Annotated in this window: 44 protein-coding genes and 2 tRNA genes; 16 read left to right on the forward strand and 30 right to left on the reverse strand. The window is 44.2% G+C overall.

The genetic code is table 11. From position 1 onward, the window contains the following. Positions 1-334 precede the first annotated feature (334 nt). The 3 genes from WMO65_RS23530 to WMO65_RS23540 all read left to right on the forward strand — a co-directional run bounded on the left by WMO65_RS23530 (position 335) and on the right by WMO65_RS23540 (position 5,828). Positions 335-2,434, forward strand: a complete 2,100-nt coding sequence (locus tag WMO65_RS23530; RefSeq protein ID WP_103731562.1) for a glutamine synthetase III family protein — start codon at positions 335-337, stop codon at positions 2,432-2,434. 12 nt (positions 2,435-2,446) lie between these two features. Continuing rightward, positions 2,447-3,862: an amidophosphoribosyltransferase gene (gene purF, locus WMO65_RS23535; RefSeq protein ID WP_033143936.1), complete on the forward strand. Its 1,416-nt coding sequence runs from the start codon at positions 2,447-2,449 to the stop codon at positions 3,860-3,862. A 214-nt stretch (positions 3,863-4,076) separates the two neighbouring features. Then, entirely contained in the window at positions 4,077-5,828 is a 1,752-nt protein-coding gene (locus WMO65_RS23540; protein ID WP_033143937.1) for an ammonium transporter, read from the forward strand. A gap of 70 nt (positions 5,829-5,898) precedes the next feature. Here the strand turns inward: WMO65_RS23540 and WMO65_RS23545 are convergent, their stop codons facing one another. Next, positions 5,899-8,241, reverse strand: coding sequence for an InlB B-repeat-containing protein (locus WMO65_RS23545; protein WP_148392046.1), 2,343 nt, complete (start codon positions 8,239-8,241; stop codon positions 5,899-5,901). Between the two features lie 267 nt (positions 8,242-8,508). On the opposite strand from WMO65_RS23545, the gene WMO65_RS23550 reads away from it, so the two are divergent. Then, positions 8,509-8,582: transfer RNA gene (locus WMO65_RS23550), tRNA-Arg, on the forward strand. 50 nt (positions 8,583-8,632) lie between these two features. On the opposite strand, the gene WMO65_RS23555 is transcribed toward WMO65_RS23550, so the two are convergent. From WMO65_RS23555 to WMO65_RS23625, 15 genes are all read right to left on the reverse strand, one after another. Beyond that, a complete protein-coding gene (locus tag WMO65_RS23555) occupies positions 8,633-10,081 on the reverse strand; it encodes a helix-turn-helix domain-containing protein (protein WP_148392047.1) in 1,449 nt (482 codons plus the stop codon). Between the two features lie 404 nt (positions 10,082-10,485). Next, positions 10,486-10,803: a MarR family winged helix-turn-helix transcriptional regulator gene (locus tag WMO65_RS23560; protein ID WP_148392048.1), complete on the reverse strand. Its 318-nt coding sequence runs from the start codon at positions 10,801-10,803 to the stop codon at positions 10,486-10,488. A 39-nt stretch (positions 10,804-10,842) separates the two neighbouring features. Next, positions 10,843-12,129, reverse strand: a complete 1,287-nt coding sequence (locus WMO65_RS23565; RefSeq protein ID WP_148392049.1) for an ABC transporter substrate-binding protein — start codon at positions 12,127-12,129, stop codon at positions 10,843-10,845. Positions 12,130-12,160: 31 nt separating this feature from the next. Continuing rightward, positions 12,161-12,814, reverse strand: coding sequence for a GDSL-type esterase/lipase family protein (locus WMO65_RS23570; protein WP_148392050.1), 654 nt, complete (start codon positions 12,812-12,814; stop codon positions 12,161-12,163). A 4-nt stretch (positions 12,815-12,818) separates the two neighbouring features. Next, complete coding sequence (locus WMO65_RS23575; RefSeq protein WP_033143197.1) at positions 12,819-13,661, reverse strand: carbohydrate ABC transporter permease; 843 nt, start codon at positions 13,659-13,661, stop codon at positions 12,819-12,821. After that, on the reverse strand, positions 13,648-14,553 hold the full coding sequence (locus tag WMO65_RS23580) for a carbohydrate ABC transporter permease (protein ID WP_033143196.1): 906 nt from the start codon (positions 14,551-14,553) through the stop codon (positions 13,648-13,650). Before WMO65_RS23580 ends, WMO65_RS23575 begins: the two co-directional genes overlap by 14 nt. A 60-nt stretch (positions 14,554-14,613) precedes the next feature. Beyond that, on the reverse strand, positions 14,614-15,936 hold the full coding sequence (locus WMO65_RS23585) for an ABC transporter substrate-binding protein (RefSeq protein WP_033143195.1): 1,323 nt from the start codon (positions 15,934-15,936) through the stop codon (positions 14,614-14,616). A 103-nt stretch (positions 15,937-16,039) separates the two neighbouring features. Continuing rightward, positions 16,040-16,759: a response regulator transcription factor gene (locus WMO65_RS23590; protein ID WP_186971196.1), complete on the reverse strand. Its 720-nt coding sequence runs from the start codon at positions 16,757-16,759 to the stop codon at positions 16,040-16,042. After that, on the reverse strand, positions 16,731-18,500 hold the full coding sequence (locus WMO65_RS23595) for a sensor histidine kinase (RefSeq protein ID WP_148392052.1): 1,770 nt from the start codon (positions 18,498-18,500) through the stop codon (positions 16,731-16,733). Before WMO65_RS23595 ends, WMO65_RS23590 begins: the two co-directional genes overlap by 29 nt. An 80-nt stretch (positions 18,501-18,580) precedes the next feature. Continuing rightward, complete coding sequence (locus WMO65_RS23600) at positions 18,581-23,206, reverse strand: EAL domain-containing protein (RefSeq protein ID WP_148392053.1); 4,626 nt, start codon at positions 23,204-23,206, stop codon at positions 18,581-18,583. Positions 23,207-23,425: 219 nt separating this feature from the next. After that, positions 23,426-24,301, reverse strand: a complete 876-nt coding sequence (locus tag WMO65_RS23605) for a DUF3881 family protein (protein WP_349064695.1) — start codon at positions 24,299-24,301, stop codon at positions 23,426-23,428. A 50-nt stretch (positions 24,302-24,351) separates the two neighbouring features. Then, entirely contained in the window at positions 24,352-25,629 is a 1,278-nt protein-coding gene (gene serS, locus WMO65_RS23610; protein ID WP_033143191.1) for a serine--tRNA ligase, read from the reverse strand. A gap of 94 nt (positions 25,630-25,723) precedes the next feature. After that, positions 25,724-26,251 (reverse strand): DUF4446 family protein, encoded by a 528-nt coding sequence (locus WMO65_RS23615; protein WP_033143190.1) that lies wholly within the window; start codon positions 26,249-26,251, stop codon positions 25,724-25,726. Positions 26,252-26,274: 23 nt separating this feature from the next. Further along, positions 26,275-27,198: a ParB/RepB/Spo0J family partition protein gene (locus tag WMO65_RS23620; RefSeq protein ID WP_148392054.1), complete on the reverse strand. Its 924-nt coding sequence runs from the start codon at positions 27,196-27,198 to the stop codon at positions 26,275-26,277. Beyond that, positions 27,189-27,965, reverse strand: a complete 777-nt coding sequence (locus WMO65_RS23625; RefSeq protein WP_033143188.1) for a ParA family protein — start codon at positions 27,963-27,965, stop codon at positions 27,189-27,191. The genes WMO65_RS23620 and WMO65_RS23625 overlap by 10 nt, the downstream gene beginning before the upstream one ends. A 1,037-nt stretch (positions 27,966-29,002) precedes the next feature. Here WMO65_RS23625 and WMO65_RS23630 point away from each other — a divergent pair. Then, complete coding sequence (locus WMO65_RS23630; RefSeq protein WP_054352636.1) at positions 29,003-29,959, forward strand: alpha/beta fold hydrolase; 957 nt, start codon at positions 29,003-29,005, stop codon at positions 29,957-29,959. Between the two features lie 115 nt (positions 29,960-30,074). Here the strand turns inward: WMO65_RS23630 and WMO65_RS23635 are convergent, their stop codons facing one another. The 4 genes from WMO65_RS23635 to WMO65_RS23650 are packed head-to-tail and all read right to left on the reverse strand — an operon-like array spanning position 30,075 to position 34,977. Further along, a complete protein-coding gene (locus tag WMO65_RS23635) occupies positions 30,075-31,634 on the reverse strand; it encodes a DUF4340 domain-containing protein (RefSeq protein ID WP_148392055.1) in 1,560 nt (519 codons plus the stop codon). After that, positions 31,635-33,134, reverse strand: coding sequence for a GldG family protein (locus WMO65_RS23640; protein ID WP_225305234.1), 1,500 nt, complete (start codon positions 33,132-33,134; stop codon positions 31,635-31,637). Between the two features lie 33 nt (positions 33,135-33,167). Then, entirely contained in the window at positions 33,168-34,031 is an 864-nt protein-coding gene (locus tag WMO65_RS23645; protein ID WP_033143185.1) for an ABC transporter permease subunit, read from the reverse strand. Next, positions 34,015-34,977, reverse strand: a complete 963-nt coding sequence (locus WMO65_RS23650) for an ABC transporter ATP-binding protein (RefSeq protein ID WP_033143184.1) — start codon at positions 34,975-34,977, stop codon at positions 34,015-34,017. The genes WMO65_RS23645 and WMO65_RS23650 overlap by 17 nt, the downstream gene beginning before the upstream one ends. A gap of 259 nt (positions 34,978-35,236) precedes the next feature. Here WMO65_RS23650 and WMO65_RS23655 point away from each other — a divergent pair, with 259 nt between their 5' ends. Both WMO65_RS23655 and WMO65_RS23660 read left to right on the forward strand, forming a co-directional pair. Further along, a complete protein-coding gene (locus tag WMO65_RS23655) occupies positions 35,237-35,593 on the forward strand; it encodes an MGMT family protein (RefSeq protein ID WP_148392056.1) in 357 nt (118 codons plus the stop codon). 96 nt (positions 35,594-35,689) lie between these two features. After that, positions 35,690-35,956: a hypothetical protein gene (locus WMO65_RS23660; RefSeq protein WP_187370560.1), complete on the forward strand. Its 267-nt coding sequence runs from the start codon at positions 35,690-35,692 to the stop codon at positions 35,954-35,956. A 136-nt stretch (positions 35,957-36,092) separates the two neighbouring features. On the opposite strand, the gene WMO65_RS23665 is transcribed toward WMO65_RS23660, so the two are convergent. The 10 genes from WMO65_RS23665 to rpmH form a co-directional block, all read right to left on the reverse strand. Continuing rightward, on the reverse strand, positions 36,093-37,847 hold the full coding sequence (locus WMO65_RS23665) for a cobaltochelatase CobT-related protein (RefSeq protein WP_148392057.1): 1,755 nt from the start codon (positions 37,845-37,847) through the stop codon (positions 36,093-36,095). Positions 37,848-37,874: 27 nt separating this feature from the next. Then, entirely contained in the window at positions 37,875-38,762 is an 888-nt protein-coding gene (locus WMO65_RS23670; protein WP_148392058.1) for an AAA family ATPase, read from the reverse strand. Between the two features lie 10 nt (positions 38,763-38,772). Continuing rightward, a complete protein-coding gene (gene rsmG, locus WMO65_RS23675) occupies positions 38,773-39,522 on the reverse strand; it encodes a 16S rRNA (guanine(527)-N(7))-methyltransferase RsmG (RefSeq protein WP_243128793.1) in 750 nt (249 codons plus the stop codon). Continuing rightward, positions 39,519-41,423: a tRNA uridine-5-carboxymethylaminomethyl(34) synthesis enzyme MnmG gene (gene mnmG / locus WMO65_RS23680; RefSeq protein ID WP_148392059.1), complete on the reverse strand. Its 1,905-nt coding sequence runs from the start codon at positions 41,421-41,423 to the stop codon at positions 39,519-39,521. The genes rsmG and mnmG overlap by 4 nt, the downstream gene beginning before the upstream one ends. Before the next feature lie 111 nt (positions 41,424-41,534). Further along, positions 41,535-42,908: a tRNA uridine-5-carboxymethylaminomethyl(34) synthesis GTPase MnmE gene (gene mnmE / locus WMO65_RS23685; protein ID WP_148392060.1), complete on the reverse strand. Its 1,374-nt coding sequence runs from the start codon at positions 42,906-42,908 to the stop codon at positions 41,535-41,537. Positions 42,909-43,055: 147 nt separating this feature from the next. Then, on the reverse strand, positions 43,056-43,913 hold the full coding sequence (gene jag / locus WMO65_RS23690; protein WP_033143177.1) for an RNA-binding cell elongation regulator Jag/EloR: 858 nt from the start codon (positions 43,911-43,913) through the stop codon (positions 43,056-43,058). A gap of 18 nt (positions 43,914-43,931) precedes the next feature. Further along, complete coding sequence (locus tag WMO65_RS23695; RefSeq protein WP_081960514.1) at positions 43,932-45,203, reverse strand: YidC/Oxa1 family membrane protein insertase; 1,272 nt, start codon at positions 45,201-45,203, stop codon at positions 43,932-43,934. A gap of 105 nt (positions 45,204-45,308) precedes the next feature. Next, positions 45,309-45,518 (reverse strand): membrane protein insertion efficiency factor YidD, encoded by a 210-nt coding sequence (yidD, locus tag WMO65_RS23700; RefSeq protein WP_081960513.1) that lies wholly within the window; start codon positions 45,516-45,518, stop codon positions 45,309-45,311. Further along, complete coding sequence (gene rnpA / locus WMO65_RS23705; protein WP_033143175.1) at positions 45,499-45,861, reverse strand: ribonuclease P protein component; 363 nt, start codon at positions 45,859-45,861, stop codon at positions 45,499-45,501. The genes yidD and rnpA overlap by 20 nt, the downstream gene beginning before the upstream one ends. A 51-nt stretch (positions 45,862-45,912) precedes the next feature. Next, positions 45,913-46,047 (reverse strand): 50S ribosomal protein L34, encoded by a 135-nt coding sequence (gene rpmH, locus WMO65_RS23710; protein WP_033143174.1) that lies wholly within the window; start codon positions 46,045-46,047, stop codon positions 45,913-45,915. A gap of 717 nt (positions 46,048-46,764) precedes the next feature. On the opposite strand from rpmH, the gene dnaA reads away from it, so the two are divergent. The 9 genes from dnaA (at position 46,765) to WMO65_RS23755 (ending at position 56,966) form a co-directional block, all read left to right on the forward strand. Then, a complete protein-coding gene (gene dnaA / locus WMO65_RS23715) occupies positions 46,765-48,120 on the forward strand; it encodes a chromosomal replication initiator protein DnaA (RefSeq protein ID WP_033143172.1) in 1,356 nt (451 codons plus the stop codon). Positions 48,121-48,406: 286 nt separating this feature from the next. After that, positions 48,407-49,519 carry a DNA polymerase III subunit beta gene (gene dnaN, locus WMO65_RS23720; protein WP_033143171.1) on the forward strand — a complete coding sequence of 371 codons (1,113 nt, stop codon included), beginning with the start codon at positions 48,407-48,409 and terminating at the stop codon, positions 49,517-49,519. Between the two features lie 32 nt (positions 49,520-49,551). Beyond that, entirely contained in the window at positions 49,552-49,761 is a 210-nt protein-coding gene (locus tag WMO65_RS23725; protein ID WP_033143170.1) for an RNA-binding S4 domain-containing protein, read from the forward strand. A gap of 37 nt (positions 49,762-49,798) precedes the next feature. Further along, a complete protein-coding gene (recF, locus tag WMO65_RS23730) occupies positions 49,799-50,878 on the forward strand; it encodes a DNA replication/repair protein RecF (protein WP_148392061.1) in 1,080 nt (359 codons plus the stop codon). A gap of 50 nt (positions 50,879-50,928) precedes the next feature. Continuing rightward, positions 50,929-52,857, forward strand: a complete 1,929-nt coding sequence (gene gyrB, locus WMO65_RS23735) for a DNA topoisomerase (ATP-hydrolyzing) subunit B (RefSeq protein ID WP_033143168.1) — start codon at positions 50,929-50,931, stop codon at positions 52,855-52,857. 89 nt (positions 52,858-52,946) lie between these two features. Continuing rightward, positions 52,947-55,451: a DNA gyrase subunit A gene (gyrA, locus tag WMO65_RS23740; protein WP_148392062.1), complete on the forward strand. Its 2,505-nt coding sequence runs from the start codon at positions 52,947-52,949 to the stop codon at positions 55,449-55,451. A 1-nt stretch (position 55,452) separates the two neighbouring features. Continuing rightward, positions 55,453-56,040: an LptM family lipoprotein gene (locus WMO65_RS23745; protein WP_033143166.1), complete on the forward strand. Its 588-nt coding sequence runs from the start codon at positions 55,453-55,455 to the stop codon at positions 56,038-56,040. A gap of 36 nt (positions 56,041-56,076) precedes the next feature. Next, complete coding sequence (locus WMO65_RS23750) at positions 56,077-56,793, forward strand: lysophospholipid acyltransferase family protein (protein ID WP_033143165.1); 717 nt, start codon at positions 56,077-56,079, stop codon at positions 56,791-56,793. Positions 56,794-56,878: 85 nt separating this feature from the next. Further along, positions 56,879-56,966, forward strand: a tRNA-Ser gene (locus WMO65_RS23755). Positions 56,967-57,308: the final 342 nt, after the last annotated feature.

Here is a 57,308-nt window from a genome sequence, read left to right on the forward strand (position 1 = left end):
ACTTTCTGGATTTTTCGGCAGACCTGCCGCAGATTAAATGAAATGCTCTCCAGATAAACCGATTATACCTTCCTCCCCCCACTCTGTCAATCCCATAAAAATCCACAAAAATTTTCCTTCCGCCTTCCAACGCTCAGTTACCCGGGCATGGGCATCTCCCACGCCCGGGTGACGTCCGTTCTGCATATTTTTTTCAAATACCTCTTGACATTTCCCATTTTCCATGCAATACTACTCACCATAAAGCAAAGGCGCTTTGGATTCCCCATCCAAGGCGCCCTTTTTGTTTGCTCATTTATACCCCAAAATAAATCTCGAAAGGAGTGCTGTGAATATGCCAAAAGATATTCCCACACTATATGGAAGCCTGGTTTTCAGCGACAAAGTGATGCGCAACAAACTCCCGAAGGACGTATACAAAGCCCTTCACAAAACCATTCAAAATGGAACCCACCTGGAACTGGACGTAGCCAATTCCGTAGCTGTAGCCATGAAAGAATGGGCCGTAGAAAACGGCGCCACACACTTTACCCACTGGTTCCAGCCCATGACCGGCTATACCGCTGAAAAACACGACAGCTTCATATCACCCAATGGAAGCGGTGAAGTCATCATGGAATTTTCCGGCAAAGAACTGGTAAAAGGAGAACCCGATGCGTCCAGTTTCCCCTCAGGCGGCCTGCGTGCCACATTTGAAGCAAGAGGTTACACAAACTGGGACCCTACATCGCCAGCTTTTATCAAAGATAACACACTTTACATACCAACAGCATTTTGTTCCTTCAGCGGAGAAGCACTGGATAAAAAAACGCCCCTGCTCCGCTCCATGGAAGCGTTGAATAAAGAAGCCGTTAAAATGCTCCATCTCCTTGGCAACAAGGAAATAACCAGTGTCTCCACCACGGTAGGACCGGAACAGGAATACTTCCTTGTCCCTAAAGAGCTTTACGAAAAAAGACGGGATCTCATCTTTACAGGCAGAACACTGTTCGGTGCCCCTGCCCCCAAAGGCCAGGAAATGGAGGACCACTACTTTGGTGCTCTGAAACCGAGAATTGCTGCCTACATGCATGAACTGGATGAGGAACTCTGGAAACTGGGCATTCCGGCCAAGACAAAACACAACGAAGTGGCTCCTGCCCAGCACGAACTGGCCCCTGTTTTCGATACTGCCAACGTGGCGGTTGACCACAACCAGCTCACCATGGAAATCATGAAAAAAACAGCGGAGAAGCATGGCCTTGTCTGCCTTCTCCATGAAAAACCCTTCGACGGCATCAACGGAAGCGGCAAGCACAACAACTGGTCCATGTCAACCAACACAGGTATCAACCTGCTGGACCCGGGCAAAACTCCTGCCGAAAACATTCAATTCCTGGTATTTCTTATGGCTGTGATCAAAGCAGTGGATGACTACGCAGACCTTATGCGTGTATCTGCTGCCAGCGCCGGCAATGACCATCGTCTCGGCGGCAACGAAGCACCTCCTGCCATCGTCTCCATCTTCATCGGCGATGAGCTGGAAAGTGTACTGAAATCTATTGAGGAGGACGCTTACTTCGGAAAGGCCCATCCCGTACAGTTGGAAACCGGTGCACATGTACTGCCTCACTTTACCAAGGACACTACAGACAGAAACCGCACCTCACCTTTTGCCTTCACGGGCAACAAATTTGAATTTCGTATGCTGGGCTCCGCCGCGTCTGTGGCAAATCCCAATATGGTTTTGAACACCGCTGTGGCAGAGGCTCTGTCCCAGTTCTACAATGAACTAAAAGACACTGCGCCGGAGGAAATGGAGCATGCCGTCCATGAACTAATCAAACGCGCAGTCAAAAAGCATAAAAAAGTTATTTTCAACGGTAACGGCTACACAGAAGATTGGGTAAAAGAGGCAGAATCCAGAGGACTTTACAACCTGGTTTCTACACCTGAAGCCCTTCCCCGCTTTATTGCCGATAAAAATCTGGATTTGTTTATCAAACACGGTGTATTTACCAGGGAGGAGATTTTCTCCCGCTATGAGATTCTTCTGGAGACCTATTCCAAAACCGTTGCCATCGAATCCAAAACCATGCAGGAAATGCTCATAAAAGATTTTCTCCCGGCAGTCAACCGCTACGCCGCTGCTGCTGCCAAACAGGTATCCGATAAAAAAGCTCTGCTTGCGGAACTCTCCACTACATCTGAGGAAGCCCTGGTGTCAAACCTGACTGAAATCTCCAACCGTATTGCAGCCGGTGTAACCACCTTAAAAGAGGCAACCGCCAAAGCTGAATCTACAGTGGATATGCAGAAGCAGGCTGACCTGTTCCTCACTGAAGTTCTTCCTGTAATGGAAGAGCTGAAGAACGCTGCAAATGAAGCAGAAATAAAAATTCCTGATGAAATACTTCCATATCCGACCTATGACCATCTGTTATTTTACGTCTAAGGAGACAGCCCCATGGAATTACAGTCAGATATGGAAATAAAAGAAGCCTGCGGTGTATTTGGCATCTTTAATCCAAACGGGGAGGATGCTGCGTCATCCATTTACTACGGCCTCTGCTCTCTGCAGCACCGGGGCCAGGAATCCTGCGGCATCGCCGTTTGTGATACCAAAGGTCCCAAAGGCAACATGAATACTCACAAAGGAATGGGGCTGGTAAGTGAAGTCTTTAAGGATGATATCCTCGAGAAGCTTCACGGTAATCTGGGTATCGGCCACGTCCGTTATTCCACCACAGGGGCTGCCACTCTTTCAAACGCGCAGCCTCTGGTATTGAATTACATTAAGGGAACACTTGCTCTGGCCCATAACGGGAATCTGGTGAACACTCAGGACCTCAGATGTGAACTGGAACAAACCGGAGCAATATTCCATACAACCACGGATTCGGAAGTCATCGCTTACTGCATCGCCAGGGAAAGAGTCCGCACTCACAATGTAGAAGAGGCAATTCTGCATACGGCAAAAAAAATACGCGGAGCCTATGGACTGGTCATTGCCAGCCCCAGAAAGCTGATAGGCGTCCGTGACCCTCTTGGCCTGAAGCCGCTCTGCCTTGGCAAACGTGATTCATCTTATATCATTGCTTCCGAGAGCTGCGCCCTCTCTGCAATCGGCGCAGAATTTATCCGTGATATCCGTCCGGGTGAGATTCTCACCATCACGGCGGATGGCATTACCTCCAACTGCCAGCTATGCCAGGAGACTCATGCACACTGCATTTTTGAGTACATCTATTTTGCGCGGCTGGACAGTACCCTGGACGGCGTCAATATCTATGATGCCCGCATCCGTGCAGGCGCAGCCCTTGCGGCGGCATATCCTGCAGATGCAGACCTTGTGACCGGCGTCCCGGATTCCGGGATTCCGGCAGCTAAAGGCTATTCGGAAGCGTCAGGGATTCCATTTGCATTAGCCTTTTATAAAAACAGCTATGTGGGAAGAACCTTCATCAAACCGACACAAAAAGAGCGTGAATCAAGCGTCCGGCTGAAATTAAATGTTTTAGAACCTGTTGTGCGGGATAAACGTATTATCCTTGTTGACGACTCCATCGTCCGCGGCACAACCATAGCGAACCTCATCCGTATGCTGAAAAAAGCCGGAGCAAAAAGCGTTCATGTTCGTGTCAGCTCTCCACCGTTTCTGTATCCTTGTTACTTTGGAACAGATATTCCATCCAACAAACAGTTAATTGCTTCTTCCCACACAGCTAATGAAATCTGCGCCATGATCGGTGCCGATTCCCTGGGTTATATGAACCCACGGGACCTGCAGTCCATGGTGGGAAAATTGCCTCTGTGCAAAGCCTGCTTTGACAGCCATTATCCCATGGATATCACAGGCCATACAGCAGACAACAAACAATAGATAATCTATACCGGTTTCCTGCTGTTATCAACAGTAATTGCGGAGATGCGCGGTCATTTCCCGTGGCCGTCATTTTCCGATTACATATATCACATTTTTCTTTATGCAAAGGTGCGTATTTTCAGAGTCTCCCATAACTCTTAAATACGCACCTTTTTTGTTTTTATTCTGGGAAGGAAAATGTAAAAACTTGAAAAAGGAAGGAGATATTTTTATGAGTGATTTTTCATCTGTAAACACGATCTGGGTACTTTTAGGCGCCGCACTGGTCTTCTTTATGCAGGCAGGCTTTGCCATGGTGGAGACCGGTTTTACACGGGCCAAAAACGCCGGCAATATTATTATGAAAAACCTGATGGATTTCTGTATCGGTACCCCTGCCTTCTGGCTGGTGGGCTTTGGTATTATGTTCGGCTCCCGCAGCGGCTTTTTCGGTTCCGTGGCAGGCATTGCCTCTGAATCCAATTACGGCACAGCCATGCTTCCGGACGGTGTTCCGTTCTGGGCATTCCTGATCTTTCAGACTGTTTTCTGTGCAACCTCCGCAACCATTGTCTCAGGTGCCATGGCTGAGAGGACCAAATTTTCATCTTACTGCATTTACAGCCTTCTCATCAGCTTGGTGGTATACCCCATCTCCGGTCATTGGATCTGGGGCGGCGGCTGGCTGGCACAGATGGGATTCCATGACTTTGCAGGTTCCTGCGCGGTTCATATGGTAGGCGGAATTGCTGCCCTTGTAGGTGCCAAAATTCTTGGCCCCCGTATTGGCAAATACTCAAAAAGCGGCAAATCAAAAGCTATCCCGGGCCACAATCTGACTGTAGGCGCCTTAGGTGTCTTTATTCTCTGGTTCTGCTGGTTTGGATTCAACGGTGCCTCCACGGTATCTATGGAGGGCGATGCCATTGTCTCTGCCGGAAAAATATTTGTCACAACCAACCTTGCCGCTGCTGTGGCGACCGTTACAGTCATGTGCATTACATGGATCATGTATAAAAAACCGGATGTTTCCATGTCACTGAATGGTACGCTGGCAGGACTTGTAGCCATCACGGCAGGCTGTGACACCGTTTCCCCCACATCCGCTGCTGTCATTGGCATTCTGGCCGGATTCGTGGTTGTATTCGGTATTGAATTTATTGATAAAATCTGTAAAATTGATGACCCTGTGGGCGCTGTCGGCGTTCACGGTATGTGCGGTGCACTGGGAACCCTCTGCGTGGGCCTTTTCTCAGACGGTGCAGGCACGCAAGCCAAAGGACTTTTAGTTGGCGGCGGTTTCCATCAGTTAGGTGTACAGTTCATCGGCTTCCTTGCAACTGCAGCCTGGGTTGTTGTGACTATGATTGTTATTTTCCAGGCAATCAAACACACCGTCGGCCTCCGCGTATCCGCTGATGAGGAGATTGCGGGACTGGATATCAGGGAACACGGACTTACCAGCAGCTACGCTGACTTTGTAACACAGGATTCCATGGGCACAGTTCCAAGCGTCATGGGCACAGCCAAAAAATACACCCCGGCATCAGAAGGCTCCTCTGCCACGCAGGCGCCTGCCGAAGTACCAGGGGAATTTCCAAAAGAAGGAACCACAGTACACAAACTCACAAAAGTGGTCATTATCACAAGACGCAGCAAGCTGGAAGACTTTATGCACGCCATGAATGAAATCGGAGTGACTGGTATTACTATCACCAACGTACTGGGCTGCGGAATCCAGAAAGGCTCCACCACCTATTACAGGGGTGTTGAGATGGATATGAATCTTCTTCCAAAAGTCAAGATAGAGATTGTCGTCAGTCTTGTTCCTGTCCAGAAAGTGATTGATACTGCAAAAACGATTCTTCATACCGGGCAGATTGGAGACGGCAAGGTATTCATATACGATATAGAAAATGTAGTTAAAATCCGTACAGGAGAGGAAGGTTTCCTGGCACTTCAGGACACTTCACCTGAGGAGTAAAATATAACTTTCCACAAAATAGTCCCGCCGGACAGCATCCGGCGGGACTATTGCGTGTACCTGTTATTCATTATCTGCGGTTCATTTTCTTTCTCTTAGCAGAAACCACTACTGCAAACACAGCGCCTGCGGAGAGAACTGCCAGCATCAGATAGCCTGCCATGTTCATGGTATCTCCCGTCTTCGGAACTGTCTTGGTCAGTTTCTTGAATGTTACGGAAATCTTGTGGTTTGCGCTCACATCCTCAAATGTGTACTTGCTGTTTTTCACGGTAACAGCCTTGCCGTCCACAGTAACCTGGGAAATCTGGTATCCCTTGTTTGGAGTGATGGTGAATGTCGCGTCATTGCCTTCCATAACTTTAACGCTGCCGGAAGGAGAAATCTTACCATTGGAACCTGCGGATGCAGTGATCGTATACTGTTCTTTTACGCTGAAAGGAACTGTAATGGTCTTCTTCTCAACAGTCATATCTGTCCAGCCTTTTTCTGTATACTCTTCCAACTGGAACACTACCTGAAGTTCCATTTTTCCTGCTTTATTCAATGTCAACTTCGCGGTATACGGAGATTTTTTCCAGGTACCCTTTGCAGAAGCACCCCATTTCCAGCTCTCAGGAACCCATCTGGTATCCTGTGATTCCGGTTTCTGATTGTCCATGCCGTTTCCGTTTGCTGCAATATTTACAACAGCATTTTTGTCATAGACGCCGTTTACTTCGATGCCCGTCACGCTGGAACCCTCGAATGTGATAATTGTCTTTGCGGATGAGCTGCTGCTCACCTTGCTCTCCATTGCCTCATCGGGGTTATATTTTACTCTTGTCACAAAAGAATATCTTGTGTTTGGTTTTAATCCGCTGAAAACTTCGCTGTCCTGCCATTTTACAGGATTTCCGTTTTCAAGCACTGCATATTCCTGACCGTTTACGGCTCTGAGGGTAATGCTGTTTTCTGTCCTTCCGATGCAGACCGGAGCTTCAGGAGCCGCTGCTGCTGCCTTTTTGGTCGTAACTTTCAGAACATCGCTGACAGGGCTTTCCATCTGTTTGTCTTTGTCAAATTTGACACGTGTAACAAACTTATATTCTTTGCCTGCTGTCAGTCCCTTGAATTCGCCTGTACTGTTCCAACTGATATCGCCGCTGTCCAGATATACGCCGTATTCCAGGTCTGCTGTAGAGGTATCGAGTTTAATCGTTGTGTCTGTCTTCTCCGCAAGCTTCGGAGCTGCTTTCGGCTTATCTGCCGCTGCCTTTAATGTGTGTACCGCTGCTGCTTTACTCCAGTCACTGTCAGAATATGGTTTATCAGCTTTATCGTTACCCTTGATCATAACATAAGCCAGATAATCTGTGTCAGGCTTCAGGTCCTTGAACTCACCGGTATCATTGGTCAGCTCCACTGCTTTTGCCTTGCTGTCCTTTAATGCCAGCTTATAACTGTAAGTATACTTGTCGGCGTCACTGCCAGGTTTCAGCACAACACTTGTGTCTGTCACTTTTTCAACAAGAGGTTTCTCTGGTGTATCCGCTTTTTGCGGCGTATTCTTGTCAGTATTGGTATTTGTCGAATTGTGTATCTCATTGTCTTTATTTACCAAGGCATTATTCTGCTGTTGGTGGCTCTTAGAGGTATCTCCCTTCGGCTCTTCCTTTTTATCCCCGTCTGTTTTTGGTGGATCGAGGCTGTCAGATGGTGGATTTACTGCCGTGTTATTATCTATGGCCGGCGTTTCATCCAGCGTATTTCCCATATCTGTCGGTGGGTTTACATCACCACTGCCATCCGGTTTGTTGGTATCATCCGGTTTCTGTGTCTCGTCTGGTTTTTCCGTCCCGTCCGGCACATTTACTTTATTGCCTTCTACACCGGTATTCGTCTGATCTGTTCCCTCAGGTTTTTGAACTTCAGTGTTTAAACTGTCATCCTGCGGTTTATTAGTTTCTGCATTTTTATCTGTAACGTCTGTCTTTGGCGTTTCCTCAACTTTTGGAGTTTCATTCTTTACCTCTTCCTGCTTTGGAGTCTCCGCCTGTATTGCTGCAGCTTCTGTTTTTACTTTCAGCTGATCTGCATCCTGTACTGTCTCTGCATCTTTTGTCTTCTGAGCAAATACATACTCCGTCTCAGCCTTCAGTCCTGTAAATGAAACTGTCTTTGCCGTCTTATCATACTGTTTATCTTCTGCCCATTTCCATGTGCTTCCATTTTCCTGAATGCCGTATACATACCCCTCTTTTGTCTTCAGGGTCACGCTGTCCGCCGTCTTCTTGGACAGTTCCGGTTTTCCTGCTGCCTCTGTGCTCTTGCCCGTCCCCTCTTCCGCTGCGGAAACATAAACGGTTGCCATGGAAAATACCATGATAAAAGTAAGAAACATCGCCAGCATTCTTTTCACTTTACGCTTCATAATCTTTCACCTCTTTCATTCATTATCTGCCTGTGAATAACCACTCCTTTTCTATATTACTATTATAGCAAATCGTCGTTGCAATGAATAGTATATTAATAAACTTTAAGAAAACTTTGTCGATATTTCCCAAATATCCTGTTCAATATCTGGCAGTAATTTTTATAAATCTTCGTAAGAAACCAGAAAAAACAGGGATGCTATCTTGACTTTTTCTTTTGGGTAGTATAAAATTAGAGGGTCGTAAGGAAATATCATAAATATTATGTTTCTGTAGCTCAGCTGGATAGAGCGACCGCCTCCTAAGCGGTAGGTCGGGTGTTCGAATCACCTCAGGAACGTACAAAAGGGGCTTATCTTGAATATCTCAAGACAAGCCCCTTTTCAATCCTCATTCCTCAAACAAAACTTTTACTGCTCCCATGCCGCAGTTGATATCAAAGAAGTTCTCAGCACCGGTATTTACCTTATAAGTACCGCCCATGCCTCCAAACTGATTATCACCCACTCTGACATCTCCCATTCCTACCTTCACCCTGTATCCGTATTCCGAAGGTGCCACAAGGCTTGCCGCGATCTCTCCCATGCCGCAGTCCAGTTTACATCTGCCCCGCATCTGGCCTTCCAGCATGATTTTACCCATACCGCATTTGATCTTGGCAGCACCGCTGTAATAATCTGCCAGCACAATCTCACCGGCCCCCAGATCCAGGGTACTGGCATCTGCCAGGATTCCTCTTCCCACCAGTTTTCCTGCACCCAGTTTTATCTTCACATCTTTAAAATGATATCCTCTCGGTATAATGATAATGATTTTCCGCTCCGAGAAAATATTGGTAATGTTACTCAGCAGGAACAGATCCCTATACCCTCTGTCTTTTATCTTCCAGACTCCATCCCTTACCTCTTCTCTGCAGTCCCCGTTTGGATAACATGACAGGTCGAGGGCAAACTCATCACCCTCCTTGATGATAGCGTCCGCCATTCCGATATCAATGTTCAGAGAATGGATCATCACATTATTCTCACGGAAAACTTTTCTGATTTCCAGTGTGCCGTTCTTCCAGTCCTCCTCCCATTTTCTTCTGTCAGCCTTATCCTGCTGCGGCCCGTTATCCTGGGTCCGGTCAGCCTCCGGTTTTACATTCTCCTGAGTTCCGAACCCATCCGTACCGGATGCACCAGTCTTACTTCCCTGTCCGGACCGGCTCTGCGGCTGGCCTGCCCCCTCTTCGTTTATATGTTCTGTCTTAACCCGGCTCTGCGCTTCGGCAGTCTCTTTTTTCTTTACCTGTTCTTCCGTTTTGACTTGACTCCGCTCTTTGTCATTCTCACCTGCATTTACCTGCTCTTCCACGCTCATCCGTTTCTGCTCTGTACTGTCATCTCCTGTGCTGACTTGCCTATCCGCTCTCTTCTGACCCTGTGCTGCGTCTTCCTCTTCCGTCGTATCACCTGTCGCCTGATCTATCTGCCACTCCATCTCAGCCTGCCATTCCAGTCGAATCTGATTCTGTTCCTCACCGGAAGATTTTTTCTCCTCCTCAGCGCTCTGTCCCCGGAACGAGTTTTCTGCCTCCGGCTCCCCTCCCGAAGGCATTTCACCTCCGGCAAGCTGACCGCCGCCCAGCAGCATATCCGTACTGACGCCAAATATATCTGCCAGGGGAACCAGCATCATAATATCAGGGCAGGAGAGACCGCTCTCCCATTTACTTACTGCCTGAGCGGAGATTCCCAGCTTCTCAGCAAGCTGTGCCTGTGTAAGTCCTTTAAGTTTTCTTAAAAATGAAATCCTGTCTCCAAATGCTTCCGGAAGACGGATATTTGCTGTTTTCATATTTGTATTCTCATCCATATTTTTTACCCATTCAACTTTCCTGTTCAGCGTTTACAAGTTATAAGTAAATTCCTGCGGCAGTGCACAGCCTGTTATCTGTACACGAAGATTATCTGATAAAACGGCGCGTCGTGTTTTTAAGATACTAACAGCATATCCGGAATTTGAGTGCATTTACAAGCAACCGTAGGTTGATTTTTAAGATTTTTTCAAAATTCAACCATTAGTTGACTGCTTTTACACCTATTATAACAAACACACCTTCTTATGGAAAGAAAAACAAATACATCCCGCATAAATGTCCTATACTCGCCCGACCGGCCTTCTGTTTTCTCCTGCAGCTAAAATATCCTCCCGGCAAACATTAGGAACCTAAGTATCTGAGTAAAATCTGTCCTGCATCATCAGGACAAATTATCTGTCATCTTTTCCGCAACTTTAAAAAATACATTCAGCTCCTCCGGCGATATCCCTGCTGTCAGCACTTCCTCCAGTCCTGTCAGATCAGAGACAACCTGTTCTTTGTACTTTAAAGCCTTGTCGCTGGCAATGATCCGCTTCAGCCGTGCATCATAGGAGGTCACTTCACGGCGGATCAACCCGTTGTTTTCCATCTTTTTCAGCAGTTCCGTAGCGGTTGGCGGGCGCAGCCCATACTCCTCCTCAATGTCCTTCTGGAATACATCATCCGTCCGTACCGCTGACCTTGACAGCAGGTGCATATACTCACTCCTTTTTACTGATCAATGAAATCATTACCGTCACTCTTTCTCACACAGTTCCCTGACAAACTGTTCCGGGGATATGTTTCCGCTGCCCAGCTCCTCTGAACCTCTCATAAAAACCTCTGCTCTGCGTCTGTCCAGATAAAATTCCCAATACTGCATTCTTTTGTCTGCTGACCCGGCCATATTTTCAATCTGCCGGCAGACATCATCCTCCGGCTTACATGCATCACCTGTATCCCATACCGGAATCCCTGCTCCTCTCTCATACAATTTCACGGCAAAATTCTCCAGTATTTCTTCCAGTGCCCAAACTGTCACCTCGGGATGCTCCGCAGCCTTATTCACAACAAAAGCATCACTGACTCCCCCAAGGCTCTCTCTGCCGGTATACACACCCGGAAAGGGAACTGCGGATAATTTTCCATGCAGTGGACTGTTTTCCTGCATGACATTTCCGGCGAAATCACTTTTTGCCAGATACATGGGAATCCTGCTCAGATAGAAATCATTTTCCACATCCTGCGTGCTCCTTGTAAATAAAGGACTTCCAAAAGCCCCCATATCCCTGAGCAGACAGAACTTATCAACACCGTTCAGGAAAGCGGAAATGTCCTCCTTTGTCCCTTCCTGTCTCAGCACCCTTTTACAGACATCACTCCCGGCCTCACTTACACATATACTTTCCAGATAAAGCCTGAAACCGGTATCCGTGTCTCCCGAACAGGCAAAAGGCGTGATATCCCGGGCAATAAACTCCCTGCATACCTCCTCCAGTTCGCCCCAATCCGAAGGAATCTGCAGTCCGCATGCATCAAACATCTCCCGGTTGACAAAAAGGACAGCCACACTTTCAGAAAATCCCAGACCATATATACCGCCCTCATAATTCATACCTTCCATCGCTTCCTCGTCTATCCTGCTGTTAATATCTTCAGACAAATATTCATTCATCTTCAGCAGTTTTCCCGAACTGACCGCCCCCTTCAGATAACTGTCTCCAAAGCAGAAGTAAATATCCGGTGTATCATTGGAAGCAATGGCAGACGGCAGCTTTTCTCTGTAAAGCTCCATCTCCGTACCTTCCGCCAATACCTGTACGGTATCATGCGCTTTGTTGAATTCCTCCACAGCTTCCAGAAAGGATTTCTTATATGCCTCCCCCTCATTTTCCCATGGATACCACAGACACAGATCTATCCTTTCTTCTTCCTCACCGCTTTTCTTCTCCTCGGACTTTGGAAGAACGCGAAAACAGAGCAATGTTATCGCTGCCAAAAGAAATAAAAACCCCAATAAAATAATTCTCTGCCGTTTTTCCATCTGCTATCACCCATGCTGTCCTTCATAAAACTCAGATTTTTAATATCTCCTCAATGCACTCTGCCGCGGCTCTTCCCAGATTTCTGTGTCCTTCTCTGCTCAGATGGATACAATCCTTCACGGAAACCTCCGCAACTTTCCCGGCATCCAGCAGCCAGACACCCTCCATTCCCTTTAAAGCAGCCTCATAAGCGGCATACAAAGCCTTACTTTTACTCACAGATTCCTCATCGTACATACCATAAAAATCAGATGACGCAATCTCATCCCGCACCGGTGCCGGGACGATCACCAGGACCTCCGGTCTTTCTCCTACCCAGTATGTATCCGGATTTCGAGCCATTTTAACAAGGTTCACCATACCTGCTGCTATCTCCTTAACACTGGGCGTAAATATATGACGGATATCATTTGTCCCCAGCATGAACACCACCAGATCCAAAGGCTGATGGCTCTGCAGGCTGCAGCCCAGAAACTTTCTGCCATTCCTGTCAGGTGATGTAGGGTCATCAAACATAACGGAACGTCCGCATAGGCCCTCCTCAATTATTTTCGCCCTGCCTTCCAGACATTTCTGCAGAATCCCGGTCCATCTCACATCATCCCCATACCTGAAATTTTCCCCGTCAGGCTCAGGATTATGTCCCCATGTATTGGAATCACCATAACACAATATACGTTTCATTTTCTTATCCTTTCACAGCTCCTAATGTCATTCCCTCTATAAATTTATCACTTGCAAAAATAAATGCAATAAGCAGAGGTATAAAACTTATCATGGATGCTGCCATTATAGTTCCTGTCAGTGTACCATTTAAATCCTTCATGGACGCAATGCCCAGGGGAAGGGTTTTCATCATAGTTTCATTTACAGTGATAAGGGGCCATGTCAGACTTCCCCACTGCTGTGTAAAGTTAAAGATTGCCAGAAGACTTAACTGCGGCACTGTTATAGGCAGTACAATCTTGAAAAATGTCCCATAATTGCTGCACCCATCTATCTTAGCTGCCTCTATCAATGAATCCGGTATATCTTTCATAAACTGTGTCATCATATAGACTCCAAAAGCACTTGCCACCCCCGGAAATACCAGAGATTTATAAGTATTCACCCATCCCAGCTTGGAAACGATCAGAAAAAGAGGAATCAATGTGGTAACACTGGGAATGATCTGCGTCGCGACCACCACATTAAACAGTACCTTGGAACCGGGAAACCTTCTTTTTGCAAATGCGTATCCTGCCATGGATGCCACCAGTACCACCAGCACCGTATTGCTGCCTGCAACAAATACACTGTTCAGCATCCAGCGCAGATATGCCCCGCCCTGCATTTTCAAAACTTCTGTATAATTATCCAGTGAGCCTCCGCTGGGCCAGAATTTCGGCGGATAACTGATGATTGCATTGGTATCCAGCATGGAGGATACAATAAGCTGCCAGAAAGGAAATGCAATGATGACCACCAGTAAAAACAGCATAAATGTCTTCAAAAAGGAAAAAACTTTTTTCTTTGCCCTATATCTGTTCATTCTTTTTCCCCCTTCTTCTGGTTTTATCCTTTTCTCTCAATAACAGATTCTCCAGACCATAGATCAACAGGATCACAAGAAGAAATACAAGTGAAGCTGCTGCCCCGAATCCCACTCTGTAATATTTAAAACTGTACTGGTAAATCTCATATATCACGGTCTGTGTCGCACCGAGAGGCCCTCCGTTCGTGAGCATATACACAGATTCAAATATCTGAAACTGCCAGATCGTATTCATAGTCACACACAGAATGATCGCATTTCTGATAAGCGGCAGCACCACATAGATTGTCTCCTGCACTACATTAGCCCCGTCTATTCTGGAGGACTCCAGGCAATCTGCGGGAAGGGAACGCATTGCCGACATATACACAAAGACAAAGAAGGTTCCGCCCTTCCAGAGTTCCAGTATCATAACTGCCATCTTTGCACTGAATCTCCCGTTCAGCCAGCTTATGGGCTTCATGCCCAGCACCTGGAATAACATATTCAAAGGTCCGTTGTTCGATAAAATATAGGAGATCAGAACACTGGCCACAACCATGGAGATCAGCATGGGAAGAAAATAGATGACCTCGCACACATGTCCAAACCGTGTTTTTTTCTTGATCAAAAGGGCAAAAAAGATCCCCAGGAACTGGCTCACCGGCACTTCGATCAGCATATAGATGAATGTGTTCTTAAAAGCGTTTTGGAAATCCGGTGTCTGCAGCACATCCTTAAAGTTCTTCAGTCCCACCCAGTCAAATTGTGCCTGCAGAAAGTTACCGTCATGCAGGCTGAGATAAAAAACGTATCCTATAGGTATAATTGTAAATGTGATAAAGAAAACTGCAAATGGCAGTAAAAAACTATAGGACACAGCATATTCCTTAATTCTTCTCTTATTCATAAATACACTCTTCTCCTAAACAGCAGAGGGGCCTGTAAAAGCCCCTCTCAGTCCCAAAACTTATTCTCCGCTGATTGCTTTCATAGAATCATACATAGCCTGGATGGAATCCGCCGGTGATTTCTCACCTCTTGCAACATTTTCATACATGATCTTCAGATTCTGAAGCATTGCATTGGCGTAATCAGAAGCAGGGCTGACCTGGAGCTTCTTGATTCCTTCCGCGGCAACAGCCATTATTTCGTCTCCCTCATACATCATGTCATTGGTAGCCAGCTGCGGGGAGAAAAATCCCACTTCTGACAGATATATCTTTTCAACTTCCGGTCTGGTGATATACTCAACGAATTTCCACGCTTCATCGGGATATTTTGTCTGGCTGGAGATGGACAGCATACCAATGTTGGCAAAATTCCATTTGGCATGTTCCTCGTCACTGGCCGGTCCTGCCGGAAGGGCAAATGCTCCCAGATTAATATCTGAAGCCTCTTTAATAATATTTGTATAATGAATCTGCTGTGGGAACATGGCAACCTGTCCGTTATAGAAATATGACCGCTCCTCATCCTTATTCGTATATTTTTCCAGTGGAAGAACTACCTGATCCTCATGATACAACTGGTCAAAGAAAGTCAGTCCCTCCACACCCTGTTCATTATTAAATCCAATATTGGTAAGATTTTTATTCCACATATCAGCTCCGGCCTGGATAATGTAGGACAGTGGCTGCCAGTAGTCATCCATCTCATACATCATGCCCCATTGGTCAGTCTCGCCGTCACCATCTTTATCCTGGGTAAGCTTTTTCGCTGCTTCTCTCAGTTCTTCCCATGTTTCCGGCACCTTTGTAACTCCTGCTTCCTCAAACATATCCTTGTTGTAGAACATAACCGAATTCAGTGCAACAAACGGTATTCCCATAAGTTTCCCGTCATGAGAACAGTATTCCAAAGCTGACTCCGGATAACCTGATAACTTTTTCTCGTCTGCATAGTCATCAAGTGACAGAAGATATCCATTCTTGGCATACAGCGGGAACTGCTCTGTCTGGAAACTGATGTCCGGACCGCTGCCTGCAGAGAAAGCCGCTGTCTCCTTCTCCACAACAGAATCCCATGCAACATTGAGAAATTCCACTTCAATATCCGGATTTTCCTTGTTGAAGTCCTCGATCATACCGGCCCATATGTCATCCTCACGGTCCGAATGCGGTGATTTCCAGAATGTAAGCTTTACCTTTTCCCCTGAATCCTTATCCGATGTGTCCGCGCCTTTTTCCTCTTTACTCTCTGAGGCCTTACTCTCCTCTGAACTGCCGCCGCAGCCTGCCAGCAGGCCGATTGCCATACTTGCGCATAAAAGCATTGCTATTTTCCTTCTCATTCTCTTTTCCTCCTGATACATACTATAGCTTTTCATGCCTTATCACTTGCTACGGTTACAGTATAGAAAAAATCCCCGCCACTCTGAACCCAGTATTTTTACCCTATTCCGCACATATTTTACTTTTTTTATAATCATTAACCGACATCCCCATATATTTCCGAAAACAACGGCTAAAGTAGTCAGGATTCGGAATGCCGACTTTCTCTGCAATCTCATACACCTTCCAGTTTCCTGATTTCAGATAATCACATGCGTGTTCAATCCTCACTTTATTGAGATATTCCACGAATGGGATGCCTGTCTTCTTTCTGAATGTACGGCTTAAATAACTGGGGTTCAGGTAAAATCTCTCGGCCGTTGTGGAAAGGGAAAGGCTGCTCTGGGCGTAATTCTCCTCCAGATAATCCCTTATCTGTTCCATAACCTCCTTTGTCCCTTCCTCCACTGTCTCGATCTGCCTGCCCACTCTTGCAAGGGCTTCCTTTACCTCCTGCCGCTTTAAGGGCTTTAAGATAAAATCCACAGCCCCGGCCCGGAGTGCTTTCTGCGCGTACTTAAAATCGTCATAGGCAGTAACAATGATCACCTTAACCTGCGGATATTTCTTCATGATCTCTTCCGCCAGCGAAATGCCGTCCATAATGGGCATTTTAATATCCGTAACCACCAGATCCGGTATTTCCTCCTGTATACGGAACAGTGCCTCCCTGCCGTTCTGGGCTTCCCCTATGATCTTCATATGAAACTCTTCCCAGTTCACAATAATTCTGAGAAGGTTTCTGGTCCCCACTTCATCCTCCACAAGCAATACTTTCATCATGACCTTCATCTCCTTCATAACAGACAGGCACCCTCAGTACAATAGTTGTCCCTTTTCCTTTTGTGCTCTGAATTGTATAATCTATATCTGACTCATAGAATATTCTCATTCTCTCTATGGTTCCCCGAAGCCCGAAACTCTTCTCATTGCTGCTTATATTCTCTCTGTTCAGCTCTTTGATCTTATCCTCATCCATTCCCACACCGTCGTCCTCTATGGTGAACTTCAGATATCCATCCTCCGCTGTCCCCTCCACATACACCACACCTGGTGTTTCTTTTGGACGGATTCCATGATTTACTGAATTCTCCACAAGAGGCTGCAGCACCATTTTTAAGATAAAAGTCCCCTGTATCTCCGGGTCCACATTGAGAACATAGTGCAGGGAATCACCATACCGTAATTTCTGCAGTTCCAGATAATCCTTCACCATCTCTGCCTCTTCCCTGACCGAGATCATTTCCCTTCCCTTGCTCAGCAGTATCCTGTAATAGCTGCCGAAAGCTTCCAGAGCATCATATACCTCCTCATTCTTTCCGCTCAGTGCAAGATATCCCATCGCGTCAATTGTATTATATAGAAAATGCGGCTTCATCTGTTCCTGCAGCGCGTTCAGTTCTGCCCTTCTCTTTATCTTTTCCTCTTCATATACTCTCTCGATCAAGGCATCTATCTCATCCACCATCTTGTTATATGTAGTCTCCAGAATCTCCATTTCCCCGAATGTGTTATACCTGTTTCCCCACATCCTAATCTTCTCAAACTTTCTTCCGCTCATGCGGTTCATAGAACCTGCCATCTGTTCCAGCGGGTCAGCCACATACCGTTTCATGATAAAATATCCGATCCCGCAGAACAGGGCCAAAAATATCATTGCCATGGCAAAAATGATCCCGCCGATCCCTGACTGCTTCAATCCGTTTTCAATCCTTACACCTGCCAGTACCTTCCAGTTATTGCCTTCGATATCCTGCTGCGCAAGAAGAAGACTGTCATTGTTTTTCTTACTTTTCAATGCTTCCTTTACACTGGGCAGGGACATATCCGACTGGGAAGTGACGATCTTACCTGTATCATCCAGAACATATATTACCGGTATACTCTTGCTGTCCAATCCCCCGTAACTGTCTGCAAATGCATTCAGGTCCATATTTATCATCAATATTCCAACAGGATGGTAATCCGTGGGGTTGTTGATCACCCGGATGAGAGATACCGTAGTCTCAGCGCTGCTCTGAGTCAGAACACGGTCAGCATTTAGCTTCAAACAGTAAGAACCTGCCAGTTCCCTGACCTCCTCATACCAGTTCGTCTCCCTGATATCTTCCATGCGGAGAGTTCTGACATGATTCTTATCTATACTGCATCCATGACTTTCCATATCCCACATATAAATACCGTTAATATGGGTCTCCGTATCCACAAGCGATGTAAACTGATGCAGACTCTCCTTCTGCATCTTCCCATCCTTCAGCTCCAATGCCTCTGTGATATCACTGCTGGACAAAATGATCCTGGAATAGTAAGCCGTATTGTCTATCAGCGTTGATATATTTTTACTGACCGTGTTCAGCGTCTGAGCTGAGAGTGCCTGTGCTGACTCTGTGGCATTTTTGTCACTGACCCGATAAAAGATCAATAAAATAATACTCCAGGATACCAGAAGCAGTGACATATACAGAAATGCCAGTTTTACAGAAATCCTCGCCTTTCCAAGGATCTTTCCCTTTTCTCTTCCCATGAAAATCCTCCAATCCCCTCTGTTCTCTTTCACAGCCCAAAATGACAGGTACCATCAAGATACCTGTCATTCACCAAAAGCTACTTATCCCTTGCCAGTTCATATCTGATTTCCTTCATATCACTTTCATACTTTCTGAAGGAACCCTTTCCGTTCATCTTAGCATTGAAAAGCGCCACATCAGCCTTTCTGTAAAGCACATCGAACTCCATGCCCTGTTCAGGTATCATGACATAGCCGGCGGATACGGAGAAGACGATCTCATGCTCCCCGTCACTGCGGACAGTGACCATACTCTCCATCACTTTTTCAAGCTTCGCGTGCACATCCGCGTCCCTGATCCGCTTGCAGAATATAAGAAATTCGTCTCCACCGATTCTGCAGAGTATGTCATCGCTTCTGAAAAACCCTTTCAGCTTCCCGGCATTTTTGCAGATCATCTCATCACCATATGCATGGCCGAATACGTCATTAGCCAGTTTAAAGTTATCCAGGTCAAACATGATGATCGCAGCGGTTTCCTCCCTGCCCTCCATATCCGCCAGATAACTCTTGATTCGGGGTATTGCTGTCTGACGGTTAAACAATCCGGTCAGGGCATCCGCCTCAGCAATTTTAGTGAGACGCAGTTCCTGGTTTTTCTGCTCTGTAACATCCAGATAATATCCCACTGCTTTTACGGGAATGCCGTTCTTATCACAGATTGCCTCCCCTGCCGCCTTGATCCACACACCCTTTCCATCTGCTTTTATCAGTGGAAATGTACATTCCGCGCCGGCCCCAAAATTATTTTTGTATAATTTCTTTAATATGTCTATGAAGGATTCCCTGTACGCTTCAGGCATCCGTTCTTTTTCCAGAAAACAAAGCGGAAAATTCCCTATCAGCCGGGAGGTATCCTTCTTTTTCCCTGACTTCAGATGCTGGATATCAGACAGCGTGAGCATATTTCTTCTGAAATCCCACTCCCATCCGTTGATATCCGCCAGACGGAGGATACTCTCAATTTCCTTTCTCATCAGCCACAGCTCATGTTCCTTTTTCTTAATGGAGGTCACATCCCTGTAAATGCAGAGATAGACGCTGCCCTCCTCATCCCCGCTGATAAACCTGCCGTCCATACTGAGCCATATCTTCAGGTTATCCGGCATTTTGATCTCAATGGTATCCTGGTAGTTCCTTCCTGACTTGATGGCATCCTCCAGTTCTCTCCTGACAGACTGCAGCTCCTGTCCTGTTTTCCATGGTTTTTCATACTCTTCCTTTGTATATCCCAGTTCCCGGAAAAGTCCGTCTCCCAGTATCTCATACCTGAATATCCCATCCTTATAATGTACAAGTACAACATTATCTGAGAAATTCTCCATGAACATCCGCATCTTATTTTTCAGTTCCATGGTCTCCGTCACATCCACAACAACTCCCTGGAAAAATGACGTTCCGTGAAAATTCATATATTTACTCTGGTCAATGACCCATATATACCCATGCTTTCCCAAAATCCTGTATTCCAGATTATGTGATACGGTATTACGCCTCAGTAACTCAGCGCCTTCCTCAGCCAGGCGCCGGTCATCCGGATGTACCATCCGCATAAATTTGTTCTGAAACAGCTCCTGTATCTCAGCCCTTGTATAGCCCAGCATTTCCAGGAATTTGTCACTGATATAGAGGAAATCATACTCCGGTGTGTCCGCGCATCTGTGATATCCGCCGGGCATGTCATAATTCAGAAACTTGAGCTCCTGGTTCTGGCTCAGCAGCATGGCGTTGCGCTCCGCAAGCTGCTGCTGTACCATCATGGTCTCAGAGATATCCGTACACGCACTGACAATAGCCATTCTTCCATCTTCCGCCCGGATTATTTTCCCTTTATCCAGGGTCCAGAACCAGGAACCATCCTTTTTCGGCATACGGTATGTTGTAGTGTACTCCGCACCCGGATAATACGCGCCAATATCATGGCCCACCCGCTCCCTGTCATCCGGATGAATGGTATTGATCACCTGTCCTTTAATGGCCGCGTTAAGTTCCTCATAACTTTCATATCCCATCAGACGGATCATCTCATAATTGGCAAAATAAAGAGGAAATCCCTCCTCGCAGTATCCCCCGATCATGCCGCCCGGGGACATCTGGGCAAATATAGTGGCGGCTGTCTTTCTGTTCTCCTCTGTCAGCTTCATAAAGGATGCATCGTTTTCCGATACATTGAGAACAGCGGCAAGTGCTCTCTGGGAAGATTCCAGCATGGCCTCCCTCTCCTTCTGCATGGTGACATCACTGACAGATCCGTAATAAAATCTGTGCCCATCCTGTTCCTTCAGGAAAAACACATGGTTATGCATCCAGATTGTCTTACCGTTCCCCTTCAGACGCCTGACTTCGCCCTCCGCTCCTGTTATTGACTTTTCATAAGCTTTCTGGAAAATGCTCAGCATTTCCCGCCTGTCATCCTCATAGACGTATTGGATGATCCTTACTTTATTTTCCTCAAGCTCTACAGGGTCTGTTTCCATGATCCTGTAATATTGTTCATTGACGCGTATAAGCTCTACATCGTTCCGGTAAACATCATAAAATGCTATTCCGCCCAGGATATTGTTCATCATGGTCTCACTGAACACATTATCTCTGAACATATCCTTTATACGGAACCTCTCAATCTCCCTGGCCTTGATTCCCCTGAAATCCACTTTGTTTTCATCTGCAAGAAGCTTTTCAAAGGCTTCTACCGGCATTGGTTTGTAAAAATAATACCCCTGTGCATAGATACATCCCATATCCAGGAGAAAATCCACCTGTTCCTTTGTCTCAACCCCTTCTGCGATCACGCGGATTCCCATCAGCCGTGCCATACTCGTTATGGCTTCCAGTATACCCATTCCCCTGTCTGCGCTCTCCTCATTCATATCCAGGAACTTCATGTCTATTTTAAGAATGTCCACATTGACATCCTTTAACATATTGAGGGAGGAGTATCCGCTTCCGAAGTCATCCATGAGAACCGTAAACCCTGACTTCCGCAGGTTCTCCACAGCCGCTCTGATGATATTATAATTTTCCGCGTAAGCACTCTCCGTAATCTCTATCTCTATCAGCGATGGGTCCAGCCTGTACTTCTTTATCAGCCCGCAGAAACACTCCGCCACATCAACCGTATAAATATCTACTCTGGACACATTGACAGATATGGGAACCACCCGGTATCCTCTGTCCAGCCACCCTCTCACGCTGCTGCATACCATATCCCAGACATACATATCCAGTTTTGCGATAAATCCGCTGTTCTCCAGCACCGGAATAAATTCATCCGGGGGAACCAGGCCCCGCTCGGGATGAATCCACCTGACAAGTGATTCCAGGCCTATGATCCTCCCTGTCATCATATTACATTTTGGCTGCCCATAAAATACAAACTCGCCGTTTGTCAGCGCTCTCTGCACTTCTGATAAAAGTAAGTGGTTTTCCTCAATTTTCTGCATCATTGCCGCATCATACCAGGAAACACGTTTTGCATAATTTCCCTTTACGGATGCCAGCGCAATGGATGCCCGGTCATACATGGTGCTTACAGGCAGGCTTTTATCTGTTATCTCATACATACCGAATACAGGAAGGAATCCGGCATTTCCTCCGTACTGCTTTACGTAGTTCAAGATCTCATCCTGTATACTTTTAATCGTTTCCCTGTCATCAGGCAGTATGATAACAAAATCATCATCTCCCATATAACCGGCGATTCCCTTGTTGCTTTCCTGGGTCCTTTTAAAAAATCCTCCTGCTATTTTAAGAAATCTGTCACCGGCCTCCTGTCCATACCATTCATTGAAAATCTTAAAGTGTTCTATATCAACAGCCATCAGACAGTATCTCTGATCCCCGCCTGCCTTCAGAAATTCATCGGCTTTTGAGAAAAAGATATTCTTCCTGTAAAGCCCGGTCAGACTGTCATAAGCGTTGTCCTGCAGTTGATTTTTGTGCTCCTGTTTCATCTGCTTTGTCTTCTGGGTATTGATATCCTGGATAAAGCACATAAGGATCTGATCTCCGTCCCCGCTATGCCTAAGCGGCACAACAAGCTGAAGAATCCAGCAGAAATCACCATTCTGCATCTTTTTTCTGCACTGGCTTCTCACGGCATTTTCCGCTGTATCCTTTGCCATCCTTGTCAGAATATCATCCAGGTTCCAGAACCTGAAATACTCTTCCCTGTCATCCGGATGGATCAGACGCTCTCCTGTATCCTGAAGCATCTGTGTAAGACTGCCGGATGAGGGGACAGGGGGATATTTTTCCTGCATTTGATACAGTTTTTTGTATGTATTTTGTGTAATATTCAGCTCGTACAATTCATCATATGCGGTGAGGTTGGTAAGATTAAAGAACAGGCTTTTATTGCCCTCATGTATCTCCTTTGCCAGAACCATGCTGCGGATACCGGAGCCGGGCCAGTCAATGGCTCCGGAATTAACCTCCACCCATTTCTTAACCTTTTTATTATAGAAAATGGCATTATCCCCGTCCTTCCGGGCAAGAGGACACTCCCCGCAGGGCTTATCCTCATTACACAGAATCTGATAACAGATCTGCCCGCACTCCAATTCGGGAAAAGTCTCCTTCAGCGCATCATTGCAGCTGACGATCCTGTAATCACTGTCTATAATATATATTTTGCTTTTATTATTAACCGATAGCTTTTCCATAGCCCCTCCAACACACATACAATACCATCAATATATCCATTATAGTGCTGAATTCACATAAACGTCAATGATTTTGCCTCTCCTTTATGCAATTCAACCAAAATAAATCTAACAGACAAAAAAAGATACCGGAATACAGCGTCCGATACCTTTTTCTTAAATCTTTATTCCCTTTTCTGCCCTGTATCTCAACAAAACACGACATATGCAAAAATATAATCAGAAGTGAATACTCCCCTGAAGCCAGATAACACCTTTAAAGCGCCGTCCCACCTCAGGCTCTCCCATCAGATCATTTGTGTTGATACACACATCAATTTCCAGGTCATTGCATGAAATTCTGAGTTCGTAGACTTCCTCGTTTGTCATGACATTTCTGACTCTGGAGCAGTCAAGTATTTCTCCCATGACATTATACAGGTCACATTCCATTCCGTACGGCATAAAATATGTATCTACAATAGAGTACACATCTTCATTGGGTATTCTGCCGGAAATCATGGAATAGATATCAATATCCTCCATGGTCAGATTCTCCATGGCATCCTCATCGCCATTACGTGCAGCCGCGATCATACGGTTGCGGTTGATGGTATTTTCCTTCTCTTCTTTTTCCTGTTTCTCATCCTTTGTGACAGGAAGAAGAATCTTTCCCTCCTTAGCCAGGGCCGCAAGGGTTATGGCATAGGAGCCTCTGGAATAATTTCCATGGCTTCTCTCTGTTAGATATTCCCCTGCATTCTGCAGATAAAATATAATGGTCACTCCAATTCTCACGTCATCACAGGCGCCTGCGTAAGATTCCTTTCCTGCATGCTTTTCGATTACCACGTCCTCCTGGGTAGTAATCCCGGTACCGCGGAAATACGGAAAATAATATTCCATCTGGAACTCATTATTCTCATCATATTCTCCGCATACCGTTATTCCAAAATCACAGCCAAAGGTTTTAGAGATTTCCGCGAACATATGATTTTTTCTGTCTTCAATCACTGTCTTCTCATCATAATGTAAGGTTACATCTTTAAGAATCCGGTCCACCTCTTTTTTTCCGTTTATACCGGAAAAACCAATGGATTTCAAATAACTGTGCAAATACGTACCTCCGTCTGGTTAAGGTTTACATAACTTTGTTTACATAATATTTACTTTATTTCTGTCATACCGCCCATATAAGGTCTTAAAGCCTCCGGAATCCTTACAGAGCCATCTGCCTGCAGGTTATTTTCCAGAAATGCGATCAGCATTCTCGGCGGGGCAACAACTGTATTGTTCAAGGTATGCGCCAGATACTTGCCATCTTTCCCATTTATACGGATTTTTAATCTTCTGGCCTGTGCATCACCCAGGTTTGAACAGCTTCCCACCTCAAAATATTTTTTCTGTCTCGGTGACCACGCTTCCACATCCACGGATTTCACCTTCAAATCCGCCAGGTCTCCGGAGCAGCATTCCAGTGTACGCACCGGAATATCCAGGGAGCGGAATAAATCTACGGTGTTCTGCCACAATTTATCAAACCACTCTTTACTTTCCTCCGGTTTGCAGACAACGATCATTTCCTGCTTCTCAAACTGATGGATACGGTATACACCGCGCTCTTCCAGCCCGTGTGCTCCCTTTTCTTTCCTAAAGCACGGGGAATAGCTTGTAAGAGTTTTGGGCAGCTCCTCCTCGGGGATGATCGTGTCAATGAATTTACCGATCATGGAATGCTCGCTGGTTCCGATGAGATACAGGTCTTCACCCTCGATCTTGTACATCATGGCATCCATCTCAGCAAAGCTCATAACGCCTGTCACCACATCGCTGCGGATCATGAAAGGAGGTACACAGTAGGTAAATCCTCTGTTTATCATAAAATCCCTTGCGTAGGAAATAACAGCAGAGTGAAGTCTTGCAATATCACCCATAAGATAATAGAATCCGTTTCCGGCTACCTTTCTGGCGCTGTCCAGATCAAGTCCATTGAAGCTTTCCATAATTTCTGCGTGATAGGGAATCTCAAACTCAGGAACCACCGGTTCGCCATACTTCTGGACCTCTACATTCTCCGTGTCGTCCTTTCCGATGGGCACTGACGGATCAATGATGTTTGGTATTGTCATCATGATCGTTCTGATCTTTTCCTCTACTTCTCTTTCCTCTGCAGACAGGCGTTCTACCGTCTCAGCATTGGCTGTAACTTTTTTCTTTACCTCCTCTGCCTCCTCTTTCCTGCCTTCCTTCATAAGCCCGCCTATCATCTTGGAGATTTTGTTTCTTTCAGCTCTTAATGCCTCAACTTCCTTCTTGATGTCACGGTTTCTCTTGTCCAGCTCGATCACTTCATCTACAAGCGGCAATTTGCTGTCCTGAAATTTATTTTTAATATTCTGCTTTACAATTTCCGGGTTTTCTCTTAAAAATTTAATGTCTAACATCTCTGTTCTCCTTTTGTTTTCACAAGTTTGTTTACATAAGATTATTTACATAATTTGTGGCAACAATTCAATCTGCCAAATTATCAGACCGCGGTCAGTCATCTAACTCTGTCTCCTGTAAAATACCGAAATTCACAGCCTGTCTCAGAGCTTCCACTTCTTCTTCACTCAATACTACATAGGATTCCCCATTTACGATCTCTTTAATATAGAGAAAGCAATTTTCTCTGCTGTGTATAGCATTGAGCAGAAAGCCGGTATTATTTTTGTCAAGCATGGCCAGCACAAAACTTAGTTTTCCTCCCATGTCTTCAAAGGCGTCATATTTTACAATACCGTATTTGTTCAGGGATTTGTCCATGACTTTCCATATTTTCTCAATTTCTTCTCCATTGTCATCTGTGGAGCGCACCAGTTTTTCAATCAAATCGAATTTTCTTTTAAAAAGCCGTTCAAGAGATTGTCCATCTTTTCCCTTCATGAACAGCGTATACTTCCTGTTTAGCCGGTTCAGTCCCAATGAAAGGTTAAATACGCAGATCAGCAGTATGACCACTACGACCAGCAGTAAAACCATCAATATTCCGGAGTGAGACTGAAGACTTTCTAATAAACTACTCATCTGTTGTTCACAACTCCCTTATTTTATCTAATCGTTTCCAGTAGTTCTATAATACGTTCCAGCTCATCCTTGGAGTAATATTCAATTTCTATTTTCCCCTTATCATTGTTCTTTCGGTGTATTGCCACCTTAGAGCCAATAATCTGTTTGATTTTTTCCTCCAACTGCTGATAGACCAGATTCTGTGCTTCATCCACCGGCTTTTCCTGTTTCTCAGGTGCGGGATTCAGGATCTCTTTTACCAGTTTTTCTGTTTCCCTCACACTTAATTTTTCATCGAATACCTTTGTTGCTGCCATAACCTGAATTTCAGAGTCTTCTATTGCCAGAAGTGCCCTGGCATGACCTGTTGTGATCATCTCATCAATAAGCATCTGCTGTACACGGTCATCCAGCTTTAAAAGACGCATGGAATTAGTTACGGCAGTACGACTTTTAGATACTCTCTCAGCAATGGCATCCTGTTTCAAATGAAATTCTTCCATAAGCCGTTTATATGCCACGGCCTCCTCAATAGGGTTCAGATCCTCTCTCTGAATATTCTCAATAAGTGAAATCTCTACTGCTTCCTGATCAGAGAATTCTTTTATGATAACCGGAATTTCTTTGATACCTGCCAGTTTGGAGGCTCTCCACCTCCGCTCACCTGCGATAATTTCGTAATAATCACCCTTTTTCTGAACCAGAAGCGGCTGCAGTATGCCAAACTGTTTAATGGACTCTGCAAGTTCCAGCAGTGCGTCCTCCCCAAACTGTTTTCTGGGCTGTTCCCTGTTTGGTTCTATCATTGACATTTTAATCATCTGTACGGATTTTTCTTTTTTTATGTCAACTTCTTTTGTATTCTCAGCAGGTGTTGGGCCAGGGATTTTCTTTTTTACCTTAGCACTGGTATCCGGAATCATGGAATCCAGTCCTTTTCCAAGTCCACCTTTTCTTACTGCCATTCTTCATCCCCCTTATGTAATACTTCCTCTGCCAGGAGTTTGTAACTCTCTGCTCCCACAGATTTTTTATCATATAGTGTAATGGGCAGACCATAACTGGGCGCCTCTGCAAGACGGACATTTCTCGGTATAATAGTTTTGTAGATGGATTGATTCAGATTGCTCTTTACGTTCTCTACAACCTGCAGAGAAAGGTTTGTCCTGGCGTCATACATGGTAAACACTACACCTTCAATAACAAGTGAAGGATTTAAACGTTCCTGTACTAATTCTATGGTATGAATGAGCTGTGTCAGTCCTTCCAATGCGTAGTATTCACATTGAATGGGTACAAGAACCGAATCTGCTGTTGTCATTGCATTGATTGTCAAAATATTTAGTGATGGAGGGCAATCCATAATGATGAAATCATATTTGTCTTTTATGGTGTCAATATGATTCTTTAATAAAAATTCTCTGTCTTCTACTCCTACCAGTTCAATCTCGGCTCCGGCCAGGTTGACGTTAGACGGGATAATGGATAGGTTTTCAAATACGTTTTCAATCAGGCAGTCAGATAAATCGCAGTCTCCGAGAAGCAGTTCATACAGTGTGGCGTCTAAGTTTTCTTTTTCTACGCCTACGCCGCTTGTGGTGTTTCCCTGGGGGTCGATATCTATAATGAGGACTTTTTGGCTCATTTCTGCCAGGCAGGCGGAAAGATTAATGGCTGTGGTTGATTTGCCTACGCCGCCTTTTTGGTTTGCTATAGCTATAATTCTTCCCAATTATACTCTCCTCTTTTCATCTGTGTGGAAAAGTTTTTTGATGTGTTTTTTGGATTATGATATACGTGTTTATTATAGCATTAATTGTGGAGTATTTCCATAAGAATGTTTCACGTGAAACATTTTTTTATTGGTATTTTATTGGTTATATTGTATATGGGGAAATAGAGTAGAGGGCGGACGGATGAAAAGCAGGGGGAGGGCAGGTGTATGGGGAAAACGAAGCGTTTCGCTTGTCCGGAAGCTAACCTGCTCCCAGTCACTAAATTCGTCGGCAACGGCCTCCTCATTAAGTGTCTGGGGCAGGTGGATCTCCCGAACGCTCCACTAGACATCGTTTTCCCCATACACCTGCCCTCCCCCTGCTTTTCATCCTGGTTTTCTCTGTATGGATATTATACTTGTAATGTTTCACGTGAAACATTTATAGAAGCATTTGTGGCTTGTTTAGTGTGGCTTTGTTAAACTATGTATAATGAAGGTTTTGTACTATAATAAATCCATAAAATCAGCAACTGATTTTATGGATTTATTAATTTATTGTTTCTATTGCTTTTGTTTCTTTTAAAAATCAGATATATTATTTAACTTTAAATAATTAATTTAAAACAATATACAAGGTTTTATGTCGCACAGTCTTTATATGACAGTCTGTGCAATATTCGCGTTCATAAAATAGAATGTGTTAGGATATTGTGTTTGAAAATTGCTTTTGATAAGTTATTCACTATGGTTTGTAGGAGATTTTTGTCGGATAAGATTGGTGAAGTGGGGTGTATTGATCAAATTGGGGGGAGAGATGCTGCAAAATGGATCATGCAGATTGTCATAATAAAGTTTAAAATACCTTTTGTATGCTTTACTAATAACAATGATTATTATATGCTGCAATACGTGTACTATATGTAAATATAAGATATTTCTTTATGTCGTATGACTATCTATTTGATTATGAACTGTAAATTATTTTAACTTGTATAATTCACTTTAATGTCTTATAATATTAGTATATTCTTTTTCAGGAGGTGGACGGTTTTATGAAGAAATCCAGGCATAAAATAATTACGGCAAGTATACTTTTTTCCATTGCAACGGGTATTATTTATGTGATTAATCGGCTTATATTTGGGACTGCTGTGTTGAAGGAAATGTTGAAGTCCACAGCTAACAATTATTATAATTGGCGATTTGGGAAGATATATTATAAGAAGATTGGGACTGGGACGCCGGTTTTGTTGGTGCATGATTTGACGGTTTATAGCTCAGCTTATGAGTGGAATAAGATTGTAGATAAACTGGCTGAAAACCATACGGTTTATACCATTGATCTGCTGGGGTGCGGACGGTCTGATAAGCAGAGAATCACATATACAAACTACTTATATGTGCAGATTATTTCAGATTTTATTAAAAATGTGATTCATGAGAGAACGGATGTTATCACCAGCGGTTATTCAGGCTCCTTTGCTTTGATGGCCTGCCATAATGAAACAGATTTGTTTGGTAAAATCGTCATGATCAATCCGCCAGCGCTTAATGCTTTGAATAAGATACCTGATAAAAAGAGTAAACTGTATAAGTTCCTTTTGGAAATACCTGTTTTTGGAACTTTGGTTTATAATATGATTACATGTCAGAGTAATATTCAACTGCTGTTTACGGAGCAGTATTTGTATAATCCTTTTAATATGACTGCAGAATGGCTGGATACTTATTATGAAGCGGCCCATAAGGGGATGAGCAGTTCAAGGTATCTGCTTTCCAGCATAATAGGACGGTATACAAACAATAATATTAATCATGCTTTAAAGGCAATTGATCAGAGTATTTTTATTATTGAAGGTGAGGCAGAGAGGGACAGCAAAGATATTATATCTCAGTATACAGAATGTAATCCTGCTGTTGAGGCAATTAGTTTGAAAGGAGCCAAACACTTACCGCAAATGGAGACACCCGATAAGTTAATGGAACAGTTAAATATATTTCTTGATTAAATGTTTCACGTGAAACATTTACAAGAGGAGTCCTGCAGCCGGGAAATGCTGCAGGACTCTTTTTAGGTTATTTACTCATATGTGATAAATTTAATTGTAAAGTATACTTTTGTTTTTATGATTCCTTATTCTGTTTTTCTAAAAAGGCATTAAAAGCCTCTGTCAGTTCTTTTACTTTCATTTTGTTTACCAATGATGCATTTCCTTTGCTGTCTTTTACCAGATAAAAGCTGGAATCATACGCATAATACTCAGTAGTCACATCCACACCATTTTCCTTGTAGAAATGTACTGTCATTTCAGGTGAATTTTCCATATCAGGAACCGTATCTAACCGTTCCTGGCATTCCATACCGCTTATAAGACTGTAAAACTCAGAGAAATCAGACAGTTCTATTTCTTTGCCATTCATATAATAGGTAGTAACCGTTGTTGTTTCCTCTTCTTCTGTATCTGTATCCTCTGTATTTTCTTTATCACTGTCACTCTCTACCTGTTTTTCCTCAGTTTTCTTAGTAAATTCATAGGTATTTCCATCTTTCTCAATAGTGACTTTATCCAGATCGGCAAAAATATAATCAGATACATAAGTACTGAGGAATTGATTTACTTCTGCATTCAGGAGATTGTCAACAGTAGAACTGCTTAAAGTATAAACCCCTGACTGACTCTGAAGCTTAGCATAATAACTGTTATCTTCTGTTTTATTACCTATTAATAAAACTTCCTGTTTATCGACAGTCACTTTTTCTTCTGTATCTTCTGTGGTATCACTCTCAGCTTTAGCATCCTTACTTTTATTGTCTGTAGTATTGCTGCCATTCGCAGTATCTGCACTGTCATCTTTCGTTTCATCAGTAGATTTTGTTTCAGTAACCTGATAATTTATCGTAATTATTGTCGGATTATCAAGTCCATACTGACTTAAATCTTCTGTATTTTGACTTATAAAACTGCTCCAGGATAAACTTGTTATGGGGTTAGTAAATTCAGATACCTGTGAACTGCCCGCATCTTTCTTTGTACCATCCCATCCCGTTACAGTCCAGCCTGTACTGGAACTGCTGTCTTTGAAAACTGAAAATGTCTGTCCATTTCTTTCCATTATGACGCCTGTTATGTCTGTAATACTTGGAAATGTTTCTTTTTCTGCCAGATCATTGATATCAAACTGCAGCGAAGTGACAATTGTGGAGGAAACCATATAAACTTTTTCATTATCTTTGTTCAGCGTCATATAGCTGCTGCTTGTAACTGAATTTGTATCTCCAAATTGCAGCGTCTGTTCCTTTCCATCTTTATCTTTTAAACTTACAGTAACAGTTGGATCATCCAAACCATATTCCGAAATATTATCCGGTTTTTCTAACACTCTGTCAGCAGCTATTTTTTCAAATTTACTGATAATTTCTTCAAATGCTGATTGATCCAGCGGAAAGTTTTCTTCTCCGTTGTATTTCCAAATGTCATCACTTTTTGTAAATTTAAATTCATTTTCGCCTGATTTGAATACCGCTTCACTGATATCTTCTACAGTTGTCTCGAATGCCGTTTCTGATGTTTTCTCAGTATCCTGACTATCCTCTTTGCTGCTGTTATGAAGAACAAGATAAAATACCAGCAGCAAAGCTAATATGATAATGCCCGCAATAAGTGCTGTATTTTTTTTCTTCATTTACTGTTTTCTCCTCTTCATCCAGATTCCACCACCTAAAATCACTAAAAATGCCGGTACTACAGCCATAACAAATATACTCCAGAAGCTGGCGTCTGCTGCTGGTATTGTCAAGGTCGACGTATCCAGACTTTTACTGGATATTGATATTGTACTGCCATCTTCATTTGAGCACATCCAGTTGACAGATGCAGAAATTAATTCAAAGTTTGCACCGGATACCATTGTATTCATATTGTCATTAAACAGTGTCTCAGATGAATAATAAACGATCTGCGTCTGTTTATCATCCTCCAGATCTTCACTGATTGCCACACCTACATGGAATGGACCGTCAATGTCTCCACTTTCTTTCTCCATTGTCTGCATATTTTCCACATTTACTTTGGAATAAGAACTGTCGGATGTGGTTAGTATATTCTGAATTGTCAAAGTATCCCTATAATTATCTGTTGTCTCAATTCCCTGAGCCAAAGGCATAAGGATATAACGGCTTTGGGAGGAGAGATTTGAGGTAATATCATTGCTTTCTATATTAGGAAGCAGATATGACGGGTTCTGAGAAATATAATGGTTTGTATCTGCCTCAAGAATAATGCCGTCAACGGTTTTCACGCCGTAATTTTCCAAAACAGAGGCAAAATTAGGCATGTCTTCCCCTGTATAATTGGATACAATCAGTGCTTTTCCTCCGTCTTCCAGGTAAGTAATAATCTTCTTTGCCTCATCCTCCGAAATATCCTTTGATGGTGCAAAAATAAACAAACAGTCCGCATCTTCCGGAACAGCGTCCATTGTGAGAAGATTTAGAGATTGGATATCAATATTTGCCTTCTGTATCATATCTTTCAGTGAATCGCTCATAGAAGACTCATCGTGACCTTCCAGTGTATACATTACAGGCATATTATCTGATGTCACATAGTTGATCGCACTAGTAAGCTGTCCCTCTCCGTCAAACCCGGTCACTTCGCTTGCATATGTCTGGTAATTCACAGAGGTCTCATACATGGAGTTATAATCAACCACTTTACTTTTATCACCGGAAACTACAATAACACTATTGTTGTTTACTCCTTCTGTCGTATACTGTGAGGTAAACTTTGGATTAACAGCAGGATCTTTCTGCTCTACCTTTACATGGTCACTGCTTTCCTCATACCGTTCCAGCAGTTTTTCTATATCACTGCTTTCAGAACCTTTCTGTGCTATAAAATATAAGGTAACATCTTTATCCAGATTCTTCAGCAGTTTTTTTGTCTGATCTCCAATACTGTACATCTTTTGTGTACTTAAGTCTATTTCTCTGTATTTTGACGGAAGCTCCTGGATAAGCAGATTTACTACTACCAGAATTGCCACGAATACCGCGACTACTCCCATACTATATGTTCCATGCTTCAGATTTTTCCTGTTTTTTCGTCTGTTTTCTTTATTATTACTAATAATATCTTTAATATTAATTTTTTTCTTATTAATATTACTTTTTATTTCTTTCATATCTGCATTTTCTCCTTTCTTCGACCTCCAAAATCAGCTCCAACGCCGTTTTTGTATGGATTGAATTGTCAGAAATACAAAAATGCATATTACGGAAAGCATATATACGATTCCTGTCACATCCAGTATACCGCCAACAAAGTTATCAAAATGATTTGCGATTGCCAGTAAATCCAATACTTTTTGTATGGCGCCTTCAAAAAGAGAAGACTTTACAAAATACAGAACCACAGTAACTCCCACCAATATAACTCCCACAACGCCTGTAAGGATCGCATCTCTTGTCATCTGATAAACAATGAACGCAATTATAATCCCAATCACCACAAAAGCCAGCATAGAACTCACTGCTGTCTGGGAGAAGAAGGACTCAATGCCGTTCATCACATAACTGCAGAAAAGAACGCCGAATGTAAGGACAGCTGCAATAACCTGACTCTCTGTGACAGAGGATAAAAATAATCCTACTGCTATGTTGGCGCATCCCAGGAAGAAAAAGCCGATCACAGCCGTATAGGCCATAGGATAAGATACCGTACCGTATTTCCCCATAATAAGGGGATAGCAGGCAGCAATGATAACAGGGATCACATAGATTGTGACCATTCCCAGATATTTTCCCAGCACAATTTTCCAAACTGCCACCGGTGAAGTAAAGAGTAACTGGTCTGTCTTATTTTTCTTCTCCTCTGCCAGTATCCTCATTGTCAGTACCGGTGTTATGATCAAAAATATAAATGTAACCGAACTCAAAGTTGCTCCGAAATCCGGTGTTGCATAGTTCAGGTTATATGCAGTAAAATAAATACCTAATATTAGTAATATAAATGCCATAAACACATAACCTACCATGGATGTAAGGTAACTCTTCACTTCTTTCTTATATATCGCCAGCATCTTCTTTTTCCTCCCCGCTATCTGTCAGCTTTAAGAACACTTCTTCTAATGTCATATTCGTTGACTGCATCTTTAAGATAGGATATTTCGCTTCCGCCAGGGCAAAGAATATATTCTCCCTTACGTCCTGGTCCCCGGCTATCTTGACCGTAAAATCACAGGCGTCTTTTACCATGGACTCATGATAGATAAGTTCTTCTATATTGTCCACCATATCAAGCGCTTTTCTGATCTCCTCTTCCGGTCCTTTTACTGTAAGTTCAAGGGAATTTGCACCTGTCATAACCTTACTCAGATTTTCAGGTGAATCGCTGGCAACCAGTCTGCCACGATCAATAATGAGCACATGATCACATACAGCACTAACCTCTGATAGGATATGTGAACTGAGGATAACTGTATGTTTTTCACCTAAACTCTTGATCAAATCCCTGATCTCAATGATCTGTTTTGGGTCAAGCCCCACTGTGGGTTCATCCAGAATGATAATTTCGGGATATCCCAAAAGTGCCTGTGCCAGGCCAACTCTCTGCTTGTACCCTTTGGACAGGTTTTTGATCAGCCTGTATTTCATTTCTTCCAGTTTAGTAGTTGACATAACTTCGGATATGTTCTTTTCTATTTCTGCCTTTGGAATGGATTTCAGTTCCGCCACAAATTTCAAATATTCCATCACTGTCATATCCTGATACAAAGGCGGCAGCTCGGGCAGATAGCCGATACATTTTTTAGCCTTCTCAGGCTCCTCCAGGATATTATGTCCGTCAATCAGAATATCTCCCTCTGTGGACGCAATATATCCTGTGATCATGTTCATAGTAGTGGACTTTCCGGCGCCATTTGGTCCCAGAAACCCGTAAATTTTACCTTTTTCCACAGTAAAATTCAGATGGTCCACTGCCACATGATTTCCGTACTTTTTTACAAGATTCCTTACTTCAATCAAAATGTTCCCTCCTTTAATCTTGTGCTTCCATAATCTGACCTTTCTAATTTTATTTTTTAATTGTGATAAAAATTAGGTAAGACTGTGATTTTTCTGTGAAATATTACCAGACCTTTTTCATCCAGAACTCAAAATTTCAAACATTCGCACAATTTCTCAATCATTCGACAGATCTGTCACACATCTGCCTGCATTGACTTTTCAAAAAAATTATCGTATGCTCAAGAAAACAAACACTTACTGCAGAAGAGGAACCAAGATGGATTTTTACAAAAGAGTAGAATATGTATGCAGGCAGATTCCCTGCGGCAGGGCTGCCACCTACGGCCAAATTGCCCTGTTATGCGGCATGCCCACCCATTCCCGCCAGGTTGGCTACGCCCTGAACAAAAGACTGAGTTCCCCGGATATCCCTGCGCACCGCGTTGTTAACCACAGAGGATATCTTTCAGGTTCCGCCTCCTTTACATTTCCCCACACTCAGGAATCCCTCCTGAAAAAAGAAGGCGTCCCCGTAACACCGGAGCACACCATTGATCTGAAAAAATACGGCTGGCATCACACCCTGGACGACGCCGTGCGCTTCCGTGCCTACTTCACCACCCACAACATCTGAATTCTGACAACCTTCCGCCCCACCTGGTACGAAGCCCGCGAGGAAATCAACGATGAGGGCAAAACGGTCTGGTTCCACGGCTTTCACGCCCTATTCATGGATGAACTCTGGAACTTTGATCTTTGGTTTTTTGACCGGGAAACCATTACCAAAGCCGAAGCTTACTGCGACAACATAACCACGCTCTGCCGCCAGACTCCATCCCTGAAAACAGCCATCACAACAATAAAAAAAGACCTTCTCTCCCAAGGTCTCTATCGCTATGACAAATACACCAGCATGGATGTCTACCAGTCCGTCCTCACGGAAGGCATTACCAACACCCAGGCTTTCCTAAAAAAACACCCCTTACCAACTATCTGACCACTAATACCGGCCTCCTGCTGCCGCATTCCGCTCCGCGCTCTATCCTCCCGCTGCCACATCCCCCTCAGCGGATTTAAGAAGGCTCGGCAGGAGGACAGGGCACGAAACAAACCCTATTCCCCGCCAGCCGCTTTTAAACATCCAGAAGCTGTCTCTTCAAATACCGTCCCACAACATTAGCAAAATTCCCAATATCCCGGATATAAGCAAAATCTCTCCCGAATATCTTCTTCTCTGCCTGCAGGTCCTCCTCCTCCCCCGCAAACACTCCAAGCACTGCAATCCTCTTATTCCTGAGCTTCCGCACTTCTGTAGCCGTATCCTTCACCGCAAATTCCGTACAATAAGCCTCCTTCTTACTCCCCCTCAGGCTTCCTGCGATCACATCATTTGGCCTTCCGTCGCTGAGTACGATCAGAATCTTATTCTCTTCCTTCCGTTTCTCCAGGCTTTCCGCCGCCGCTCTCACAGCCAGCCCGTCACGGTTATTGGCAGAACCGTAGAACTCAAAGATCCTCTCATTTGCGGCCCTGTCATCCTCATAATCCCGGAATCTCTGCATAATAGTAAAATCTCCAAAAGTACAGAATCCCATAACCCTCTGCGGAATCCTCACAATGCTCAGGGCCTCACTGATAATATATCCCTGAAGCGCTACAAGGGCCTGTCTGCCCTGTTGGGAGCCGCTTGCATCAATCAATATCTCCACAACGAAATCCGTGTTATCCCGTATAATTTCGCGCTCAAACAGCCTTCTGTTGTCTGTCCTCCCCAGATTCCACAACTTTCTTGCACAGATACTCCCATACTCACTGGACACCACTTCCTTCTCATTTCTGGTAAGAAGTGCCCGCTTCAGTGTATTTGCCAGCATCTGCACATTCTGTCTGGTCACCATCTGGTTCAGATTCAGCACCCTGAGATTATCATCTCTGACCTTTTTTACATACTCAGCCTTGGCGCTCTCCTCCAGATCCCCGTGCAGCAGCCCGTCTGTAAAATGCAGACGACAGCCCTCATGGCTGCCCCTGCAGACCTGGCTGTTCTGATGCTTCTGTTCCTGGACAGACAGATAGCTCCTTCCATAATTAAGCTCCACATACTCATCCAGGCGGGCGGAAGATTCCTCGTCCAGCACGATCACATTTGCCTTGTGCCGGTTAAGCAGCTCTTCCTCCTCCATCAGTTCATCGGTAAAAAGATTTACCTTATGCTCATCCTCACTCTCCTCGGATTCCTCCTCCAGATTCTCTTTATCCGTATACTCTTTGCTGTTCTCCTCAGAATCCCTGAGTTCCTCGCTGAGGCCCTTGAACTTCTTCGTAAATCCCTTGGCATATGCCCCCTCATATACAGCACCGAGACAATTTACAATCTGTGAAGTATCCTCTGCGTCTTCCAGCGTACAGATAAGCTCTATCAGTCTCTGGTTTCTCTCATCCGCCTCCGTTTTATCCAGCATATACCGCAGATAGCATGCTTCTATATTACCCCAATCCGTATGCGTAAGCCTCATGCTGTCCTTTTCCAGCGTATCCCGCATGGCTTTGCGCCGTATGGACGCCACGCCGCGCCGCTCCTTTTCCAGCTTTTTATACACAGCGCAGTCAATACACAATCTTCCCAGTGCAAGGAGCACAGACGGTTCCCAGCCGGCATAGACCTTTTTCGTTATGTAAGACTCATACTCTTCAACGCTGAAATACCTGGCAAATCCTCCATGCCGGACAGCATCATAAAAGGCAATGTATTTTGACTTCTGCCAGGCCTCCGGATCCACCTCAATGTCCAGTTCATAATCCTGGCTGACCGTCCACATGAGATTCCTGATCCTGTTCTGGATATCCAGACGGTTTGCCTCTGCTTCCCATCTATCTTCGTTTTCCATACAATACATCTCCCCATATGCGTCTGTTTAAAATACATCGCTGCTGGTCCACTCCTCAGGTATCCGGGTCATGACGATATCAGCGATCAGCTCTCTCTCAAACGCGTCGAAACATTTATCCGTGATTCCCATATCAATGGCATCAACCGGGTTTAAACCGCCTTTTATCAGCTTCAATGCCCCAATCAGTCCACGCATATCCACCGCTTTGGTTGAAATCTCTCCGTTTTTTGCCTTGAGCTGCAGATCCAGGAAAAGTCCTGAGAACTGTTCAAGTGCCCCATCCTTCACATCAGGAAACGCGCTCTTTAAGATTCCCATGAGCCTGTCCTCCGTCATGGACGGCATATTGATCACCATGAACCTGGAGACCAGGGCCTCATTTAACTCCTTAGTCCCCGCATACCCATAATTCATGGTAGCGATAAACCTGGCAGCCGGGTCCAGATCTATCTTGTCATATCCCGGTACATCAATCACCCGTCTGTAGTCAAGCGTTGCATGGAGGACGGAGACCGCATCATTCTTTGCCATATTGATCTCATCCAAAATTCCAAATCCCCCGTATCTGGCGCACTGGTAAATAGGTCCTTTCCGAAGCTTTACCTCATTGCCCACAAAGGTATCTGTGCCGATCAAAGTGCTGCTGTCCGTATTTACATGGAAAGATACATTGTAAAGCGGCCTTCCGAAAATCCATGCCAGATTCTCGGCAAGTACATTCTTTCCCGTGGCCTTGTCTCCGCAGAGAAGGATATTCTCCCCCTCCAGAATGGCTGTCACTGCTTTCTCTAAAATTTCCTCCCCGAAAAACGGCATGGAAGGTGCAGTGATCCTGTCCTTTACCTTGTCAGCAACAGGATTTTCTTTCTTAAACAGTTCTACTCTCTTTTTCAGGCTTTCTTTCAATTCCATTCTGCTCACCTCACAAAATAGGCTCCTTCGCCGGAGTTCCCGCTTTGCGCGGATATTTCTTCGGTGTAGGCTTTGCCTTCTGAATCACTACAAGGGAACGCTCCATATCTGTTCCCGGAAGGAGAAATTCTTCTGTCTTCTCCAGCTTTCCTCCCAGTACAGATACTGCTTTCTTCCCCTCCATAAGTTCCTCTTTCACTCTGCCTGACTTATAAGCTACAAAGAAGCCGCCTTCCTTTACATAAGGCATGCAATACTCACTGATGGTACATAGCCTTGCCACTGCCCTGGTAACACTGAGATCATACTGTTCCCTGAGCTCCGGCCTTCTGGCCCCGTCCTCTGCACGTCCGTGCACGGTGTGGATGCCCTCAAGCCCCAGGTCTTCTATGACGGCATCCAAAAATTTAAGACGTTTATTCAGGGAATCCAGAAGTGTCACCTGAAGGTGGGGAAATACAATTTTAAGGGGAATCCCCGGGAATCCCGCTCCGGTTCCCACATCAATGCAGGATTTTATATTCTCCATATCCAGGGCTTTTACAATAGAGAGACTGTCCACAAAATGTTTTGTCAAAACTTCCCCGAACTCCGTAATTCCCGTCAGATTCATGACCTTGTTCCATTCCACCAGCATCTCGTAGTAGCGCACAAACTGCTGCTTCTGTTCCTCTGTTAAGGTCAGCCCCAATTCCCCGCAGCCATTCTCCAGTATATCCAGGCAGTATGCCTTCTGTTCCTGATTTGTCACTTCACTCATGCATCCGCCTCCTTATGAATTCCGTTTCTTCTGTAAGATTCCATATATACAAGCAGTACCGATATATCCGCCGGGGATACGCCCGCGATCCTGGACGCCTGTCCAATGGATACCGGCCTGTATTCCTTTAATTTCTGCTTTGCCTCTATCCTCAATCCGCTTATTTCCTCATAATCCAGGTCCTCAGGCAGACGTTTTGTCTCCAGTTTCTTAAACTGTTCCACCTGTTTTAACTGCCTGCGGATATAACCGTCATACTTGATGTTAATGTTTACCTGTTCTGCCACATCCTCAGGAAGTTTCGGCCTTTTTTTATCCAGCGGCGCCAGAATTTTGTAAGAAAGTTCCGGACGCCTGATCAGTTCTGCCAGAGAGGAGCCGTTTTTCAGCAGTGTACTTCCGTAGGATTCCAGAAGTTCCTGCACTTCCTTTGAAGCACCTACAAAGGTGTTCTCCACACGGGCTGCCTCCTCCTCTATCTTCTGCTTCTTCCAGAGTACATACTGATACTCCTCCTCACTCACCAGACCCACCTGATATCCCTTTTCCCTGAGGCGCAGGTCCGCGTTGTCCTGTCTGAGGAGCAGGCGGTATTCCGCCCGGCTTGTCATCATTCTGTAAGGTTCATGATTTTCCTTCGTCACCAGGTCATCGATTAAAACGCCGATGTAGGATTCGGACCGGTCCAGTATGAGCATTTCCCGTCCCAGCACCTCCATGGCCGCATTGATCCCTGCCACAAGCCCCTGGGCTGCTGCCTCCTCATAACCGGAACTTCCGTTAAACTGTCCGCCTGAGAAAAGCCCTTTTATCTCCTTGAACTCAAGCGTTGGATAAAGCTGTCTTGCATTGATGCAGTCGTATTCTATGGCATAGGCATTCCTTACAATCTTTGCATTCTCAAGTCCGGGTACGGAGTGATACATCTCATGCTGCACATCCTCCGGCAGGGAGCTGGACATGCCGCCCACATACATTTCATTGGTATACAGCCCTTCCGGCTCCAGGAATACCTGATGTCTGTTCTTATCCGCGAATTTTACCACTTTATCCTCAATCGACGGGCAGTATCTCGGCCCTGTTCCCTCGATCATGCCGGAATACAGAGGCGAGCGGTCCAGGTTGTTCCTGATGATCTCATGCGTCTTTTCATTGGTATAAGTAAGCCAGCAGGATGCCTGATCAATCTGTACATCTTCCGGATCGGTCGAAAAGGAGAAGGGAACCACCCTCTCATCCCCGAACTGTTCTTCCATTTTGGAAAAGTCAATACTTCTCTTATCAATCCTGGCAGGTGTTCCTGTCTTAAACCGGTACATCTCCACACCCAGGTTCTTCAGGGATTCCGTCAGGTAATTAGCAGCCTGCAGACCGTTCGGGCCTGTATAACTGCTTACATCACCGTAGATGCAGCGGGCTTTCAGATACGTTCCGGTACAGAGCACCACAGCCTTTGTCTGATACACGGCTCCTGAATACGTCTTTACACCTGCTGCCTTATGCTCCTGAGCCAGGATTTCTGTCACCTCGGCCTGTTTTATGGTGAGATGTTCCGTGTTCTCCAGTACCCTTCTCATACTCCTGGTATACTCCTGCTTGTCCGCCTGGGCGCGCAGGGAATGGACGGCAGGTCCCTTCGATACATTGAGCATTTTTGACTGGATAAAGGTCTTGTCAATATTTTTTCCCATCTCACCGCCAAGGGCGTCAATCTCTCTCACCAGATGGCCCTTGGAACTCCCGCCTATGTTGGGATTGCAGGGCATCAGCGCAATACTGTCCACGCTTACTGTGAACATGATGGTCTCAAGGCCGAGACGTGCACAGGCAAGCGCAGCCTCACAGCCGGCATGACCCGCGCCCACAATGGCAATATCGTAATTCTCAACCAGATTGTTCATTCTAATGTCTTCCTTTCTGAAATAACTATTCACATGATTTTTCTATTTGAACTCTGTTATCCACATTTTCGATAAAATATGATGATTTTTGTGGATAACACTGCCGTATTTTTATTTTCCTGTGCAGAACTTCGCAAATATCTCATTTACCAGGTCTTCCCCCACGGACTCCCCGATAATGGTTCCCAGACTCTCGTATGCGTTCATCAGGTCAATGGAGAAGAAATCCTCAGGCATCTGCATGGCAATGCTGTTTTCCACAAGCTCCAGGCTTTTCACAGCGTCCTCCAAAGCCGTCTTATGGCGGATATTTGTAATATATACCTCATCATTAAAGGACAGCTCGCCTTCAAAGAACATATCCTTGATCTGCTGCTCCAGCACATCGATCCCCTGCTCCTCCTTGGCGGATACAGGTATCACCGGATGGTTCATCCGCAGCCTCAGGCTTTCCTCTGAGACCACTGTATCCAGATCCGTCTTGTTCAGCAGAATGACTGCCTTCTTATCTTCCAGCATGGAGATGATCTCCTCATCGTTCTCATCCAGGGGGATGGAGGAATCCACCACGTAGAGAATCAGGTCCGCGTCCTTTGCGTACTCTTTTGCTCTTCCCACGCCGATCTGTTCCACACGGTCCTCTGTATCCCTGATACCGGCTGTATCTATCATACGGAGGGAGATGCCGTGCAGGACAATGGTCTCCTCCAGAATATCCCTGGTAGTCCCCGCAATATCCGTTACAATGGCTCTCTCCTCTCCCACAAGAAGGTTCATAAGTGAAGATTTTCCCGCATTTGGTTTGCCCACAATGACGGTCTTGATACCCTCCTTCATCATCTTGCCTTCCCCGGCAGTTTCCAGCAGTCTCTCGATTCTGGATTTCTGTTCAGCCACTTCTCTTTCCAGGGTCTCCCCGTATCCGTCTATACTGATATGCTCCGGGTCATCCAGGGCTGACTCAATATAGGCAATGTGATAGATAATACTCTCCCTGATTTCCCGGATCACCTTCTGCACAGACCCCTTTAACTGGTTCAGGGAACTTTTCAGCGCATATTCATTTTTGGCATTGATCACATCAATCACTGCTTCAGCCTGGGACAGGTCTATCCTTCCGTTTAGGAACGCCCTTTTTGTAAATTCCCCCGGCTCTGCAGGGCGGGCGCCGTATTTTATCACGGTCTCCAGCACCCGTTTCATGGCCAGAACACCGCCGTGGCAGTCGATCTCCACCGTATCCTCACCGGTATAGCTTCTGGGGCCGTCCATGAGCATGACCAGCACCTCATCAATCTCTTCCTCCCCGTCATAGATAAACCCATAGTGAATGGTGTGTGACGGTTCCTTGTCAATCTGCTTTCTGCCGCCTTTGGAACGGTAAACCTTCCGGACTATCCCGCGGCTTTCGGGACCGCTCATACGGATGATTCCGATTCCCGATGCCGTCATAGCTGTGGCGATTGCTGCAATGGTATCTGCCATTTTCTTCAACTCCTCTGATTCTATTTCAACATTAACACAGGTAACGTAAATTTATAGTCAAAATTAAAAAAATTCCAGGCGAAAGCGCAGAGAAATTTATTCTCCATTATTCACGCTTTCACCTAGAATAATCATACTTAATATATATTATTTTTTCAGCTTTACAACCACGTGGCGGTAAGGTTCATTTCCCTCACTGTAAGTCTCCACGTAGCGGTTGCCCTGTAATGCAGAGTGGATGATTCTTCTCTCATAGGGATTCATCGGCTCCAGGGAAACCGGTTTTCTGGTCTTTCTGACTTTGTAGGCAATGCTCTTTGCCAGATTTTCCAGAGTCTCTTTTCTCCTGTTTCTGTAATCCTCAGTATCCAGCTTCACACGGATATATCCCTGTCTTCCCTTGTTGACAACAAGGCTTGTGAGATACTGCAGAGAATCCAGAGTCTGTCCTCTCTTGCCTATAAGAATGCCCATGTCCTCACCTAAAAATTCAATTTCCAGGTTGCCTTCCGCGCTCTTATATTCCATCTTGATCTCAACTTCAAGCTCCATGGCTTTAAACACGCCGCTTAAGAACTTCTCCGCGTCTGCTTTGACAGCTGTGATCTCTTCTTCTGTTCTCTCAACGACCTTCCGCTCTTCATGCTGCGGTTTTACATCCTCTTTGAAAGCCTCTGCCTTTCTGGCATCTTTTTTCGGCTCCCTCTTAGGCTCTCTTCTCGGCTCGCTCTTGAACTCTTTTTTCGCTTCTTTTCTTTCTTCCTTTGGTGCTTCTTTTCTCTCTTCTTTTACCGGAACAGCCTCTTCAATTACTGGTTCTTCTGGTAAGGATACTTCTTTTCTGCGAACATTGATCCTGGCCGGTTTGGCTCCGAATCCTAAAAATCCTGAACTACCTTCAAATAAAACCTGAATCTCCAGATTTTCACTGGAGGTCTCAAAATCCAGACAAGCTTTTGTGATCGCTTCGTCTACAGTTTTTGCAGAAAATTCTTTGAATTCCATGCTTCTTCCCCCTTACCCCTACTTCTTCTTAGATTTGTTTTTCTGATCAAATTGAGCAACCATGTTTGCCTTTGAAGCTAAACTTCCCGGTTTTGCATTCTGCACATTCTTGTAATATTCGGTAGATTTCTGAACTGCAGCATTTCTGTCCTCAGCTGTTGTCTTCTTCGGCTCCTCAATGTTTCTTACATTCATCTTGGCCTGCTGCGTGATCTTCTGCGGCGGAAGTCCTGCTTTTGCACGCTTCTTAGCCATCTTTTCCTGGTTCTTCTTAATGAAATCATCCATATTCATATTGTCCAGATGTCTGTTGATGACAAGCTGCTGTACACAGCGGATCACAGAACCGGCGATCCAGTAGATACCAATACCTACAGGGAATGAGAAACAGATAAAAGCGGAAAACAGAGGCATGAAAGTGTTCATACCCTTCATTGTGGCATTCATCTGGCTGTTTGTGTCATCTGTTGCTGCTGTGGGCATTAATTTTAAGTTCAGCATCTGAGTCAGCCAGGACAACAGCGGAATCATGATCGCAGCAACGATCAGAAGATACGTGTGCTCACTCCATCCTGTCTTGATCAGGGAAAGCGGTGTGTCCGCTATGTTCAGTCCCAGGAAATTCTGCATGGGATGGATTTTACCCGCAGTGTCACTCAAGGTCTGCGCAAAACCGCTGAACTTGTCCACATCGCCAAGATCTGCCCACTGGGAGGGGGACAGACTGTATAAAAAGTCAATGACATGGTTATCATTTACACCCTTGCCATTTGTGGGCCAGCTATAACTTCTGATACCATGCTCTTTAATAAATTCCGTGATGATTCCCACATATCCGTCAACATTTGTGATTTTAACAACTGCGGAATCGAACATGTGCTTAATTCCTCCGATGTATCCCGGCATCTTGATGATAACCTGGTACAGAGCGAAGAAGATAGGCATCTGAATAACCATCTGCAGACAGCTTCCTGTAGGAGATACACCGTACTTTTCATATACGGCCATGGTCTCTTCCTGCATCTTCATCTGTGAGTTCTGGTCTTTTTTGCCTTTATATTTCTTGTTTATTTTCTGTAATTCCGGGGACATGACTGCATTCATCTTAGAGAACTTCTGCTGTTTGATCTGCAGAGGCGTCATGAACATATAAATAATAATCGTAAATAAAATAATGCAGAGGCCCAGGTTTGTGACCCCGATACTGTAAATGCCGTTCATCAGCCAGCCCATTACTTCAGCGACCCATTTTACAATCGGCATTGTACTCTTTGTTAGCAACGCAACCAAAATATTTTCCTCCTTATAGCCGGTTTGTCACCTTCATCTCTCAAGCATTCCGCCTTTTAAGAAAACGGCGGTGCATAATTATCTCCTAACAAGATAAAACAACAATTATGGTACCGGATCGTATCCGCCTTTTGAAAATGGATTACACCTTAATATTCTCCAGCAAGCCAATAAACTACCTTTTACTGCACCATACTTCTCAATTGCTTCTAATCCATACTGAGAACACGTGGGTATATAGGGACAACGGGTTCTCTTTAACGGGGATAAATATTTCTGATAAAGCCGAATCATCTTAATCAATACTGTCTTCATTCTCTTCACTTCTTATGGTCTTTGTTAACTTACCTAAGTGCAAAAGCGCACTCTCCATGGAATGGAATCCCTGATCCTTTCCATTTACCCTGACTACTACAACAATATCATATCCGCACCTGAATTTTTCTTCGTTTAATCGGTAGCTTTCTCTGAGAAGCCTGGTCAAATGATGTCTCACAACACTGTTGCCTACCTTTTTACTTACGGATATACCAATTCTGTTTCTGTCCAACTGGTTTTTTAACACATACATAACTAAGTAACGATTTGCAAATGATGTTCCCTTTTTATAAACCAGTTGAAAATCTCTGTTTTTCTTTAACGATTCCGAATACTTCATAAACCATCCTTTAATGAAAAGAAGAGAAGAAAAGACCACATATCTGCGGTCTTAAGCTGATAATCTTTTTCTTCCTTTTAATCTTCTTGCAGCTAAAACTTTTCTTCCGGCCTTACTGCTCATTCTTGCTCTGAATCCATGAACTTTGGATCTGCTTCTCTTTTTTGGCTGAAATGTCATTTTCATATTCCAGGCACCTCCTTTAAACCAAATATCTATCTATTGTTTCAGATAGTATTCCTATGATTATGCATGATAGAAAACATCATTTCAATTATATTCGTAAACCCCTGATTCGTCAAGATATATTTTATTTTTTTATTTAAATATATTTATCACGAAAATAGGCTGAAATCCGTGTATTCACACGTTTTCCACATTCCAAAATACTGACCTGTGGAAAGTATTCCCTGGACCATATCCCTGAAATGATTATCCCCACAGTTATTCACACATTTCTGGTTTACGTAACGTTATCCACAAATTGTGGATAACTTGTGGATAACTTTTTCGTTTTCCCCACGCTTTTTTGCCTTTTTCGACAAAAAAGCCTTGATTTATCCATATTTTCGCCATGTGGAAGATGTAAATAAAGTTATACACATTTCTCACATCTCTCTTTTTCCACAATGTTTTTAACTTTACAATCCTCATTTTCCACACGGTTTTATCCACATTATTAACGTAACCTTGTGGATTTCTGTTTAGAAATATTTTTTCATTGCTAAAAATTCTATTTTATTATAATATATAGATAATAATACGTTTTTTTGCAATAGAAAGTCCGCAGACGCGTACTTTCTATTGTTGTGTGCTTGTACAAAGAGGAAGATTTCATTTTGAGTTGACTTTTTAACTCAAAATGTGGATTGAAATAATTATTTCATATCGGGAGAATTCAAAATGCATTTAATACAGGAAAAATGGACAGACATATTAAATATGATAAAAACGGAGCATCAGTTATCTGATGTCTCTTTTAATACCTGGCTGAAATCCCTGACAGTCCACAAAGTGGAGGGGGACACCGTAACCATCATTGTCCCCACAGGGCAGATCGGTATTAACTATATTGCCAACAAATATCTTCTTCCATTAAAAGTGGCAATTACAGAGACCGTGGGAGAAGACTATGAAATTGCTTTGATCTTACCGGATGACGTGCCGCCGGAAACGGCGGATACCCCCGTATCTTCCGCTGCAGTAAATGAAAGTATTGAAAAAGCCAACTTAAATCCAAAATACACTTTTGACACGTTTGTAGTCGGAAGCAATAACAAACTGGCACACGCAGCTTCCGTCGCCGTTGCAGAATCCCCGGGAGAAGTGTATAATCCCCTCTTTATATATGGAGGTGTTGGTCTTGGAAAGACCCATCTGATGCACTCCATCGCACATTTTGTGCTGCAGAAGAGACCGCAGTCCAAGGTTTTGTATGTGACCAGTGAATATTTTACCAATGAACTGATTGAATCCATCCGTAACGGCAATAATTCAACTATGTCCAAGTTTCGGGAAAAATACCGGAACATAGATGTACTGCTGATCGATGATATACAGTTTATTATAGGAAAGGAATCCACCCAGGAAGAATTTTTCCACACTTTCAACGCCCTGCACGGAGCCAAAAAGCAAATTATTATCTCCTCAGATAAGCCTCCGAAAGATATGGAAATCCTGGAGGACCGGCTTCGTTCCAGGTTTGAGTGGGGATTGATCGTGGATATCTCCTCACCTGATTTTGAAACCCGAATGGCTATCCTCCGAAAGAAGGAGGAGCTGGACGGATACCAGATTGACGACCAGGTCATCGAGTATATCGCACAGAATGTAAAGTCAAATATCCGTGAACTTGAAGGTTCTCTGAACAAGATCATGGCATATGCAAACCTGGAGAACCGGGAGATCAATCTGGCTCTGGCAGAAAAAGTATTGAAAGATATCATATCCCCAAACCAGAAGAGAACTATAACACCGGAACTCATTATTAATATAGTAGCAGAACACTTTGATCTCACTCCTTCAGACCTGACCGGAAACAAAAGGAGTTCAAAAATAGCATATCCAAGACAGATTGTCATGTACCTGTGCCGCCACATGACAGAGACTACGCTGAAGATCATCGGTGACAGCCTGGGCGGACGTGACCATACGACCATCATGAGCGGCATAAATAAAATAGAGCGGGAAGTGGAGGAAAACGACGCCACCAGAGAAATCATAGATATATTGAAGAAAAAGATAAATCCCGCCAAGTAATCTTTAAGGTATACACTATCCACAACCTTAGGTGAATAAGCAGTGACTTTCATGTGGATAAGTGTTGATAACGTGAACCCCGGTTTTGGGCGCCTCATTTATCAACAGCTTATTCACTTGAACTTCAACGTTAACCCACAAAGTTATCCATACGGTGAAAGCCGCAGTTTATGCGGGTTTCGAGGGTTATTCACAAATTCACATCCCCTAAGGCTACGACTGCGGATTTCTTTTAATTATTTTATAGATAAAGCCACTTTTGCACAGAAAGGAAGTTATACACATCATGAAATTAATTTGTCCAAAATCAGAACTATTAAAAAGTGTAAATATTGCCATGAAAGCCGTACCGGGAAAAACAACCATGCCCATTCTGGAATGTATTCTCATTGACGCATCTGCAAACGAGATAAAATTCACATCCAATGATATGGAACTGGGAATCGAAACAATCGTCGACGGTACTATAGAAGAAAAAGGCATCATCGCACTGGATGCCAAGATATTTTCCGAGATTGTCAGAAAGCTCCCGGATAATAATGTTACCATTACAACAGATGAAAAACTGAACACACTGATTACCTGTGAAAAAGCCAAGTTCAATATTCCGGGAAAATCAGGAGAAGATTTTTCTTATCTTCCGTTTATTGAAAAAAATGACTGTGTACGGATTTCGCAGTTTACTTTAAAAGAAATTATCAGACAGACTATTTTCTCCATTGCAGCCAACGAGAACAATAAACTGATGACAGGTGAACTTTTCCAGATTGAAAACAATATGCTGAGAGTTGTTTCTCTTGACGGACACCGGATCTCCATCAGAAAAATTGCCTTGAAGGAGGAGTGCGCAGATAAAAAAGTAGTGGTTCCCGGTAAGACACTGAATGAGATCAGTAAGATTTTATCCGGTGAAATGGAAGATATGGTGGATATCTATCTCGCAGAGAACCATATCTTGTTTGAATTTGATAATACCAAGGTAGTATCCCGTCTCATCGAGGGAGATTACTTTAAGATTGACCAGATGCTGTCCAGTGATTATGAGACAAAAGTTAAAATTAATAAAAGAGAATTTCTGGATTGTATCGACAGGGCAACCCTTCTTGTGAAAGAGGGAGATAAAAAACCAATTATCATCCACATTGAGGATGGCTCCATGGAGCTGCGCATTGATTCCCAGATCGGTTCCATGAAAGAGGACATTGATATTGAAAAAGAGGGAAAAGATATTCTCATCGGTTTCAATCCCAAGTTTTTGATAGATGCACTGAAAGTCATTGATGACGAGGAAGTCAGCATTTATCTCATGAATCCGAAGGCACCCTGCTTTATCAGGGATGACGAGGAGCAGTATATTTATCTGATCCTTCCTGTAAACTTTAACGCTGTCAGCAGATAAAAACGGGTTTGAAAGCCGTTAGGAGAGAAAAAATGGAAATAATCAAATTAAAAGATGAATTTATTAAGTTAGGCCAGGCCCTGAAAGCCGCAAATCTTGTGGAAGACGGGGTTGAAGCCAAATATGTCATTCAGGACGGTCTCGTAAAAGTCAATGGTGAGACCGATACCAGAAGAGGACGTAAACTTTACGACGGGGATCTGGTAACTTATGACGGACAGGAAATCAAGATAGTAAAATAATTTTACTAATCCTATAATCCCAACAACAGGTGTTTACATGTATATTGAGTCTATAGAACTGAAAAATTACAGGAATTACAATCTTTTGTCCCTGCAGTTTGACAAGGGAACGAATATTCTCTATGGAGACAACGCCCAGGGCAAGACGAATATTCTGGAAGCTGTATACCTGTGCGGTACCACGAAATCACACCGAGGCAGCAAAGACAGGGAGATGATCCGGTTTGAACAGGATGAATCCCATATCAGAATGTTTGTGAACAAGGACGGCATATCCCATAAAATAGATATGCATCTGAAAAAGAATAAAGCCAAAGGCATAGCCATTGACGGTATTCCCATCCGAAGGGCCAGTGAGCTGTTCGGAATTGTCAACATTGTATTTTTCTCACCCGAGGATCTGAATATTATCAAGAACGGTCCCGGTGAGAGAAGAAGATTTATTGATTCCGAGTTATGTCAACTTAATAAGGTGTATTTATCTGATTTATCCAGTTATAACCATGTTCTGAATCAGAGGAACAAGTTGCTGAAGGACATTGGATTTCAAAGCGGTCTGGCGGCCACTCTGGATGTGTGGGATGAACAGCTGGTACGTTACGGAAGATCCATCATTGAAAGCCGTCATGAATTTATCCGTGATATAAACGATATTATCGGAGGGATACATAGCAGCATAACAGGCGGAAAAGAAAAGATTGAACTGGTTTATGAGCCGAATGTAAAGAGCGATGAGTTCTACGAACAGCTGGGGAAAAACCGGGAAAAAGATTTTAAATTCAGAAATACTTCATCCGGACCACACAGGGATGATTTGTGTGTTAGAATAAATGACATTGATATCCGTAAGTTTGGTTCACAGGGACAGCAGCGCACAGCCGCCCTATCCCTGAAATTATCAGAGATCTATCTGGTGGAGAAGAAGATAAAGGATGTTCCGATCCTTCTTCTGGATGATGTTCTGTCAGAACTGGATGCAGGCAGGCAGAATTACCTGCTGGACAGTATCCGGAATGTGCAGACTATGATAACCTGTACAGGTTTGGATGATTTTGTCAATAAAAGATTTGAAATCAATAAATTGTTTAAAGTGGTGGAGGGGACAGTTGCCCCCTGAGACGACCAGTGGAAAACCGGTGAGCATTGCCGGTAAACAGGAGGAAATGCATGAGCACAGAGATTAAAACAGAGTATGGAGCAGATCAGATTCAGATACTTGAGGGACTGGAGGCTGTAAGAAAAAGGCCTGGTATGTATATCGGCAGTACCTCCGCCAGAGGTCTGCACCATCTGGTGTATGAGATTGTAGATAATGCGGTAGATGAAGCGCTGGCCGGTTATTGCGATACCATAGAAGTATCTATAAACGAGGATAATTCTATCACGGTTATAGACAATGGCCGCGGTATTCCGGTTGGAATTAACCACAAAGCCGGCATTCCGGCGGTTGAGGTTGTTTTTACGATTCTGCATGCCGGCGGTAAATTCGGCGGCGGGGGATATAAGGTATCCGGCGGTCTTCACGGTGTTGGCGCATCTGTTGTGAATGCCCTCTCCACATGGCTGGAGGTCACCATTTTTCATGAAGGAAAAGTATACCGTCAGCGCTATGAGCGTGGAAAAACTATTTATAAATTAAAAGTGATCGGTGACTGTGATCCGGATAAGAGGGGAACCATGGTGACCTTCCTTCCTGACCCCCAAATATTTGAAGAGACTGTGTTTGACTTCAGTACGCTCAAACACCGGTTCCGTGAAATGGCCTTCCTGACAAAAGGACTGAAGATCATTGCTGTGGACAAGAGAGATGAGGAACCAAAGGAAGTCATTTTCCACTATGAGGGCGGTATCAAGGAGTTCGTGCAGTACCTGAACAGAAGTAATTCCGCACTCTATGAAGATATTCTTTACTTTGAGGGGACAAAGGACGGCGTGGTGGTGGAAGTTGCCATGCAGCACAACGATTCCTATACAGAAAATACTTATGGTTTCGTAAATAATATCACAACGCCTGAGGGTGGAACCCATATTGTGGGATTTAGAAATGCCCTCACCAAGACCTTTAATGAATATGCAAGAAAGAATAAAATCTTAAAAGAGAGTGAGTCAAATCTTTCAGGAGAGGATATCCGTGAAGGTCTGACAGCCATTATCAGTGTTAAGATAGAGGACCCGCAGTTTGAGGGGCAGACAAAACAGAAATTGGGCAACAGTGAGGCCAGGGGAGCAGTGGACAATGTTGTGAGCGGCCAGCTTGAAATTTTCCTGGAGCAGAATCCGGCTGTTGCAAAGACGATCATTGAGAAATCCGTGCTTTCCCAGCGTGCAAGAGATGCTGCCAGAAAAGCCAGAGAACTGACAAGGAGAAAGTCTGCGCTGGAGGGAATGTCCCTTCCGGGCAAACTGGCTGACTGTATGGACAAAGATCCTTCCAAATGTGAGATCTACATCGTAGAGGGAGATTCCGCCGGTGGTTCCGCCAAGACCGCCAGAAGCCGTGCAACACAGGCCATTCTTCCGCTGAGAGGTAAAATTCTGAATGTGGAGAAGGCAAGACTTGATAAAATATACGCGAATGCCGAGATCAAAGCCATGATCACTGCTTTCGGAACCGGCATTCACGAAGATTTTGATATCAGTAAGCTTCGTTACAATAAAATCATCATTATGACCGATGCCGATGTGGATGGTGCCCATATTGCCACCCTTCTCTTAACGTTTTTATACCGTTTTATGCCGGAGCTTATAAAACAGGGACATGTATACCTGGCAAAACCGCCGCTGTTTAAAATTGAGAAGAATAAAAAAGTTTTCTATGCCTATTCCGAGAAGGAACAGGATGAGATACTGAATGAGATCGGACGTGACGGCAACAACAGGATCCAGCGTTACAAAGGTCTGGGAGAGATGGACGCAGAACAGCTCTGGGAGACCACCATGGATCCGGAACGCAGGATTCTTTTAAGAGTCACCATGGACGATGAGGCGTCATCTGAAATAGATCTGACATTCACCACACTTATGGGAGACAAAGTTGAGCCCAGGCGTGAATTCATAGAAGAGAATGCAAAATATGTTAAGAATCTCGATATTTGATCTCATGGGTCAGCCGGGCAGACAGCGATGATCTGTTTTGCTGCAGAATGAGGGAACGGACGACGGAAGCGGAGTTAAGGAGAAGCTAAATGGAAGATAATATTTTTGATAAAGTCCAGGAAGTGGACTTACAGAAAAAGATGGAGGAGTCCTACATTGAGTATGCCATGAGTGTTATTGCATCCAGGGCACTGCCTGATGTAAGGGACGGTCTGAAGCCGGTACAGAGAAGAATTCTGTACTCCATGATAGAATTGAACAACGGTCCGGACAAACCACACAGAAAATGTGCCCGTATCGTGGGGGATACTATGGGTAAATACCATCCCCACGGTGACAGCTCCATTTACGGGGCACTGGTTAACATGGCACAGGACTGGTCCACCAGATATCCTCTGGTAGACGGCCACGGAAACTTTGGTTCTGTGGATGGTGACGGTGCCGCTGCCATGAGGTATACAGAGGCCCGCCTGAGCAAGATTTCCATGGAAATGCTGGCGGACATCAATAAAAACACAGTTGATTTTGCTCCGAACTTTGACGAGACAGAGAAAGAGCCCCTGGTTCTGCCGTCCAGATACCCCAATCTTCTGGTGAACGGTACATCAGGTATTGCTGTTGGTATGGCTACCAATATACCGCCCCACAATCTGAGGGAGGTTATTTCTGCTGTTGTAAGAATCATTGACAATATTATTGAAGAAGACAGGGAAACCGAGCTGGAGGAAATCCTGTCCATTATAAAAGGGCCTGATTTTCCAACCGGAGCCATGATCCTGGGTACAAGGGGAATCGAGGAGGCTTACCGCACAGGCCGCGGAAAGGTCAAAGTGCGGGCTATCACAGATATTGAGACACTGCCCAACGGCAAGAGCCAGATCATTGTCACAGAACTGCCCTATATGGTCAATAAAGCGCGTTTGATCGAGAAGATGGCAGAACTTGTAAGGGATAAGAAAATAGACGGAATTACGGCCATTAACGACCATTCCAACAGGGAAGGCATGCGTATCTGTATTGAGCTGAGAAGGGATGCCAATGCCAATGTGATCCTGAACCAGCTTTACAAGCACACACAGCTTCAGGATACATTCGGCGTTATCATGCTGGCACTGGTGAACAATGAGCCTAAGGTCATGAACCTTCTGGAAATGCTTAAGCATTATCTGCTCCACCAGGAAGAGGTTGTGACCAGAAGGACACAGTATGACCTGAACAAAGCACAGGAACGTGCACATATCTTGGAGGGTCTGTTAAAAGCCCTGGAACATATTGACGAGGTTATCCGTATCATCCGTGCATCGAAGACCACACAGGAGGCAAAGGATTCCCTTATGGAGGCATTCGGCTTCTCAGATGCCCAGGCCCAGGCGATTGTAGACATGAGGCTGCGTGCACTGACAGGTCTGGAAAGAGACCGTCTTCAGGGCGAGTATAATGAGCTGGTTAAAAAAATCCGGGAGTTAAAGGCTATTCTTGCGGACAGAAACCTTCTGCTCCGTGTGATCCGTGAGGAGATTCTGGGCATATCTGATAAATACGGGGATGACAGAAGGACCTCGATCGGATACGATGAATTTGATATTTCCATGGAAGACCTGATTCCAAAGGAAAACACAGTTATTGCCATGACAAAATTAGGATATATCAAGCGAATGACTGTTGATAATTTCCGCAGCCAGAACAGAGGCGGTAAGGGAATCAAGGGCATGAGCACCATTGATGACGACTACATTGAGGAGCTTTTGATGACCACTACCCACCATTTCCTCATGTTCTTTACCAACATGGGGCGTGTTTACCGTATGAAAGCATATGAGATTCCGGAAGCCAGCAGGACAGCCAGGGGTACTGCCATTATCAACCTGCTTTCTCTGCAGCCGGAGGAAAAGATTTCAGCGGTAATCCCCATCAATGAATTTAAACAGGGAAATTATCTGTTTATGGCAACGAAAAACGGCCTTGTAAAGAAAACGCCTATTGAAGATTACAGTAATGTGCGTAAGACAGGTCTTGCGGCTATTGCCCTCCGCGAGGACGATGAGCTGATTGAAGTAAAATTTACGGACAACAAGAAGGATATTATCCTTATAACAAAATTCGGCCAGTGTATCCGTTTCCACGAGACAGATGTAAGAAGTACCGGACGTGTATCCATGGGTGTGCGCGGTATCAATCTGCTTGAGGAGGATGAGGTCATTGGCATGCAGCTCAACTGTCAGGGGGATTATCTGCTGATTGTCTCTGAGCATGGTATGGGCAAGAGAACCTCTGTAGGCGAATTTACCTGCCAGAACAGAGGCGGAAAAGGTGTAAAATGCTATAAGATCACAGAGAAGACAGGTAATGTGATCGGAGTAAAAGCAGTCAATGAGGAAAATGATATTCTTTTGATAACCACAGAGGGAATTGTGATCCGTCTGGAGTGCAGTACAATTTCTATTCTGGGACGAATTACATCCGGAGTGAAGCTTATGGACCTGAACGAGGGAGTGACGGTTGCCAGCATTGCAAAGGTGAGAGAAAAGGAAGAAAGTGAAAGCGCGGAGTCCGCAGAGGCAGATTCCCAGACAGAAGAGAACCAAGGAGAGTAAAATGCGTAGATTAAAAGGGCTTCTATGTTGCATTCTGGTGATAGTGCTTATGTTTTCTTTGAGCGGATGCGGCGTTAAGGTAAGCACGAAATCACCGGAAAGCGTTACGAAATCTATTGTAAATGCATATCAGAAAGGGGACACCGAGGCAGCAAAAAAATGCCTCGGCCTGGACCCTGACAAAAAATGCGCGGATGAGATCACGCAGGAAATAAAATATAATATGAAACAGTTTAAGGCCTACGGAGCATCAGAGGTGGACTTCACCAAATGTGAATCCCTGGGGAATTTTAACGGTTATGACCTGGTTTATGCTATTTACAATCTGGTGAAAAAGGATAAGGATGACAAAAAGTCAGAAGCTCTGGAAATCCCTTCTATGTCCATGTACTTTGTGAAGGAGAAAGACAAAAAGTTTCATGTAGTGCCGGCAAAGGATGTCACAGATGAGATGAGTCAAATCTCCAGTGAGGAATTTGCAAAGTTTATGAAGACGGAAGAGTATAAGACCTACGAGAAGGATTATAAGAAATTCGTAAGGAAAAATCCCAACTTTGAGGAAAATCTGAAAAAAGAGATGACAAAATAATTGGGAAGGCAGTAACATGCCGGAGGAATTCATGTTATGAAAAGAATATTGCTGATGGTCGCATATAATATCCTTCTGGTACCTTATATGTGGTTCAAACTGTGCTACTATGCCAGTCATGTAGACAAATATACAGAAGAAGAACGTTATAAGGTACTGCGTTTTATAGACAGCCGCGCCATTAAGGGCGGAAGAGTTACCATTGATGTGCATGGACAGGAAAATATTCCTGAGAAAAACGGATTTATGTTCTTTCCAAATCATCAGGGTCTGTTTGATGTTCTTTCCATCATGGCAGCATGTCCCAGACCTTTTTCTGTTGTTATGAAAAAGGAGATTCAGAATATACCGTTCTTAAAGCAGGTATTTGCCTGTATGAAGGCATATGCCATTGACAGAGATGATGTTAAGCAGGCTATGAAAGTTATTATACAGGTGACAAAAGAGGTGAAAGAGGGCAGGAACTATCTGATCTTTGCGGAAGGCACCAGGACAAAGGATCCCAATCATGTACACGAGTTCAAGGGCGGGAGCTTTAAAAGCGCAATGAAGGCACAGTGTCCCGTTGTACCGGTGGCTCTGATTGACGCCTATAAGCCATTTGATACGAAATCCATAGAAAAGGTGACAGTACAGGTGCATTTTCTGGAGCCGATCTGCTATGAAGAGTACAAAAATATGAAATCCGTGGAGCTTGCTGCGGAAGTAAAAAGCAGAATTGAAAAAGTTATTGAAAAAAATGAGAAAAAGTGATTGACAAATGTCATTTCATTGGTTATAATAATTTTTGCTCACGTAAATGAGCACAATTGAATAAAAGAACAATTATTCAGGCGTTGGAGAAGTACTCAAGTGGCTGAAGAGGCGCCCCTGCTAAGGGTGTAGACGGTTTGCGCCGTGCGAGGGTTCAAATCCCTCCTTCTCCGTTTTCTTTTTTACTTTTTAAAGTGAAAAAGAAATGAAAAAAAGTTGTTGACAAGCGACAAAAGATATGATAAGATATCAAAGTTGCTGCAAAAGCGATATGGAAACAACTGGTAACGGATTTTTAAAATATTGGAAATGAAACTTCCGAATATTTTGAAAAAAGTTAAAAAAGTTGTTGACAAGTCAGAAAAGATGTGATAATCTAATATGGCTGTCGCAAAAACGACAACATTCGACAGAAGAAAAAAACTTCTATAAAAAATAAAAAAAGTTCTTGACAAGCTCAAAACGATATGATAAAATATCAAAGCTGTCAAAAACTGACAGGAACCTTGATAACT

The sequence above is a fragment of the Blautia caccae genome, from assembly GCF_040095955.1.
In the GTDB taxonomy this organism is placed as follows: domain Bacteria; phylum Bacillota; class Clostridia; order Lachnospirales; family Lachnospiraceae; genus Blautia; species Blautia celeris.

Excerpts from the sequence above, each read along its gene's own strand:
- WMO65_RS23530 (WP_103731562.1), top strand. The coding sequence starts at position 335 with ATGCCAAAAGATATTCCCACACTATATGGAAGCCTGGTTTTCAGCGAC.
- purF (WP_033143936.1), top strand. The coding sequence starts at position 2,447 with ATGGAATTACAGTCAGATATGGAAATAAAAGAAGCCTGCGGTGTATTT.
- WMO65_RS23540 (WP_033143937.1), top strand. The coding sequence starts at position 4,077 with ATGAGTGATTTTTCATCTGTAAACACGATCTGGGTACTTTTAGGCGCC.
- WMO65_RS23545 (WP_148392046.1), bottom strand. The coding sequence starts at position 8,241 with ATGAAGCGTAAAGTGAAAAGAATGCTGGCGATGTTTCTTACTTTTATC.
- WMO65_RS23555 (WP_148392047.1), bottom strand. The coding sequence starts at position 10,081 with ATGAAAACAGCAAATATCCGTCTTCCGGAAGCATTTGGAGACAGGATT.
- WMO65_RS23560 (WP_148392048.1), bottom strand. The coding sequence starts at position 10,803 with ATGCACCTGCTGTCAAGGTCAGCGGTACGGACGGATGATGTATTCCAG.
- WMO65_RS23565 (WP_148392049.1), bottom strand. The coding sequence starts at position 12,129 with ATGGAAAAACGGCAGAGAATTATTTTATTGGGGTTTTTATTTCTTTTG.
- WMO65_RS23570 (WP_148392050.1), bottom strand. The coding sequence starts at position 12,814 with ATGAAACGTATATTGTGTTATGGTGATTCCAATACATGGGGACATAAT.
- WMO65_RS23575 (WP_033143197.1), bottom strand. The coding sequence starts at position 13,661 with ATGAACAGATATAGGGCAAAGAAAAAAGTTTTTTCCTTTTTGAAGACA.
- WMO65_RS23580 (WP_033143196.1), bottom strand. The coding sequence starts at position 14,553 with ATGAATAAGAGAAGAATTAAGGAATATGCTGTGTCCTATAGTTTTTTA.
- WMO65_RS23585 (WP_033143195.1), bottom strand. The coding sequence starts at position 15,936 with ATGAGAAGGAAAATAGCAATGCTTTTATGCGCAAGTATGGCAATCGGC.
- WMO65_RS23590 (WP_186971196.1), bottom strand. The coding sequence starts at position 16,759 with ATGATGAAAGTATTGCTTGTGGAGGATGAAGTGGGGACCAGAAACCTT.
- WMO65_RS23595 (WP_148392052.1), bottom strand. The coding sequence starts at position 18,500 with ATGGGAAGAGAAAAGGGAAAGATCCTTGGAAAGGCGAGGATTTCTGTA.
- WMO65_RS23600 (WP_148392053.1), bottom strand. The coding sequence starts at position 23,206 with ATGGAAAAGCTATCGGTTAATAATAAAAGCAAAATATATATTATAGAC.
- serS (WP_033143191.1), bottom strand. The coding sequence starts at position 25,629 with ATGTTAGACATTAAATTTTTAAGAGAAAACCCGGAAATTGTAAAGCAG.
- WMO65_RS23615 (WP_033143190.1), bottom strand. The coding sequence starts at position 26,251 with ATGAGTAGTTTATTAGAAAGTCTTCAGTCTCACTCCGGAATATTGATG.
- WMO65_RS23620 (WP_148392054.1), bottom strand. The coding sequence starts at position 27,198 with ATGGCAGTAAGAAAAGGTGGACTTGGAAAAGGACTGGATTCCATGATT.
- WMO65_RS23630 (WP_054352636.1), top strand. The coding sequence starts at position 29,003 with ATGAAGAAATCCAGGCATAAAATAATTACGGCAAGTATACTTTTTTCC.
- WMO65_RS23635 (WP_148392055.1), bottom strand. The coding sequence starts at position 31,634 with ATGAAGAAAAAAAATACAGCACTTATTGCGGGCATTATCATATTAGCT.
- WMO65_RS23640 (WP_225305234.1), bottom strand. The coding sequence starts at position 33,134 with ATGAAAGAAATAAAAAGTAATATTAATAAGAAAAAAATTAATATTAAA.
- WMO65_RS23645 (WP_033143185.1), bottom strand. The coding sequence starts at position 34,031 with ATGCTGGCGATATATAAGAAAGAAGTGAAGAGTTACCTTACATCCATG.
- WMO65_RS23655 (WP_148392056.1), top strand. The coding sequence starts at position 35,237 with ATGGATTTTTACAAAAGAGTAGAATATGTATGCAGGCAGATTCCCTGC.
- WMO65_RS23660 (WP_187370560.1), top strand. The coding sequence starts at position 35,690 with ATGGATGAACTCTGGAACTTTGATCTTTGGTTTTTTGACCGGGAAACC.
- WMO65_RS23665 (WP_148392057.1), bottom strand. The coding sequence starts at position 37,847 with ATGGAAAACGAAGATAGATGGGAAGCAGAGGCAAACCGTCTGGATATC.
- WMO65_RS23670 (WP_148392058.1), bottom strand. The coding sequence starts at position 38,762 with ATGGAATTGAAAGAAAGCCTGAAAAAGAGAGTAGAACTGTTTAAGAAA.
- rsmG (WP_243128793.1), bottom strand. The coding sequence starts at position 39,522 with ATGAGTGAAGTGACAAATCAGGAACAGAAGGCATACTGCCTGGATATA.
- mnmG (WP_148392059.1), bottom strand. The coding sequence starts at position 41,423 with ATGAACAATCTGGTTGAGAATTACGATATTGCCATTGTGGGCGCGGGT.
- mnmE (WP_148392060.1), bottom strand. The coding sequence starts at position 42,908 with ATGGCAGATACCATTGCAGCAATCGCCACAGCTATGACGGCATCGGGA.
- jag (WP_033143177.1), bottom strand. The coding sequence starts at position 43,913 with ATGGAATTCAAAGAATTTTCTGCAAAAACTGTAGACGAAGCGATCACA.
- yidD (WP_081960513.1), bottom strand. The coding sequence starts at position 45,518 with ATGAAGACAGTATTGATTAAGATGATTCGGCTTTATCAGAAATATTTA.
- rnpA (WP_033143175.1), bottom strand. The coding sequence starts at position 45,861 with ATGAAGTATTCGGAATCGTTAAAGAAAAACAGAGATTTTCAACTGGTT.
- rpmH (WP_033143174.1), bottom strand. The coding sequence starts at position 46,047 with ATGAAAATGACATTTCAGCCAAAAAAGAGAAGCAGATCCAAAGTTCAT.
- dnaA (WP_033143172.1), top strand. The coding sequence starts at position 46,765 with ATGCATTTAATACAGGAAAAATGGACAGACATATTAAATATGATAAAA.
- dnaN (WP_033143171.1), top strand. The coding sequence starts at position 48,407 with ATGAAATTAATTTGTCCAAAATCAGAACTATTAAAAAGTGTAAATATT.
- WMO65_RS23725 (WP_033143170.1), top strand. The coding sequence starts at position 49,552 with ATGGAAATAATCAAATTAAAAGATGAATTTATTAAGTTAGGCCAGGCC.
- recF (WP_148392061.1), top strand. The coding sequence starts at position 49,799 with ATGTATATTGAGTCTATAGAACTGAAAAATTACAGGAATTACAATCTT.
- gyrB (WP_033143168.1), top strand. The coding sequence starts at position 50,929 with ATGAGCACAGAGATTAAAACAGAGTATGGAGCAGATCAGATTCAGATA.
- gyrA (WP_148392062.1), top strand. The coding sequence starts at position 52,947 with ATGGAAGATAATATTTTTGATAAAGTCCAGGAAGTGGACTTACAGAAA.
- WMO65_RS23745 (WP_033143166.1), top strand. The coding sequence starts at position 55,453 with ATGCGTAGATTAAAAGGGCTTCTATGTTGCATTCTGGTGATAGTGCTT.
- WMO65_RS23750 (WP_033143165.1), top strand. The coding sequence starts at position 56,077 with ATGAAAAGAATATTGCTGATGGTCGCATATAATATCCTTCTGGTACCT.